Genomic DNA, 57,671 nt, shown 5'->3' with positions numbered 1-57,671 from the left:
CATTTATATGCATCCAGCCAAAGTGTGGATTTACTCAACTGGTAATTACCATAGGCTTCAATACCTAATAATACCAGCGGCACTACTTCCAATGCACTAAAGGTGGCACCCAGGGCTAATACAGCAGTTGGTGTACCTGAAAAATATAAGTGGTGGAATGTGCCTAAAATACCACCTGCAAGAAATATAATGGTAGAAAATAGAACACTTACGGAAGCGGTTTTAATTTTCAACAATCCCATACGTACAAACAGGAAGGCCGAAACAACAGTTGCAAATACTTCAAAGAAACCTTCTACCCAAAGGTGCACCACCCACCATCTCCAGTATTCTGCAATAGCAAGATTGGTATGACGCCCCCACATCAAACCTGCGCCATAAAACAGGGCGATAGCAGTTGAAGCAATCATAAACATAATCAACAGGTTCCTGTCTGCAGACCGGCTTTTGATGGCAGGCGCCAGCGCACGGTACATTAAAGTAAGCCATAACCATAAGCCCACAAACAAGAAAATTTGCCAAAATCTGCCAAGGTCTACATATTCATATCCCTGGTGTCCAAACCAGAAATTATCAATCAGTCCCAACTTTTGCATCACGCCTAGCCATTGACCAAGCAGCGACCCTCCAACGATAATAAGTAAAGCGATGAAAAGGAAATTCACACCCAGGCGTTGAAATTTAGGTTCGTAGCCAGATACAGCCGGAGCGATGTATAACCCTGTTGCTAGCCAGGATGTAGCAATCCAAAAGATCGCTAATTGCACGTGCCAGGTTCTGCTGATAGAATAAGGCACCAGGTTGGCAATGGACAAGCCATAAAAGCCATTTCCTTCTACTCCGTAGTGTGCTGTAAAAATGCCCAGGAATACCTGCAAGACAATAAGAGCGGAAACTACCCAGAAGTATTTCAATGTAGCTTTCATGGAAGGTGTAGTCACGATACTCAGTAAAGGATCCTTCTTTGGTAAATGTTCCGGCTCCACTTCGTCTTCTTTTGTTCTAGCATGTTGATATACCAATACACCAATACCAAACAGGAGAATGATCACACTGAAACCAGTCCACAAAACAAGATTACTGGCAGGCGTATTGCCAATAATTCTGTCCGGAGGCCAGTTTTGAGTATAGCTCACTTGAGATCCCGGCCGGTTCGTTACGCAAGACCAGGAAGCCCAAAAGAAAAAGGCATTCATCAGGTGCATGCGGCCTGAATCCTTGATCGTGTTTGCCGGAATAGAATATGCTTTACGCAACGATTCTTTGGAAGGTTCATTCATAAACAAGCCCTGATAGTGCTCACTTGTTGCGGCAATTGCCTCTGCACGCAGTTTAGAAACAGTGATTTTACCAGTTTCCGGATCATATGTATTCTTTCTGATATCCTGCTGCAACTGCTCTTTCAAAAGCGCCTGCTGCTCTGTTTTTAACTGGTAAAACGGAGCATGATAAGTTTGTGCGGCCATCTTATCCAGCATGTAGATGGATTCCCGGTGCAGCCAGTCCGCACTCCAGTCAGGAGCCTGATACGCTCCATGGCCCCATACGCTTCCAAGCTGTTGGCCACCTATAGACTGCCAAACATTTTGTCCGTCTTTAATTTCTTCCCGGGTAAATAATACCTTACCATCTGGAGTGATTACCTGGACAGGAATGGGTGGTGCTTTTTGATAAATATCGTAACCATAAATCCCTAACACCAGGAAAGAAGCCCCTACTACCAGACTAAATGCAATCCAAAGCCTTTTGACACTTTTCATATTTAGATTAAATTTAACGCAAAAGAAGTATCGCAATACTTTTATTAATTTGAGAAAAATCAGGAGTTAAACTTGATTTAGATCAGGTGAAAACAAAAAATTACTCCATATGAGAGCTTGGAAAATATAGCAAAGTAATTATGAATATGAAACCATGAATCGCATGTGGTAAATGGCAAAAAAATTTGGATATTATTTAGAAAATTTCTTAACTTCAATACGTCATTTTACAGGACACTTTTCAACAAAAGTCCTACGACAGTAGGTTCCAAGAATATACGATATATTCTTCGGATTCATGACTTGAAAGATTCATTTTCACAGCATGATTTATGTAAAATAAGTATTGTTTTTTGGGTTTTGTAAAATGATTGAGCCCCTCAGAAGTGAGGGGCTTTTTATTTCTTTTATTTAAAATTAACGCTTCTAAAACCTATAAAAAGGCTATAGGGGTAAACTCTGCTTCAAGGGATATGGCTTGAGCCTTAACTTTGCACCCAATTTATCAGCAATACTATATCTATGAATTTTCTGGAAATACAGGCAACTGAGTTTCAGCGCAGGCATATCGGTCCCGATGAAAATCAAACAGCAGAAATGCTCCGCACTATCGGCGTTAAAAGCCTGAATGAACTGATTAACAAAACCGTCCCTTCTGACATTCGCATGAGGCATGAATTAAACCTACCTCCTGCGATGAGTGAAAACGAATATCTTCAACACATTAAGGAAGTTTCCCTTCAAAACAAAGTATATAAAAATTATATTGGGCAAGGCTATTATGACACCCTTACCCCAGGTGTTATCCTGAGGAACATCTTTGAAAATCCAGGCTGGTACACCCAGTATACACCCTACCAGGCTGAAATAGCCCAGGGCCGTTTGGAAAGCCTTCTGAACTTCCAAACCATGGTCAGCGACCTTACCGGTCTGCCCATTGCCAATGCATCGCTGCTTGACGAGGGTACTGCCGCTGCGGAAGCGATGACCATGTTCTTCCATTTTCTAAACAAGGTAGATCATATTACCCGTCCTAAGTTCTTTGTCGATAATGAAACTTTCCCGCAGACAAAGGAGGTATTGATCACCCGTGCTGCGCCTTTGGACATTCAACTGGTGTTTGGTGATTATCAGGCCGCCCGATTAGACAACACCTATTTTGGTGCCCTGGTACAATATCCAAACAACAAGGGTGCCGTTGAAGACTACCGTGGTTTCATTCAGCAGGTTCACGAGGTGGGTGGCTTTGTTGCCATGACCACGGACCTCCTGGCGCTCACCTTGTTAACACCTCCCGGCGAATTGGGTGCCGATGTAGCCTGTGGTTCTGCCCAGCGCTTTGGTGTTCCCATGGGCTATGGTGGACCTCATGCAGCTTTCTTTGCAGTTCAAGACGAATTCAAGCGAAATATACCTGGCCGGATCATTGGAGTGAGTATCGATGCTCAAGGCAACCGCGCTTTGCGTATGGCGCTTCAGACCAGGGAACAGCACATTAAAAGAGAAAAAGCCACCTCCAATATTTGTACAGCACAAGCACTCCTGGCCAACATGGCTGCGATGTATGCTGTATTTCATGGTCCTGACGGGCTGACCAATATTGCCAAAAGAGTAGCTTTGCTGACGCAAACACTGGCTGAGGCATTGGACAATCTGGGCTTTAAAGTTGTTCACAAGCATTTCTTTGATACCATTCTGGTACAGGTTGATGATATTAGGCCGTTCCGTGAAAAAGCTGAACGCCAACGCATTAATTTCCGCTATTTCGACAACAAGCATATTGGTATTTCCTTAGATGAGACCACCACTACTTCAGCGCTCTTCGATGTCATTAACTCTTTTGTGAATGATATAGACCCAGTCTATTTTGAAATACAACATGAGGCATCACTTTATCACATACCTTCTACTTTAACGCGTACATCTGAATTTTTAACACACCCGGTATTTAATTCACACCGCAGCGAAACGCAGATGATGAGGTATATTAAAATGCTGGAAAATAAAGACTTATCGCTCAATCACAGTATGATTTCCCTGGGCAGTTGTACCATGAAGTTGAACGCTGCTTCTGAAATGATCCCTCTGAGTTGGAATCACTGGAGCAAAATGCATCCCTTTGCCCCATTGGAGCAGGTTCAGGGTTACCAGGCTATTGTAAATGACCTGAGCGAATACCTTTGCGAGATCACAGCCTTTGACGCTTGCAGCCTTCAGCCTAATAGTGGCGCCCAAGGTGAATATGCAGGATTGTTAACCATTAAGGCATATCATGAAAGTAAAGGAGAAAGTCACCGCAATATCATGCTGATTCCAATTTCAGCCCACGGCACCAACCCGGCTAGTGCAGTTATGGCAGGAATGAAAGTTGTAGTGGTGAAAGCACTTGAAAACGGGTACATTGATGTAGCGGACCTGAAGGCAAAAGCGGCGCAGCATGCTGCAAACCTTTCTGGTATTATGATTACTTATCCAAGTACCTACGGTGTTTACGAAGAAACGGTAAAAGAGATCACAGATATTGTGCACCAGCATGGCGGCCAGGTTTACATGGATGGCGCCAATATGAACGCTCAATCAGGTCTTACAGCTCCGGGACTAATCGGTGCTGACGTTTGCCACCTCAACTTGCACAAGACCTTTGCTATCCCTCATGGTGGTGGTGGTCCTGGCATGGGTCCTATTTGTGTAAAGTCACATCTGGCCCAACACTTACCTAAGCATGTTTCCTCTGCCCCTTATGGTTCGGCCTCCATCCTCCTGATCTCTTATGCCTATATCCGGATGCTGGGAGCAGATGGTGTACGCAAGGCAACTGAATATGCCATTTTGAATGCCAACTACATGTTATCGCGCCTGAAAGGAGCGTTTGATATCTTGTACACCAACCATAACGGAGAATGTGCGCACGAGTTTATTGTTGATTTGAGGCCATTTAAAAAGAGAGCAGATATTGAGGCGGTGGATGTAGCCAAACGCCTGATGGACTATGGTTTTCACGCACCTACAATGAGTTTTCCTGTTCCGGGTACCATTATGATCGAACCTACAGAAAGTGAAGATAAAGAGGAACTGGACCGCTTCTGTGATGCTTTACTGAGCATCCGCCGTGAGATCGATTTAATTGAAAATGGCAGCCTGGATAGAAAGGATAATCCATTGAAAAATGCGCCACACACGCAGCAAGTGGTTTGCAGCGACGACTGGAAGAAGCCTTACTCTCGCGAGATGGCAGCCTTCCCTCTTGACTATGTAAAGCTGAATAAGTTCTGGCCTTCCGTAGCCCGCGTAAATGATACCTACGGTGACCGGAACCTGCAATGTACCTGCGAGCCTGTCAGCAGTTATGCAGAGGAATCCTGATTGAATTGATCAATAAAGCTCTGAACAGAGCACCCGCATAGACTTCATAGCTAAAAAGCAGCCCAAAGTGTAAATCCCCGGGCTGCTTTTTAATTTACCGCAAAAACAAATCTAACTAACCATCATTTCATGACATTTCGCATATACATGACTGACATTAATCATTGATTACGCCATAGTTGATTATTTAAATTTATCGGGACTTTGAAGAGGATTTACCTATCTCTTAACCATACCAAATACAGATTCCGATGAAACTCAAAGCATCGACCAAGTTCACATTATCCATTCTCTTTGTATTGCTCACTGTTTTTTCTTTTTACGCTTATTACTATTACAAACATTACAAGAGGCCATATGCGGTGCTCATAAGTCCGGAAAATAAAATCCAACTAGTGAGTGAACACGCATCTATTTCCACCAGCATTTTAAAACTACCCAATGGAAGCATCAATAGGGCAACCGTTAAGCCCTCAACGGTTTATTTGAAAGAAGCATCAACTGGTGCGATAATACCGTCAAGACTAAGCGTTTCGCGTAAAGGAAATGTAATCACCCTGGTGCCGAATCATCCTTTGAAATTAAACACTACCTATATTTTCACTGTAACAAGGGGTGTAAAAGACCTTTCCGGGGCCTCATTTATTCCTTATACATCAACCTTTACTACCGGTTCAGCATCTTCAAAAGAACTGCTCGATGTAAAATTTGAAAAAGTCCGTCTGCCAAACGCCCCGGCTATGTATTCCTCGCTCACGTTTGGACCTGATGGGAAATTATATGCGCTGGGCATAGATGGGATCATCAGCAGGTTTTCTGTGCTTGGCGATGGGACCTTAAGCGATCCTGAATTAATTTATTCCCTCCAGGATGCATCAGGTAAGCGGCAGCAGCGGTTAAGTATAGGTCTTACATTCGACCCTTCATCCACTGCAAATAATCTGATTGCCTACGTAAGCAACAGCACATTTGTTTTTCAGGACGGACCTGATTGGGATGGGAAACTCACCCGTTTAAGCGGTCCAAAACTTGAAAACGTTCAGGATCTTTTGATCCACTTACCCCGCTCTTATAAAGATCACTTAACCAATAGTCTTGCCTTTGGCCCTGATGGCGCTTTATATTTCCCGCAAGGCAGCAACAGCGCTTTGGGAGAAGCGGATAAAACATGGGGGTTCAGAAAAGAACATTTATTATCAGCAACTATTTTAAGATTGGATTTAAAGATGTTGGGAAAAGTGTTACCCTTAGATGTAAAAACCCCGGAAGGTGGAGGCACATATAATCCCTATGCTCCTGATGCACCATTGACTATTTATGCAACGGGCATCCGCAATGCATATGACCTGGTATGGCATAGCAATGGGGAATTGTATGTACCCAACAATGGTTCTGCTCCGGGGGGCAATACACCGGCTTCCATTGCAGGCGCCCGCAGACCGGATGGCTCCCTTTATAAAGGGCCGTCTATACCCTCTTTAGCCAAAGTGAAGCAAATTGAAAAAGATTTGCTGTTCAGGATACATAAGGGAGGATACTATGGCCATCCTAATCCTTTACGTGGCGAGTATGTATTGAATGGAGGCAACCCCACCGATTCTACTGATCCTGCACAAACAGATGATTATCCTGTTGGTACTCTTCCGGATGCCAATTGGCAGGGTTTTGTCTTTGATTTTCACAACAATAAGTCGCCAAACGGAGTAATTGAATACAAGAGTAATGCGTTTGGAGGTGCATTGAAAGGTAAACTTATCATAGCACGTTACAGTACGGATGATCTAATTACCCTATCGCCCTGCAAGGTCAGAAAAGGCATATTGAATTTTGTAGAAGGTTCTGCAATAGAAGGATTTTCCGGGCTCGTCATGCCATTAGATCTGATTGAAGATACAAAGACCGGGAATATCTATGTTTCTGAATACGGCACCGGGGGCATTTCCCTGCTAAGGCCGAAAGTAACGAACAACCCAATATCGATGATGAATACGCCTCCTCGCTAAAAATACCGTATTAATACGCTTTTTCTGAGTACCTACACGTGGTACATTCGCATGGTTCAACTAACATTAGGATGGAAACCACGACACCATACAATACGAAAGAAAACAACATTGATCTTTGGGAAGCCTGGATTGACATGCAGAATTCCGGGAAAAATCAAAGAGGCACACTGTATATAATTGGTGATGTTGTGATTAACAACAGGATATTAAGGCCTTTCTTAGTTAAAAAAGAAGCAGTTCATCCTACAAAGGATGAACTGCTTCTTGAAGTGATCCCACACATCATATCAGAAAATGGGTACACAGTTGAAGTCTTTTATTCTGAAGAATTGCAATCCCCCAACCAGTATAAATCGATAACTATTTATTCTGGCAACATCCAGATTGCAAAAATTACAGAGATCGAAGTTCTTTTATAAAAACAGATGCCCAACCATACGAAGTCAGGCAATCAAAACTATCTGCATTTTCATCGGGACCTGTTAAGGTGTAAAAGCCTTGCAGGTCTCCTTTTATCTCCAGATCTAGCTTAGTTACCAGCCTTAAACTGCTCAATCAAAACTGTATATCTTATGCTTAATTGCATAAACCACTATACCAGCCGTATTCCTTGCCTCTATTTTGTCCTGGATCCGGTCCCGGTAGCCTTCTATGGTCCGCACGCTCAAATGCATCAACTCTGCAATTTCTTTATTTGAAAGCTCCTCACATATATAACGCATCACACTTAATTCGTTCTCTGAAAACAGCGGCTTCACTTTTTTGTAGGGATTATAGCTGCTGGTAGCCAGTAACCTGGTCAATTTCTGCGAAGTATGTTCACAGAAATAAGTCTGGTCCTTTGCAACTGTCTGGACTGCAGCAATAATCTCATTTTTATGGGCATTTTTCAACAAATAACCTTTTGCTCCAGCTTCCAGCATGTCTATAATCAGGTTTTCTTCATCAAACATCGAAAGTGCGATGATCCCTACATGGGGCATGTCCTGCATCAACTGCTTAGTAGCCATAATCCCATCCATTACAGGCATTTTTATGTCTGTAACAATCACGTCAGGCTTCAACTCATGGGCAAGTTTGACCAGTTCCTGTCCATTGGCAGCTTCGCCTTCGAGCTTGATAGATGCCTGTTTTTTCAGCATTACCCGGAAGCCATCCCGGAAGATTTCATGGTCATCAGCAAGAATAATGCGGATGGGCAATAAATAATTACTCATGTTTGTTCAACGGTATTTCAAAAGAGTATTTAGTTCCCTTATTCACCGCAGATTCAATATACATGACGCCCCCGATCATCTCTGTACGACTTAAAAGACTTCTGAGGCCAATTCCTTTACCTGTTTTAGAAATAGCATGATAATCGAATCCTGATCCATCGTCACTAGTAGACAAAATTAGCAGGTCATTCTTTTCATGCATCATAATTTTTAATTCTGTTGCTTCAGAATGTTTTATGGTATTGTGGATGATCTCCTGGATAATGCGAAATAAGTGGATGGATTTGTGCTCATCAACATTGACATTTTCAGGCAATTCTAGTTTAATATGCAGCGGACTTGAATTTTTAGTATAATCGACAAATTGATGAACGGCCTGCACCAATCCTTTCCGGGTTAATAAACTAGGAAGTAAGTCGTAGGAAATTTCACGCATGCGTTTGATCAGCCCATCAATATGTTCATTTGTTTTTTCAATCTCGATCTTATCATCTTCATCTGTAAGCTCAAAACTGTTGATCTTTAATTTCACTGCGGCCAGCATAGGCCCCAATTCATCGTGCAGGTCAGCAGCTATTCTTGCCCGTTCTTTTTCCATTGCTGTAATTTCAGCAAGAATATTCTGACGGTTTAATTGCAAATTTTTTCTCTGCTGTCGTACGATGGAATAAATAAAAAAGATAATAATTACACCAATAACAAAGCTGATGATCAATACTGCAGTGAAAAGGCTTGTCTCTGGGGCATCCATAGAATGGCTAAAGCATAAATTAGGTTACAAAACAAATTGGCAGACATCAAAATGTAGTTTATATTCTCCTGGAATACAGAACTTAATTTGAGTCCGTAAACGAAAAAAGCTTCCGTTGTAACCGTTAAAGTATAAAAAATTATAAAACCACTGCAAATAATAAATATCGGGTTCCTCAGAAAGTTATTTCTTTCCTTGAATAACATACGATTGATCATATTGATACTCATCATGATCAGCGCAAATGAGTAAAATATTCTGAAGTAGGAATTGAAGTTTGAAAAACCAGAGATGAAGATAATATCCAGTCCCCAGGAGATGCAAAAAGTCATCAGCAAGGCTTGATAAAACCTGTGGTTTTCATCAAAAAGACGCCACCGGTAAAATTGCCAGGTGACAAGTAGTGATTCGATTAAGTTGTAGATATTAAAGTTGACAATGTTGTAGTGCCCTGTAAACACGAGACTAGTACTTATGATTTCGTTGATGGTCCCGGTCCAGATAAGGATGAGAAAGGGGTGGTAAACAGGATGTATACGGCGGAACCGTACACATCCTATTATTGCCCCGATTATTATAGAAAAGTTGAAAATATAACCAATATAAGGATTCATTCAGCCTTCTGAAATAAATTAGCTATTTAAAGGAGAGTTAACTGGGCAGGTGGGCGGACATTTAGTGCCGTTTTCCACTATAGGATCAGTCAACATTTCCCCTGCTTCAGTGGCGCTGCTCGATTTGTTTAAAGAAACGGGAGTGAGTATGTCATTACCTTCAGCATCCACGCCAACAATGACAAGGCTTACTTTATCATCATCTTCCATTCCAAAATAAATACGCAATTTGACACATCCTGGTTGCTGTAATAAGAAATCGATCGCTGATCTGTCAAAGGTTTCAGAATAAGGTAAAAGATGCTTGTCTTTGTATTCGTCTTTTACAATCTTGTCTTTATCTTTTTTAAACTTACCAGTGAGTTGTTTCGCTTTCGCTAAAGAAATGAATTGATCTGTTTTGATTTCGATTGATTCCATAAGCAGGTTTTAAATTTCCGGCAATTTGAGAAACTATTTTGATAAAAATAACCGTATAAATACGTTTTTTTATTTGCCAATGGAAAATTAGCCATTTGATTGACAAGCCTATGGAATGAAGAGACTGCCTTGCATGCGCGTGTTCAAGGCAGTCGCTGTTTATTTTATTTCTTAGGGATTTTCAACTTCCATCCCGGCTGGATCAGGTTTGGATCTTTGATCTGGTCTTTGTTAGCGGCATAGATCTCTGGCCAAGGGACTCCGTACTTTTGGCCTATTTTTGAAAGGCTGTCACCCTTTACTACTTCATATTCTTCTGTAGCAGGGGTTCCGCCACCACCCGCCACTAAAAGGTTCAAAACAAGATCACCAGAGCGGTAATCAGGGTCTATCTTATTGAAAATATCCCAAATTTGCTTTTTTACATCTTCCGAAGGTGCATTGCCGTCGATATATAATACATTACCCTCTTCCCGCACCTGCAGGTTAGTAACACCGCTATTGGTAGCGGCGTCTATTAATTGCTGGTATTTTGCCCTTAGTGCCATAATAGTTTATTTAATCACTAATTGGTTATCAATTTTTTTTGGCTTTAATGCGTTCAGATCCATCATCAATTGTTGCAACCTGTCTTTTTTAATTTCTCCCCGGAGTGTTACTACGCCATCCTGTACGTCGGCCTGTACGCCCTGGTAATTGGCAAGCGTCTGGTTAACAGAAGCTTTTAACGGATCATCAGCTGTTACCACAACTGGTGCTACAGTTATGTTGTTTACAACCTTTTTAACCCCCTTGATATCCTTTACAGCCTGTTCGGCATTGGTTTTACAAGGCGCATCATTACACTGTCCGGTTAAGGTTACAATACCATCCTTGACAGTAGCATTTACACCTGCAAAACTTGGATCGGTCTGAGTTTTCGTTGCTATCGCTGTTTGAATTTCCCCATCATTGTTTTTCTGTTTGCATGATTGAATTTGAAAGCTAAACAGTAGAATTAATAATGCAGGTAAACTGAATTTAAATCGAAGTACATTCATTGCTATTGATTTTTGATTTAAAAAGAGAATGTTTAAAGCTGAATTGATCATTCGCTAGAGTTTACCGGTAATTAAAATCCTCTCAAGACTCTTGAAAAAAGACCTCCTGTGCTGCCGATACCCCTGCCGCCATTGAGCATCCCAATTAATGAGCCGAAGCCCCCAAGCATTCCACCCAAACCACCGCCTAAACCACCTACTCCACCACGACTTCCGCTCCTGAAACCTTTGCGCACAAGTCCGGCTAAAATGATTGGTCCTGCCACACCCAATAATCCTTTCGTCAAACTGCTTAAATTAATACCTGCATTCTTCAACTGGTCTCCCAAACCTAATGATTCTAAAAACCCTTGTGACTGGGCTTGTTCAGGAGCCAATTCAGTCTTGGCAGTCTTTTGAACAAACTCGCCTAAAAGTGAAAACTGTTGCTGATTGATGTTGAGGTACTGTGCAATTTTTTCAATATTGGCTTTTTCTTCCGGAGCGTAATTCTGATCCGACTCCGCAAATGCAATCAGATCCGTTATCAATGAAAAACGTAAATCGCTACCTTTCAATATATCCAGGCACTTCTGCAGTTCCTCACCAGATAATTCGGTAGCAGCATTTCTCACAGATTCTTTTTGTTCTGGTGAAAGCTGGGCAGAATCTGCTAAGGCCTCTAAGAATTCAAGTTCTTCTTCCGATGCTGTTTTATCAGCAGTTGCAATGGATGCGATAGCTCCGATGTAAGCACCTTTCTCTATGTCAGTATAATCCTTAAGTAGTTTTTCAGGTTGTTCCATTTTTTATTTTTCATTGAATGATTCAATTTTCGTTCCATGCAGCAGCCCGCATTCTATAATTCGTATGCATATTATCGTTAGAGTATCGACAGAAGTAATCAAGGATTTTCAATTAAACTGGACCAGGAACAGGTACGTGTGGATTTTCCAGCAACCTCATTCTATAGGCATTCATTGCCATTTTACCCAGGTGGTCCACCATCCGGTAATTAGCAACATAACCAATCACGGCCCCGATACCGGGAATGAGTTGTCCCAACTTTGCCAGGTCTATATAATCCCTGTATTCCTGTTGAAATTTTCGCCAGTTAAACAAATGGATATCATCAGGTAATTGTTCCTTTTTTAGATCCCAGTCCTTCATTTGCTCAAATACATCACGGCGATGTTCCTGGTTGCTGAATGCCAGTTGAAAAATATGTAGTATGTATACGCGTTCCTTATAATCCTTAACTGAGAAACCATATAGACTGGCGATATCAAAAAGCATACTTAGCTTGATGCTCAAAAAAATAGGGAAATCAGCAAGGCCTAATAATAGCCCCCCGGCGCCTGTAATGCCACCTTCCACTGCTGCTGCATGTTTGTATTTATAGATAGATTTCTGCACTTCCGCTTCTGCCAGTTGCAGCGAAACATTGTGAAGTTGTTGCTTGGATGTGTACTTAGCGCCGAACAAGACGCCTCTTACCATCTGTTTAATGACTGTAGTAATTGTTTTATGTATCTTTTCTGGTATATAGCTGTTGAGTTTTGTCTGAACACGACTGGAAATTTTATTGAAAATAGAAGGCCTCCTGGTCATTTTATATTTCCAGCTAGCTAACTCCCGGCCTGCCATTTGTTCGTAATAAGTCATCAATTAACCATAGCAAAAACAAGGCCTCCCTTTCCTGTTACTTTCTGCAACATTCCTTTACTGAACATATCGGGATGGCAGAAAGTGCTCATAATTAGGAGGCCACGGGTGGGGTTTCTACAACCATCTTTCCATTTCAATATACTATTAGTCTGGCTATCGGCTTCTTCCTTCCGAAGCCCTTGTAAACTCTGCTTCAAAACCTGCTTCACGAACAAAGTGTCTTACCTCATCGGCACTTAACTTATCGGTTTCTACCTCCAGCAGATATTCAGGGTCATTCATATTCACATGCCAGTGCTCAATTGTATGGTCTTGTTCCAATTGATCGAGTTTCGGCTTTATTTGCGTAACACAACCTAAACAATTAATATTCGTCTTGAAATGGTAAGTACTCATACTTTACTTTTTCAATTGCTACAGCCAATCCTGTGCCTATGTCGGACACTGGCATTCCTTCTGCAAATATTCTATTCCAAACCAGTTCTATGGATAAGTTGAATGAGTTCGATGTTATTGTTGTTGGGGCTGGCGCTGCAGGTTTATCGGCCGCATTAGAGTTGACCAAAGCAGGAAGAAAAGTTTTAGTACTGGAAGCCCGCAACCGCATAGGCGGAAGAATATACACAATCGAAGATGAAGGATTTTCCCAGCCCTTAGAAGCCGGAGCAGAGTTTATACATGGTCAATTACCTCATACCTGCACCTTCCTGGAAAAGGCAGGGATTAAATATGAAACCATTGGCGATAAAATCTGGCATGTAACAGATGGTAAAGTGCATAGGGAAAAAGAATTTATTAAGGATTGGGACCTTTTGATGAAGGCTTTACAAGAGCTGAAGCATGACCAGACTATTGAAGAATTTTTAAATAGCCATTTCAGTAATGATAAGTACAAGGAATTAAGAGAAACTACACTACAGTACACCCAGGGTTATAATGCGGCAGCACCTGGTAAAGCCAGCACACTGGCCTTAAAAAGGGAATGGGAAGCAGAAGATGACGAGCACCAATACCGCATTGAACGAGGCTACGGTCAGCTCATGGACTATTTCCAAAAAGAAATTTCCAGCACTGGTGGAACCATAATTCTTTCCGCTCCGGTAACGCGGATCAAATGGAAGAGGTTTGAGGTTGAAGTAATCACATTGAATAGAAAGAGCTATTATACAAAGCAAGTACTGATCACGGTTCCCTTGGGTGTACTACAGGCGCCAGAAGGCAGCGACGCCAGTATTACCTTTTCACCTTCCCTGCCCGAAAAATATTCAGCCATACAGCTCATGGGCTTTGGTGCTGCCATTAAAATACACATCCAATGCTTGAACAACTTTTGGGAAGAGAAAAGCTTACAATATCCCATGAAAAATGTAGAATTCATATTTTCAGATGCTTTTATCCCTACCTGGTGGACACAGCACCCTAATGACAATGGACTGCTTACAGGCTGGCTCGCCGGCCCTAAGGCTAGCAATCTACAAAATGCCACAGATGACTTCATATTTGAAAAAGGAGTAGACGCTCTTTGTTATATTTTTTCATTGGGAAAAGCAACCCTGCTTCAAAAGATTATCGGGCATAAAATACACAACTGGGCAGCCCAGCCTTTTAGCTGCGGTGCTTATTCTTATGCAACATTGCATACTGCTGATGCTATCAAGGTGTTAAACCAACCTGAAGAAGACACTCTATTTTTTGCCGGCGAAGCGCTAGTGACCGGCCCCATGACAGGAACGGTAGAAGCAGCTTTAAACAGCGGTGTTGACACTGCCAGGAGAATGATAACAATCAAATCATAAACAATTAATATACATGAAGCAATTTCTGAAACTCAACATTCGTTGCTGAGCCATACTTGAGCTATACTTGAGCCATACCAAAGCCTAGGCAAGTATATTCCAACAGTATCCCTCCATTCCCCCTACTTACCCCATACTTAAACCGTACCTAAGCCGTACCATAAGTATACATCAGCCGTACTTAAGGTTAGGCTACTTCGACCATCCTTCGATAATCCTTCGATCATCCTTCGACCATCTTTCGACTATGCTTCGATCTGAATTGAGCAAATGCTCATAAATAAGGGGAAAACAACCTGCAGGCAGAACGCCCAAAAAGCCCTGAACGGAGTCAAGGGAGCTGTGCCTAAAGATACAAAACCAACCCCATCCTCCAAGTTTTGAATCCCCCAACTTCCAACTCCAAACTCCAAACCTCAATACCCCATTCGTCATTCAAACTTGTCCGCCTCTGGCAGATTCGAATCATTCGTCATTCCCTCGGTTCCCCTAGATCTCCCCAAATCCAGGTTCAGACATTCCACCCCCCGTTCGGCACGAATTTTTAAACAATATTATTTAAAAGCGACTATGGCAAATTCAGACAGAGACAGGAACTTTTCTGAAAATGAAAGAAACCGGACTCCGAATAGAACTGAACAGCAATCATCCGTACCTAATGACTTACCAGATTCTCCTCGTGATGCAGAACATTTGAAAAATGAAGAAACTTTTATAGAGCTGCCTGATGTTTCAGATATTCCGGGACAGGAAAATGTGAGTGTTCCCCCAATGGGCGAGTTGGCCGACACCACCATTGCTTCTGATGATGAAGAAGGTGTACGTGTTTTTGGGCGTGATGATAGCGAAGATTTCACAATGGGTACAGAAGCTGATGTAACGCGTGAGGAAAGGCGAACCCTGGCTAGCGACGATTATATGCCTACAAAAGATGAAGACAAGCTTATCCAGGCATCAATGGATAATACAGACTTTCAAGGCGAATCTCTAAATGAAAAAGGTTTTGGCCAGTCTTTATCTGGCAAGGATCTGGATGTGCCCGGAAGCGAAGTGGATAATGCTAATGAAAGAATTGGTGAAGAGGACGAGGAAAATAACGAATACAGCATCAGCGACAATGATGATGAAAATAATCCTCCTTTGGGAACATCGTAAATCAGAGGATGATTCAAATTTTATAACATTTTCCAAGCAGTGGAAGAAATTGTGTCCGAATGACTTGTTCATCATCATGATGATCAGGCTTTCGGACTTTTCATTTTCCGACGAATCAAAAACCATTTTACCGAGGCACCTTTTTTGTACCACTTCAATTAAACCACCCAAAATGAAACCACTACTTTCAAATACGCTCTATTTTACAGCAGGAGGCTTAGCTGCGGTATTACTGCTAGGGCAATTTGCTTTCAACGATAATAGAAAAGGTAATAAAGAAGAACCAATTGTTTATGAATGGCATACACCGCAACTTCCTAAAAGAATATCTTTTGCAGGTGAGAAAGTTCCTATTCAAAGATGGGATGTAAAAGAGCGGTTTGATAGAGAACTGTTGTTTAACTCTTATAGTCAAGCGAATATTCTTTACATATTAAAACTAGCAAATCGCTATTTTCCAGTAATAGAAGAACGACTGAAAGCGAATGGTGTACCCGATGACTTTAAATATATGGCAGTAGCAGAAAGTAATCTGCAGAGCGGTGCCCGCTCCCGTTCCGGAGCTATAGGCTTTTGGCAATTTATGAGCGATACGGCACCAGAATACAACATGCCGGTTAATAACCAGGTTGATTTCCGTTACGATGTAGTAAGATCTACTGATGCTGCTTGTAAATATTTGAAACAAGCTTATGTAAAATTAGGTAGTTGGACGGCAGCAGCAGCTTCTTATAATTGCGGCCAGAATGGCTATAGTAGCCAAGCCGCATATCAAAAAACCAATAATTACTACGACTTGCTTCTACCAGAAGAAACCAACCGTTATATCTTCCGCATTCTAACATTTAAGCATTTGATGGAAAACGCAGAAGAGCTTGGTTATAAATTAAGCGAAGATGAAAAATACCATGTTATCCCAAGCCGCACAGTAACAATAGACAGTTCTATTTCTAATCTCGCTCAGTTTGCACTTGATAATGGTACCACCTATAAGATATTAAAACTTATGAATCCCTGGTTACGTGACAGAGACCTGACCGTACCCAAAGGAAATACATATAACATATTAATACCCGAGAAATAACAGGAGTTCAGAATTACAATCAATTTTGATTATAATTTGTAAAAAGTGTTGCCTATAATGAATTCCGGAAATATATCTTTTTGAGAGGATGAAACCTGTGCGGCCCGTTTAGCCAGTTCCAAAACAGACCTCTTGGTAACTACCTTGTTCTTTACAGCTACAGTCTTTTGATATTTGGTTTTACAACAATTCGTCCGATTGGCAGTTGCAAAAGAAACTGAAGCCAATAAAACAGAAAGAAAAAGTATAAAGGATATCTGTTTCATAACCACAGGCTTTATTGATAAGGTAGGAGCAAGTTTGTTTAATCTTAATTTGTTTTGCAATTATTGATGATCACTGTCAAGGTATCTCTAAGCATTCCTAACTCCTCTTGTGTTACATCATGTAAAGCAATAGCCCTATTCTGCGCAACAACTTTAGCTATATCTTTCATCAGCGTCTTGCCTACGGATGTTACTTCCAAATGAAACCTTCTTCTATCCGAATCATGCATTTTACGCTCTAAGTATTTTTTTTTGATCAGCAAGTCAATGATACGGGTAACGCTTGCAGCGTCTTTGAACACTTTTTCAGCAATTTCATTCTGACTGATGTCCGGCTTTTCAGTTAAAGCCTGCATTACCAACCATTGATCAATTGTTATTTCCAATCCCGCTTCATAAAGCCTTTTCTGCGCAAATTGACGATAGGTTTTAATAGCCTTATCTATAGTATAAAAAATAATTCCTTCCAGCTTCTCCATAATTGCAAATCAAAGATAGGACAATAATTGATATATCAACTAAATCATAAAGAAAACTTTCATTTTCCATAACATATTTACTCAGCAATAGACAACTATTTTCCCCACTTCTTCCAATATTGAAGCACAGAAAGTTCCTTCATTTTAGTTTCAAGCACGATATCGATGTTTTTTCCATAAGTGTTTATCGGTTCATGCACCCAGTCGGAATGCGCTTCCTTTTTTGCATTAGGGTCTTCATACTCTTTGCGGGATGATGAGAAATGAAAGATGGGTTTCAGGCTCCAGGTATTATAAGCAGCATTGAAAGCTTCTTCCTCGTTTTGCAAGCCTGGATGAAGACGATGATGAAAATAATCGAACACAATGGGTATGCCGATCATTTCGTGCAGGGATAACAGGTCGGATACAGCAAACAAGCCAGGTTTGTCATCATTCTCTACAGATAAACGACCACTCAGGCTTTCAGATAGCAATTTAAAATTCCGGGCAAAGCGTTTTAAGGTTTCCTTTTTGTCGCCATAAGCACCTCCAACGTGAATGTTGATCTTATGCCAGTGTGTAGCCGGCAAGCCCATAAGGTCAAAAATTTGTGCGTGTAGCTCTAAGTCCTTTATTGTGTTTTCCAAAGTAGATCCACTTCCTGCTAACTTATTAAATGGTCCGGGATGTGAGGTCAGGCGAACAGGATGCCGGCCAACAGCTTCCAATACTGAGCGGATTTCAGTAAAATCAGGTATGCTTTCTAATTTGTATTCAGAGGCCCACGGGAACAACTCCGAAGTAACTCTAAAAACATTAATTCCATGTTCCACATTCCATTCTACAATTTTCAAAAGGTTTTGTACATTTTTAAGTGTCAATTGAGAAGCATACTGAATGCCCTTTTCCAGGAAAGTCTTCCTGATCATACTCCTATTGGTCATAATTCCTTTTTCAGCAAGCGTAACATTAATACAGGCATAACCAAGATTCATATCATAGGTGTTTTAAATTCTTAACATGATTCTATAAACACATCACCCACCTAAAAGTTCAATCACTAGTATAAACATGCCGAAATACGCTTATGGAATTTTATCCACATGCGCAGCCCCACCTCCGGCCACCCATTAGTGCTCTTGCAACTATTAACAGGGAGAGGTGTCGCTTTTATGTTAAATTATTACCTATCACCAATTGCTACTAACACTTACCTTATATAAGTGATTGAAAATGCCTTTTCAATCACTTATAAATTTTTATTCAATAAGCTAGGTTAAAGCCAATAAATTGTCTAACTCAAAACTTTTAATCTCAACTTCTCCTCTATCAGGCATCTTTTTTGAAACCGCAGAGTATATGAAGTATATATTTATTTATCTGGTAATGATATGTAGTCTGGCAGTTGCATGTGGTAATGCCCAGGATAGTGATGATGATGAAAACGGCTCTGGAAATGAAATAAAGAATGTTTCATCCAGAAACCGTAGCATTAATAAGAGCAACTCGTATAGTGACCTGTTTATGGACAGCAGTACGGTAGAGGCTTTTATAACAAAAAAAAAGATCCCAGATTCGGTTGCCCGCCGTATCCGCAGTTTCTATAATACACGTAATTATCAATATGCGTGGTTTACCAGTGAGGGGCTAACAGAACAGGCAAGAGGCTTCTGGAGCTTACATGAATATCATACCTCAGAGTTTAAAGACTCTGTTTTATTAAACAAGGAATTGCAGAGAAAAATGGATGCTTTAACTGTGGAAGAAGACCTTGCAGTAAATACATCGAATAAATCCATCCAACAGATAGAAATCACACTTACGCAACATTTTATTCATTACGTTGAGGCAGCCTACCCCGACGGTTATGTAAAACGAAAGGAAATGGAGCGTTTTGTACCCTACCAGAAAGTAAAAGCAATATATCTAGCCGACTCCCTGTTGAACAAAAAGCATAAGGATAATAAATATTTTGAAGATGTACACCCTCCTTACCGAAAGCTCAAAGAACAGTTGGCAAAATATACAGAAATCGTGAAGAACGGTGGATGGCCTATGATTCCAGAGACTCAAAAGAAACTGAAAAAAGGAGACTCTGCGAAAGTTATTACAGCCATAAAAAAAAGATTGCATATTACTGGTGAATTGCCAGGCACAGACACAAGCCGAATGTTTAATGACACACTGGAAATGGCTGTAAAAGATTTCCAGTTGCGCCATGGATTTAAGAATACTGGTATTATCACTGCTGTGTTGATCAAGGAAATGAATATCCCTGCGGACCTGCGTCTGAAACAATTATTAATGAATATGGGCCGCATGCGCTGGTTGCCAAGTGAACCTGCCGGAGCATTGATGCTTGTGAATATTCCTGAATTCATGTTGCATGCATACGAGGGCAACCAGCGGGTGTTTGATATGGCGGTTGTAGTGGGGAAGGAAGGGCATAATACTACAATGTTTACTGGAGACTTGAACCAGATCGTGTTCAGTCCTTATTGGAATGTGCCCGAAAGTATTGTGAAAGATGAGATCATCCCAGCATTAGCAAAAAATCCATCCTACCTGACTAGCCAGAACATGGAAATTGTCAAACAAACAGGTGAATATCCTGTAATCAGGCAATTACCAGGACCTAATAATGCTTTGGGTAAAGTAAAGTTTTTGTTTCCCAATAACTATAATATTTACTTTCACGACACGCCATCCAAAAGCCTTTTTGAACAAAGCAAACGTGCGTATAGCCATGGGTGCATCCGATTAAGCGACCCTGAAAAAATGGCCAATTACCTGTTGCGAAATCAGCCGGAATGGACACCTGACAAAATCTTCGAAGCCATGAATGCTGAGGAAGAAAAATACGTGAAGCTTAAAAACCCCGTTCCGGTAGTCATCACCTATTTAACTGCCTGGGTAGATGACGATGGCAAACTCAATTTCCGTGAAGACATATATAAACACGACCAAAAGCTGGAAGAAAAGATGTTTCAATAAATGTTTATAATTATTGAAAAGACAATCAACAAAAAAACATAAAACATAAACTATCTTACATTTGCCACATTCAAAACTGTACTGAATGCACCTGGTTGAAGTAACCAATTCAAAGTTGGCCAAAGAGTTTTTGCTGGTGAATGTGGAAATCAATAAAGATAATCCCAATTACATCCGACCGCTGGATAAAGACATCAATGAAGTTTTTGATCCGAAAAAGAATAAAGCATTCCGTTTTGGCACTGTCAAGCGTTGGATTTTAAAAAATGATTCCGGTGAATTGATTGGACGTATCGCAGCTTTTGTCAATAAAAAATACAAGACCAAAGGAGATGATGTACCTGTTGGCGGCATTGGTTTTTTTGATTCTATTCATAACCAGGCTGCAGCCGACATGTTGTTTGATGTAGCCAAACACTGGTTGATGCAGCAGGGTATGCAAGCAATGGACGGCCCTATTAACTTTGGTGAACGCGACCGTTGGTGGGGACTGGTTGTTGATGGTTTTCAAGAACCATTGTATGGAATGAACTACAATTCTCCTTACTATAAAGAGTTATTTGAAAACTACGGTTTCAAAAACTTTTTCAACCAAACTTGTTTTGGGCTGCATGCGAAGGAGCCCGTAAGTGCAAAGCTGCAAAGCCGACACGCGACTTTTGCAGACAAACCAGAGTTCAAAGCCAGGCATATTGATAAAAGACAATTGGAAAAGGCTGCACAGGACTTTACAACCGTTTACAATGCGGCATGGGCAGGACATGGTGGCATGAAACAGCTTAAGAAAGAACAGGTGGTACAAATGTTCAGGAAGATGAAACCAGTGATGGATGAACGTATTGTTTGGTTTGTGTACCATAATGATGCCCCCATAGCCATGTTTGTCAACCTTCCGGATTTGAATCAATGGTTCAAGCACCTGAATGGCAAATTTGATCTTTGGCACAAGCTTAAATTTTTGTGGGTAAAAAAGACTAAACCATGTAAAAAGTTTACAGGTATCGCTTTCGGTATTGTTCCAGAGTTTCAGGGCCTGGGCGTTGATGCTTTTATGATTGTGGAGTCAGCCAAAATCATTCAACCTCATACTGAATACAAAGAATATGAAATGCAATGGATTGGAGATTTTAATCCAAAGATGATCAATGTTGCCTATAGCATTGGTGATACAATTGAAAGCCGCCACCTGGTCACCTACCGCTACTTGTTTGACCGCACAAAAGAGTTTAAACGGCACCCGATTTTAATGTTTTAAATGACGAATGATGAATAAGTTTAGGGCAAATTGTCTTATTCATCATTCTTTAGATTCTCAGTTCCTTCCACTCCACTCTTTTGTTCAGGATTGCGTATTTAATGGCTCTCTGCTTGGGCGTTAAAGTAGAACCTGCGGTTTTTACTTCAATAAAGTGAACAGAGATACTATCGAGGTCGGTTTCCATATTATTAAACACGATCAGGTCGACCGGGCTCCCAATAAAGCGGGCTTCTTTGGGGTTATAAGGAAAGATGCCACCAAAGAAAGGAATGATGTGCTCGGTAACTTTTCCAATCGTCACGGCCTGGCTTTTTTTAATAGCATCCTGCCTGATGATGCCTTCATATTCAATCTTCCAACGCTCAAAATTAGCTTGGGCGACAACGGATTGTTCAGCGGCGATGCGTTGCTGTTCCACCTGTAAAACTGTATCCTTGAATTGCTCAAACTTTTCATGGGCCATTTCATGCACTTTTATTTCCAGGTCAGACAATACTTTGGATTGCCTCAGCAACTCAGCCTCCAGGTCACGTCTTTGTTTATATTGCTGGAAAAGCAGGTAGAATGCAGCCAGCAATAACATTCCAAGTATACCAGCAAAAATTTGTAAAACCTCCATGGTAATATTATTTAACAGGCGATGTGTAATTAAAAATGAGCAAACATTACACCTCTTAAGCAGTTAAACACAGGAAGGGAAGATGTAGACAATTTGTGCACATTATGATCTTGATCTCGTTAAAACTGCGCACAGATTAGCGCACTTCCATTACCTTAGCAACCGAGTCAGGAGACATTAGCCGCATGGAAAAGTTTATCGTTTCTGCCAGAAAATACCGCCCTCAAACCTTTGATACGGTTGTGGGGCAGCAACATATTACCACAACTCTAAAGAACGCCATCAGGAATCACCAATTGGCGCATGCCTTTCTTTTTTGTGGTCCCAGGGGTGTTGGTAAAACCACCTGTGCCCGCATTTTGGCAAAAACCATTAATTGTGAAAATCCTACACCTGAAGGCGAAGCTTGTAACCATTGCCACTCCTGTAAGTCGTTCAATGAAGGTACTTCATTGAACATTCACGAGCTCGATGCCGCCTCTAACAACTCGGTAGATGACATCCGGGCCCTGGTAGAGCAGGTACGTTTTGCACCACAGGCAGGAAAGTACAAGGTCTATATCATAGACGAGGTACACATGCTCAGTTCGTCAGCTTTCAATGCTTTTCTGAAAACGCTGGAGGAACCGCCACCGTATGCTATTTTCATCCTGGCGACTACTGAAAAGCATAAGATATTACCCACCATCTTAAGCCGATGCCAGATATTTGACTTTAAACGCATCACTCTTCAAGATACAGTAGACCACCTGCATGGAATTGCCATCAAAGAAGGAATCCAAACTGATGAAGCAGGCCTGCAAATGATTGCCCAGAAAAGCGAGGGCTGTATGCGTGATGCATTAAGTATCCTGGACAAAATTGTTTCCTTTACCGGTGGACAGGTTAGCTACACAAATACCCTGGAACACCTGAATATCCTTGATGCTGATTATTATTTTAAATTAATCGACAACATGCTAAAGCAGGATTTGGCCGGAGCTATGCTGTTGTACGATGATATCAATAAAAAAGGATTTGAAGGGGATTCTGTGTTGAATGGTTTTGCCGAGTTCGCTCGTAATCTTTTGATTTGCAAGGACGAACGTGTTGCCGGATTGCTGGAAGTCGTGGAAAGTTTCCGTCAACGTTATGCCGAGACAGCCCAAAAAACTGAAGCCGGTTACCTGGTAAGCATTCTTAACATCCTGGCAGAAGCGGAACTCAATTATAAAGCAGCCAGAAATAAGCGCCTGCATGTAGAGATGGCATTGATCAAACTTTGCTACCTGCGCCAGGCCCTGCAACTCACCTCTGACGGGAGTACTGTTGATAAAAAAAAAGTAGTTGATACAGCAAGAGCCGTAGCTTTTAAAAACATCAATCCAATAAGTGTTCAACCTGATGCCTCAGCACCAGTTAATGTGCCTAAACCCGCACCGACTCCTGCTCCTGCGGTAAAGCCGTCAGTTGCATCAGCAGTGACAAAGCAGCAACCGGAAGAAGCTAAACTGATCATAGAAACAGAGCCTGTGCACAAACAAGCTGTGATCAAAGAACCTAAAACGGCTTATACTCCACCACCGCCTCCTTCTCCCCCTGCGCCAGGTAATACTAAATCCAAACTGGGATCCCTGCAATCCTTGCGTCAGCAGATACAGGAAGTGCACAACAACCAGGTGATCCGGGAAGATCTACCTTTAGAAATGTCCAGTCTTCGGAAGGCATGGGACAAGTTTATTGAGCAACTGAAAGCTGAAAAGAACCCAGCATGGCAAAGTTTTGAAGTAGCAGAACTGATGATTAAAGACGCCAATAGTTTTGATGCTACAGCTAACAACAACATCAATCAAAAGTTCCTGGATTTTGAAAGAAATAAAGTTTCGGAGTTTTTAAAACATGAATTGCACAACCGCCAACTTCAGTTTTCTGTTATACTCATAGAAACGGAGCAGATACAGGAAGTAATCGAAGTACCATTAACTTCCAAGCAGCAATACCAAAAAATAATTGAACAGTTTCCTATTGTACAAGAACTAAGGGAAAGACTGAGACTAGAACTAGATTTCTAGGGAGCAGGAATGCAACCAACCGTTTCTAACTCCTAAGCACATTCACTTATTATTATAAAAAACTCCAGCATTTTTTGTTAAATAATAAGATCTTAAATATTATTGCTACATAGTATTTAAACAACATCAAAACTAACAAAGCATGAAGGAGTATCGTTCGTATCCTATAGCCTTTTATGGTAAAGGCAGTGAATATTTTAAAATACAAATTGTAAACACCATTCTCAACATTCTTACACTTGGCCTTTACTATCCCTGGGCTAAAGAAAGATCTCTTAAATACCTGTACAGTAAGAATACTTTCGACGAGACACCTTTCGTTTTTTCCGGAACGGGCAAAGAAATGTTCAAAGGTTTCATTAAAGCCATTGTCATTTTGGTATTACTCTACGGTATCTTTACCTATTTTGCCATGCATGATCATCTGGGGATTGCAGCACTGATTATATACGGTGGTATTCTTGCAATAACACCCTTGGCTATTCATGGTTCTTACAAATACAGAATGGCCAAAACAAGTTGGAAGGGCATCCGTTTCGGGTATACAGGAAACAGGAAGGAATTGATTATTCTCTTTTTTAAGGGCATCTTCTTTACATTAATAACCTTTGGAATTTATGGTGCATGGTTTACAATTCACCTCAGGCGATATGTATTGTCCAATATCAAAGTAGGAAATGCACGCTTTGTTTATACCGGTGACGGAAGTGATTATTTTGGACTGAATTTAAAAGGTTATTTCTTGTCTGTTCTGACTTTAGGCATTTACAGTTTCTGGTGGCAGAAAGAATTATTTGAATACTTTATCAACAATCTCCGACTGGAACAAGATGAAGATGCGGTCTTTTTTCGCTCAATGGCTACAGCTGGCGGATTTGCAGGCCTTTTAATTGTAAACGCGCTAATTCTTGTCTTTACTTTAGGTTTGGGGTATGCCTGGGTGGTTACTAGAACAATGGAGTTCGTAATGAATAACATTGAAGCTAGTGGCTATTATTCATTCGAGTCGCTGCAACAGGCCCAGGAAGATTACAGCGACGCAACTGCTGATGATATGGCAGACATTCTTGACTTCGGCTTTGTTATTTAAATGGAGAACTGTACTATTTTATATTTTGATGGAAGCAGTGCCCGCCCCTCACAGGTGCGGGTATTGCTTTTCAATGGCAGGATACACATTCATGATGGCGAAGACGACCATTTCTTGCAGAGTTTTCCTTTAAAAGGTTCATCATATAATCAGGTAGGGTTTACTCATTACGTATATCTTGATACCAAAGGATTGCAGTATTTGGAGTTTACCGGTGAGCACCCTTTAGCAGAGGGAATTGCCAAACAGATTTCAAATGCAAATCCCAGTTTAGTGCAGGACCTGATGCGACAGAAAACTGTAATATTAGTCACCTTATTTATTCTTTTGGGAGTAGGATTGTACTTCTTCATCATCACTCTTATTCCTTTTATTGGCACTAAAGTGATAGGAGTACAGGAGGAGATCAGGATTGGTAATCAACTTAGGGAAATGACGATTACTCAAGAAGCCACATTTGGCGTAACAATTGACACAGCAGGAACACATCAATTGCAAAATTTTGCAGATCATCTGAAACTGAGCAAGCGATACCCAATACGGGTAACATTGCTAAAAAGAAATGAAGTCAATGCATATGCACTTCCTGGTGGGCAAATCGTAGTTTATTCTGGAATACTTAATAAAATTAAAACTCCAGAAGCGCTAGCAGCTCTGTTGGCACATGAAAGTACCCATGTTAATGAGCAGCATAGCCTCAAGTCATTATTACGCAGTGCAGCTAATGGAATTATAATATCTGTTATTTTTAGTGATGCCACTGGCATCTCCGGAGCATTAGTAAGCAATGTGGAAAATTTAAACGGTCTTCGCTATTCCCGTATGTTGGAAACCGAAGCAGATGAAAAAGGCATGGAGCTTCTGTTGAAAAATGAGGTCAGCGTTGATGGAATGCGCCAGCTCATGAAGACGACCCTGCAGAAAATTGAAGATATTCCAAGCAGTCTTTCCTTCCTTAGCTCACATCCACTTACTAAAGAAAGGATCAGGAATGCAGAGCTTTTTATCAAAAAGCATCCACAACGACCAACTACCAGGGAGGACTTGAAGATCATATTCCAAGAGTTAAAGTGACGCTGAATTCTGTCCCATTTAATCTAAGAAAACAGGAGATTCTTATAACGGGCCTTTTAATAAACCCTTGAATTATTGATAATTGGAATGTTTACCGACTTCAGGCACCAGACTTCAATCTTAAACCAGAACGCTCCCATTTACAATTCCTTGCAACTTTTGCTGCATTTCCATTAATTTCGGCCCTTCAAAACTAAAAATCATATTTTTTGATATGGCTGAAGTTATTTTAATGCCTCGCCTCAGTGATACCATGACAGAAGGGGTAATTGCTGCATGGCACAAGAAAGTAGGAGACCAGGTTAAAAAAGGTGATCTTCTTGCTGAAATTGAAACCGATAAAGCTACGATGGAATTGGAGAGCTATAAAGATGGCACTCTGTTGCATATAGGCGCAGATAAAGGTGGTAAACTTCAGGTAAACGACTTGTTGGCTATCATTGGCCAGCCGGGAGAAGATATTTCACAACAAATTTCCGGGGGTCAGTCTCAGGCTGCTGCTCCTCAACCAGCGGCCCAGGAAACTGCACCTGCTCCGAAAGCTGAAGGAGACGTACCATCACAAGGTGGAGCTTCGGGCATTGATATCAGTAAAATTGAGGAAGTAGTGTTGATGCCTCGCCTTAGTGATACCATGACTGAAGGGGTCATTGCTGCATGGCACAAGAAAGTAGGCGATGACGTAAAGAAAGGTGATCTACTGGCTGAGATTGAAACCGACAAAGCCACGATGGAGTTGGAGAGCTACAAGAATGGTAAATTATTATATATAGGTGCAGAAGCCGGACAAAAGATTGCAGTAAACGAGCTTCTTTGTATTATTGGTGAAGAAGGAAAAGTTGATGTACAAGCTATTGCTGCAGCGTCCAAAGGTGGCACAGCCCAAGCAGCTCCAGCACAAGCCGCTCCTGCCCAACAGGGAACACAAGCACCAGCAGCACCTGCCCCACAGACACAAGCAGCTGCACAAGCGGTTCCAGCTTCTGCTTCAGTAACTCCTGAAGGCCGCATAAAAGCTTCGCCATTAGCTAAGAAAATTGCTGCAGAAAAAGGCATTGACCTTAACCAGGTACAAGGAAGTGGTGATAATGGAAGAATTACGAAAATTGATATAGACAGTTTCGTTCCTGCTCAGAAAGCGGCCGCACAGGCTCAGCCACAAGTTCAAGCCCAACCTCAGGCGCAGGCACAACCAGTTGTACAAGGTCAGGAAGGCTATACAGACCTTACCAATTCGCAAATGCGTAAGGTTATTGCACGTCGTTTGAGTGAAAGCAAGTTCACTGCTCCACACTTCTACCTGACCATGGAAATTAACATGGACAAGGCAATGGAAGCCCGTGCAGAAATGAACGAAGTGAGCCCAGTTAAAATCAGCTTTAACGACATGGTAGTAAAAGCTGTTGCCATGGCCCTTCGCAAACATCCTGCAGTAAATTCTTCATGGATGGGTGATTTTATCCGCCAGTACAGCCATATACATATTGGTGTAGCAGTAGCAATTGAAGATGGACTGATCGTACCAGTTATTCGCTTTGCAGACCAGAAACCACTTAGCGTGATCGCTGCAGAAACCAAAGAACTGGCAGGTAAGGCTAAAAACAAGAAACTTCAGCCTAACGAGTTTACAGGAAACACCTTCACTATTTCTAACCTGGGTATGATGGATATTGAAGAATTCACAGCCATCGTTAATCCACCAGATAGCGCGATCCTGGCAGTTGGACGCATCAAGGAAGTAGTGGTGAGAAAAGGTGAAGGCTTTGGCGTTAGCAATGTTATGAAAGTAACTCTGAGCTGCGACCACAGAAGCGTGGACGGAGCAGTTGGAGCTACGTTCCTGCAAACGTTCAAAAAATACCTGGAGAATCCGGTGACAATGCTTGTCTAGTCTATACCTGGATTTTGGGGATTTCTAAGATTACTAAGGAAATTTGAATATAGACCTATAAGGATTTGAAAACCTTATAGGTCTTTTTTTTATGCCTTTAATTCTCTACGATGTGTCCTTCAAACAACAGAGCAGTATTTGGATCCAGAACAACCTTTGCGGGTTTCCTGGAAATAGGGAATGAAAAGGTTTCTTTGGCCTTTGTAATGAAGACCTTATGAACCGTTTGTTTTCCTTTGGCATCTAAGATCCCTATTTCTAAAGGGAACTGATATATGTTTTCACCTTTTTGCTGGATCGTTAAATAGAAATTATTCTTTTCAAACTTCCATTCTCCATGTATTTTCGGCAGCCCTGGCTGGAACAACCATTGATCAAAAAATGGTTTGAGCACTTCTCCTGAAACTTTTTCGGCTACAGCCTGGAAGTCCCTTGTCTCTGCATTGCTTCCCTTATACAGTTCATAGTAAGTCTGAATGACCTTTTGGAAAACAGTGTCACCTAATTTCCCACGCAACATATGTAATACCCAGGCCCCTTTTTCATAGCTGTTGTCGTTGAGCAGGTCCATCAAAGCAGAAACAGAATCAACAACAGGTCTCTTTGTAACCTTGTTAAACTGGATCACTTCGTCTCTTTGTTCCCTAAGGCGCTGCTGCAACATAACCTTCCCATATTGGCGCTCCATATAGATATCGGTCATATAAGTAGCGAAACCTTCGCTTAACCAAAGGTGGGGAAAGCTTTTTTCTGTGGCCATATTGCCAAACCACTGGTGTGCAATTTCGTGCGCTATCAGGGCTTCTGACCTTCGATCTCCAGTAACTGATTTCTCCGTGTAAAAGATCGTGTTGGCATTTTCCATTCCACCGAAGATGGTCTTTGATTGCACGTTCGCAAGCTTTTTAAATGCATAAGGCCCAATATAATCGATAAAGAATTTTAAGATATGGTCAGCCAGTTTGTAATCATAAAAACCCTTTTGCTTATCCTGCGGATAGACCCAAGCGGTTACCGGGACTGGCGAACAACTATCCACTCTAGCAATGGCAAATTGAGCAGCACCAATGACCATTACCTTGGTTGAAATTGGTATTGTTTCTTCCCAGTGTGTCAACTTTCTAGAATTGTCCAAGGCAGCTTCTTCCATTTTCACGCCATTTGAAACTACCTGGTAATGAGCAGGTGCTGTCACCAAAAACTCGACAGAGGCTTTGTCATCAGGAGCATCATTGCAAGGAATCCAATGGTGCGCCCGATTGGGCCAGTTATCTGAAAAGAAAGTACGGTCGCCATACTTGTTTTTGGAAATGATCAAGCCATCTGCAGGGATGCCACTATAATACAACTGTACAGAGCTTATAGAATCGGCTGCCTTCTTTAATTGGATGTTGACCTTGTCGCCTGCCTGTTGAAACCCTGCAATATTATCACCTTTAATACTATCGACCTTCATCCCTTTTCCGTTGTTTTTTACCTGAACAAGGTCGAGTGAAAAGGAAGACTCCGGATGTTTGAACCGGGCTTGTACTTCAGCCTCGCCCTGGATACGGTCAGTCTCGTCGGATAATTGCAAATAAAACTTATAATGCTGGACATCAATCTGTTGGGAAAAGCCAAAGCAATATGAAAAAAGAAATAAGACTATCAAAAGTTTTTGCATCATAGGTAGTTTGTACTCTAGTAAAGTGTAATGCCTTAACTATTACAAAGGTGGTAACCAGACGTGAAAGGTAGGGAAATCCTTCTCATGAATAGTAAAACCGAGGTTATGAGTACTGTTTTTAACAACACTTGAAAAAGAATTGCACGGGAAGACGATAAATGCTAAGGGAATGATATTAGGATATTAAGATATTGATTGTGTAAAAATTGTTTTCTAGGCTCAAGTACGGCTAAGATACGGCTAAGGTATTGATTAAGAGTCAAGATTTATGGGGGAAGGGAGGGGGTTCAAAACTTGGAAAGTGGGGGTTGGTTTTGTACCTTTAGGCTTAGCTCCCTTGACTCCGTTCAGGGCCTTGAAGGCGTTCTGCCTGTAGGTTGTTTTCCCCTTATTTATGAGCATTTGCTGAATTCAGATCGAAGCATAGTCGAAAGATGGTCGAAGGATGATCGAAGGATGGTCGAAGTAGCATCGGCTTAGGTACGGCTGATGTACGGCTTAGATATGGAGTTGGTACGGAGTATCTAGGGGGAATGGAGGGATAGAGTTGAAATACTTTTGCCCTACTTTAGGTATACTGATGGTATACTGAAGCTACGAAGGATGCATATTCAAATCATGAATCCAGGGTGTTTTGTTATAGTTTTTCGAGCATTTCTACTACTTTTTCTCTCTTTAAGATCACGTAGCCAATCCGGTCGTTGGAAATGCCTTCTTTTAGCTGGTAGCTAAATGACAGCTGGTCTTCATGGACGTTGGTCTCGAAATATTTGAAAGCGATATTGGGGTACTGTTTCAGGTCCTCTCCTATTTCATATAAATGCGTGGACAGAATGAAAAGGGAATTGTGCATCTTAATCAAACCTTTGATCACAGTCAGGGAACACTTCATTGCATCCTGCACGTTAGTTCCCTTGAACAATTCATCGATCAGCACCAGCCACTTTTTACCATCGTTAATTTTATTAATTGTGTTTTTGATGCGTTGCACTTCGTTAAAGAAAAAGCTTTCCCCTTTTGCAATGTTATCCACAACATTGATGTTGCTCAGCAGGCCGTCGAACACGGTTAGCTCCATATTTTTTGCAGGAACTCCCATGCCCATATGGGCCAGGAAAACTGAAGACCCCACGGCTTTAATCAGGGTGCTCTTGCCGGCCATATTAGCTCCTGTTAGAAAAAGGAAGTTCTGGTCTGGGTTCATCATCAGGTCGTAAGCGACTGGTTTTTCGAGCAAGACATGATAAAGGCCTTTTGCATTCAGATAGGGTTGATCCTGTTCGATGAACTTCGGGAAATGCAGATCGAACTTTTTTACAGCCATCGCCATGGAGTACCAGGCATCCAGGCGGTGAAATACCTCCATAAGGTCCTGAGTATCAGATCTATAGTCGGCTTTTAAGTGGTAAGCGAAATACAGGTTTTGCATAGCATTGAACCTTGCATCAGGCGCAGCTTCAGACAGGCGACGCAGTGGCTCAGATTTCAGGGCCCTGCTGATGCGGTCGATGTAAAACTGAATCTGTGCTGGCAGTTCCACAGACGACAAAAGATCTGCCAGCTGCCGCATACCCCGGTAAAAATCGGCAAAGTGCTTTACCGAATATTTTATCATGGAATAGTCGGGCCCATGCAGGACCTTGTAAACAAGGCTGTTAAAGGCATTCTGGCTTTCGGGTACAGGGTCGAGGCTATAATCCAGGAACTTATCCATGACGAGAATAGTTCCATTGGATATATCTGTAGGCCACTCATCAATATGATCCAGCAGGACCTTGATTATGGCTTGTGTACCGAGTATGCGTTTCAAGTCGGGGTGCGGCTCAGAGAAAAAACGACGCAGCCATTCCTTACCGCCCAGGGTACGGGTAAAGTTGAGTTTGTGGAAAATAGAAAATTCTTCTTCCGGGTGAAAGATCGAAATGTCGTTGAATGTGATTTTGTCTATTTGCATAAGCCATTCACACCTCCAGTCCGCCAGAGGCGGAGAGCATCAGCGCTCCCCTTTAAGCGGAAGAATTTTATCCTTTGAATAGAGGATGATTAAAAAATTATTTTCTAAAAGAGCTTTTACTATCAATATTGGTTGCTTCGTGCCTATTGTTTTGGATATTAGCGCTGGAACAACAACCTCTGCCCTTTTATAGATTCATTCCACTGCCCATTTCCATAAACTAAATTTCCATTTACAAAAGTATGCGTCACTGCTGCGGGGAAGGTTTCGCCTTCAAAAGGGCTCCAGCCGCATTTGGACAGAATGTTGTCTTTTTGAACAGTGGTTGAATTATTCAAATCAACGATTACAAGATCGGCAAAATAGCCTTCGCGTATGTATCCCCGCTCCTTTATTTGAAAACAATCAGCTACCGCATGACTCATTTTCTGGGCAATTTTCTCCAATGAAATCTTTCCTTGCTTGTGATAATGCAGCATTAATAAGAGAGAATGCTGCACTAATGGGATGCCTGCGTGCGCTTTTTCGTAAGGTTCATTCTTTTCATGCCAGGTATGGGGCGCATGGTCGGTAGCAATAATGTCCAGGCGATCATCGAGCAATCCTTCCCACAAGGCAGTTCTATTATGTGGTGCTTTAATGGCCGGGTTACACTTGATCAGGTTTCCCAACTGTGCATAATCATCAGAAGTGAAGTGCAGGTGATGCACGCATACTTCGGCAGTAATGCGCTTTTCCTTGAGCGGCAGCATGTTGCTAAACAACTGAAGCTCTTTTTCTGTACTGATATGCAGGATGTGTAAACGACTATTGTGTTTCTTGGCCAATTGGATTGCCTTGAAGGAGGATTCGAAGCATTCTTCTTCATCGCGAATGATGGGATGATCGGCTGCTGTCAACTCTGCCTTTTGGGATTTTATCCGTTGCAGGTTGTCTTTGATCATTTGCTCATCTTCGCAGTGGGTAGAAATCAGCAGTTCTGTCCCGGAGAAAATCTTATCTAAGGTCAGGTAATTATCTACCAATAAGTTTCCGGTAGAAGAACCCATGAAGATCTTCACGCCGCAGACCCGATCCTTCTTTTCATTTGTTTTGAGGACTTCATCCAGGTTATCGTTCGAGGTACCCATAAAGAACGAATAGTTAGCCAAAGACGTACGGGAAGCAATACTGTATTTTTCCTCAAGCAATTCCTGTGTGAAGGTTGCCGGGGAAGTATTGGGCATCTCCATAAAGCTGGTGGTGCCACCGGCTACAGCCGCTTTGGCCTCTGTATAGATATTGGCTTTATGGGTTAATCCTGGCTCGCGGAAATGCACCTGGTCGTCGATAACCCCGGGTAATAAAAATTTTCCTTCCCCATTTATTTCCACAACAGCACCATCCACTGTTATATTTGGAGCGATTTTTTCTATCCGTTCGTTTACCAAAAGGACATCAGCAGGTTGAATGCGTCCTTCATTTACCACATTGATGGCCTTTAACAGGTACTTTTGCATAACTTTTTTGAAATTTTTAAACGATACAATGGCTTGCTACGGTTGAAGTGGCTTGCCGGAGTTTTAAACATGTCGCATGCAATTTAAACAAACCCTATTACGAGCCTCCATTTTGTTGGCACCGTTTGCGGCTCAATCGCAAACCACTTACCTACCGCAAGATGCTAAAGAAAACATCATTATTGAAAGATTGGAAATAAAAAATGGCACCGACTCTGTTTTAAACTTCTCCAAAACCAAGCCTTACAGCCGCAAGCACTTCATTTCACGTATCGGCCGGATGGATTCGACCCTATCGCTTTCAAAGGTGGACCAGTATAATTTATACAGCGCAATGGCAAGCAACCTGGAATGGGCCACTGGTGAACGAACTGATTACCTAAGCAAGAAACCCATTGCCAAACATTTTTATGTGACGCCTGCCAATTTTTACGAGGTCAACACAAAGGACTTCTTCCTGGCTGTAAATCCTGTTTTTCAATATGTTGTCGCCAAGGAGAAGGACAATGACGAACACCTCTTTTTAAATACGCGCGGTATTACCCTACGTGGGCGCATAGCCAACAAGGTAGGCTTTGCAGCTTATGTGACTGATAACCAGGAACGTGTACCCACGTATGTAAACAGTTTTATTAAGGAACATGATGCTGTTCCGGGAGAAGGGTATTATAAAGATTTCAAGGAAACAGCATATGATTACTTTGATGCTCGCGGACACTTTTCATTTAATGCAGCCAAGTTTATCGATATCACGTTCGGGTACGATAAAAACTTTATCGGTAATGGTTACCGCAGCTTGTTTCTCGGCGATTTTGCAAACAGTTCCTTATTCCTGAAATTGAACACCCGTGTCTGGAAACTGAACCTCCAGAACCTGTTCATGGAGCTCAATGCAACAGAGCCAAGAGGAGCAGATCACCTGCTAGGCAAGAAATATGCAGCTATGCATCACCTAGACTTTGCAGCAACCAAATGGCTAAATGTAGGGTTATTTGAAGCTATTGTATTTGGCCGTAAGGATCACTTTGAATTCTCTTACCTGAATCCTGTTATGTTCTACAGGTCCATTGAGCGGCAAAATGGAAGTATAGACAATGCTTTTTTTGGATTGGACGCCAAAGCCAATATTGCACACCGATTCCAGTTATATGGACAACTGCTACTTGATGAATTCAGTTTGTCGGAAGTTAAAAATCATGAAGGCTGGTGGGGTAACAAGTGGGCTTTTCAGGGAGGAGTTAAATACATTGATGCATTAGGTATTAAAAACCTTGACCTTCAGTTAGAAAGCAACCGTGTGCGTCCGTTCACTTATTCTCACGGTGATTCTGTTGCGAATTACACGCATTATAATCAGCCTTTGGCACATCCGTTAGGGGCCAACTTCCAGGAGTGGATCGGTATTGCCCGTTACCAGCCTGCCCCCAAATGGATACTCCAAGCAAAAGGTATTTATTATATGCAAGGGCGTGACACATCCAATACCAATTCATTCGGTAGCAATATCTTTCTTCCCAATACCCCCACTTACAGAAAGAATGTTTATGGTTATGAGGTTGGCTCAGGACAACGCACTCAGGTAGGATTGGCATCTTTCTTACTCTCTTATGAACTGAAGCAGAATCTGTTTTTGGAGGGGAATGCTTTATTCAGGAAAGAAAGTGCGATTACCACAAAAAACACATGGGTGTTTTCTACTGGTATCAGATGGAATATGCATCGAAGGGAGTTCGATTTTTAACTGGATGCAACACAATCGGGACAATTGGCTGATAAGCTGAACCTTTTTCCGAATACCTGAAGATATCTACTATTAAAGAGGCTACGAACATTTCGGATGGAAAACAGGCTGTTCAGAAAATCCTGGAAGGCTTTCAATCTTTGCTTGCAGTTGAGCGGGATCTTTTGCAGCTATCTTCAGAGGCCAATGATGAAGGGACCTATGCACTTACGAGCGATTACATCCGTGAACAGGAAAAGCTGGTTTGGATGTATTCTGCGTATTTGAAATGACCTGAACAAGGTTGTGAATGAGTAATTTTTTGTATACAGGATTCCTAACTAATTTTGATAACTCACCCAAAACCTTTAGTTATGACTCCGATCAAAGGCTATGCTTATGGCGAGTCCAGCCTGGAAGCATCGCCAATTACCATTCATGATTTAGACCTGCTCAAAAAAACTCTTCTTTGGTCTGATGAAGATGACCAATTTCTGAAGTTAGCAGGAGAAGTACTCAAAGACCAGGTTAATGATGTGCTGGACCTGTGGTATGGTTATGTTGGTGGCAATCCGCATTTGTTATATTATTTTACAACTAATGGCCAGCCCAATACAGAATACTTATCAGCAGTCAGAGAAAGATTTGGTCAGTGGATCCTGGATTTATGTCAGAAGCCATACGACCAGGACTGGCTTAATTATCAACACGAAATAGCTCTTCGTCATTACAGTACAAAGAAAAACAAAACTGATGGTGTGGATTCTGTCCCCATCATTCATTTAAGGTATCTTGTTGCATTTATTTATCCCATTACAGTCACTATTAAATCATTCCTTGCTAAAAAAGGGCATTCCCAAAATGAAGTGGAGAGCATGTATAATTCCTGGTTCAAGGCAGTAACATTAACTGCGCTGTTATGGAGTTATCCTTATGTCCGGGAAGGAGGATTTTAACTGATTCAGAAATCAAACTCAAGATTCTGAGCATCCATATTTAAAGGTTTACTACCTGTAAAACTTTGGACAAATCTTGCATTGTCCAATGCGGCGTTGGTAGCGGTATTATTGAAAAACAGGTAAGCTTTGCTTACTTTGTCAGATCCCTTTATTTCATTTACCACCTTCTTTAAAAAGGCTTCGTCGTAAGCTGAATAGTATAATTTCGGAACGCCGTGAAACCTGTAGTAAGAAATGGCATCATTTGCAACCACTTTATCAGGGAGGCCCGGATAGCTAACGCCACAAAAGATCACGTGGTGCAGCCATAATTTCTCCTTTACATCGTCCCTCCACCAGCTTTCATGCCTAAACTCCACAACATTTCTAAAAGCCGGGTGAATATGGTTCAAAATTTTTTCCAGGTTTTCTTCTGAATAGTGATACTTCGGGGGCAATTGAAAGAGTACGCATCCCAACTTTTCTTTTAAACCAAACTGAAGCAGGTTGTAAAAATCATTGAGTTCAGCATGAGCATCATTGAACTGCTTGGTATGAGTAATCACCCGAGGCACTTTAACAGCAAATGAAAAGTCTAGAGGCGACCGCTTATACCAACTTTCCAGCATGCTCAGTTGGGGAAAGCGATAAAAGGTTACATTTAGCTCCAACGTATTAAAATGCCGACAGTAGAACTCAAACCACTTAGATTCGCCTAGTCCTTTTGGATAGAAGTTATTTTTCCAATCCTTGTAATGAAAACCAGAACAACCGATGTACCATTCAGGCATGAGTATAGGAATTTAGATTAAAAACTAAAAAACCTTACCAAGAGTCGACTTTAAAAGAAATTGTTATTTGAACTATCCGTTTTAAACGATATTTATTGGCCGGCCACTTAAAAAAGCTTCAAGGTTCTTTGCAGTTATATCCATTACTCGTTGCCTTGCTTCCCGGCTCATCCAAGCATTGTGCGGTGTGATGATACAATTTTTTGCTTTCAATAAGGGATTTGTGTCCTTGGGAGGTTCAACAGACAAAACGTCTACAGCGGCGCCAGCTATGCGGCCCTCGTTCAGGGCATCTGCCAAATCATGTTCATTGATTAATGGTCCGCGGGAAGTGTTGATCAGAAATGAAGAGGGCTTCATCAACTGCAACAGGTCTCTATTTACAAACTGGTTGTTTTCATTTGTCAATGGCAGATGCAAGGATACCACGTCGCTTTGTGCAAACAGAGTGTTCATATCTGTAAATTCACCAAGGTCAGTATCCTTTTTGTTTCTGCCGGTATACAGTACCTGCATACCAAAGGCCTTTGCTATTTTTGCCGTTTGCTGGCCAATATTTCCTAATCCTACAATACCTATTGTCTTGCCATCCAACTCAGTTAATGGAAACTTTGTATAGCACCAATCTTTTGCGGCCACCCATTCTCCACTGGCAACCGAGGTAGCGTGAACGCCAACCCGATTTGTCAGTTCCAATAATAAAGCAAACGTATGCTGGGCAACGGAGGCTGTTCCATAGGCGGGCACATTGCAAACTATGATCCCTTGCTTTTTAGCAGCTTCTATGTCGATAACGTTATAACCTGTAGCTGTTACACCTATGAATTTCAATAATGGAAGTTGCTGTAAGGTTTCAGCCGTAAATGGTACTTTATTGGTTAGTACAACCTCGGCATCCTTGCAATGCTCAACGATCGTGTGAGCAGGCATCCTGTCATAAATTATTAATTCACCCAGCTTTTCAACTGGCGCCCAGCTCAAATCCCCCGGATTTAGTGTAAACCCGTCTGTAACAACAATTTTCATCAGCGCATTATATATATTTCTCGGCTTTGGGCACGAAGTTCAGGAACGCGGCCATATTGGCTTTGTATTTACGTTTATCCAATTTGTAGTAAAAAGCTCCTTTTTTAGAACCAGTTTTGTCTTTTTCGTTCAGTTTCACTAAAAGTCCTGTTGACATCAATTTACGGGTAAAATTGCGGCTATCGAAGATGGTATCGTAAACAGCTTCATACAGGTTTTGTAACTGAGGAATTGTGAATTTAGGGGGTAATAATTCAAAAAGAATCGGATGCAGTGCAGCCTTATAGCGTAAATGTTTTTGCGCTAACCGAACCATATCATCATGGTCAAAAATCAAGCGTGGCTTCTTATTTAGCAGATACCATTCAGGATGATAAGCTTCGTTGATCTGCTTTTCGTATTGCTGTATGTCGATCAAAGCGAAGTAAGGAATTGAAATTGTTCTCTCTTCGGGGTCCCTGTCTGTATCGCTAAATGCCTGCAATTGCTCCAGGTATACGCCTTCCAGGCCTGTTAACTGCTTTAATACACGGTTGGCAGCTTCATCAAGCTTCTCATTTGGTTTCAGAAAACCTCCCATTAAGCTCCATTTATTCTTCTCTGGTTCAAATCCTCTTTGAATCAATAAGAGCTTAATATCCTTCCCATCAAAACCAAAAATGATACAATCTACGGCAACAAGAATATGTTGTTGATTGGCATACTGGGTCATAAACTGGCATCTTTTAAAGTAAATAAGTCAATCGTTCCGGTGTTAAATTTTAGCATGAAAATATAACATATAAATGTAACACCTACAATTATAAGTAAATACCTTTGAAACTTCATGATTTTACGCCTGCTGTCGATGAAAAAAATGACTTGCAGGCATTTGTATTTTAATAAATTACTATAAGGGAGCATAATGAATTATAAAGCTTTTTTATTTGACTTAAACGGAACCATGATTGATGATATGGGATATCACACAAAGGCATGGTTCAGCATTTTGAATAATGATTTGTCTGCAGGACTTAGTTGGGAAGAGGTAAAAAGTCATATGTATGGCAAAAATGAGGAGTTGCTTGTGCGCGTTTTCGGACCAGACCATTTTAGCAAAGAAGAAATGAAAACGCTCTCTGTCGAGAAAGAAAAAAGGTATCAGCAGGAATATATCGCTCATTTAAAACTGATACCAGGTCTTGACAAGGTTTTGAAAAAAGCTGCAGATGCGGGCATTCAAATGGCCATTGGCTCTGCTGCTATTACATTTAATATTGACTTTGTAGTTGACAATCTGAATATCCGTGATTATTTCAATGCTATTGTGAGTGCAGATGATGTGGCTTACAGTAAGCCTGACCCGGAAACTTTTATTAAGGCAGCAGCTTTATTGGGCGTAGATCCTAAAGACTGCCTTGTATTTGAAGATGCCCCCAAAGGTGTAGAAGCCGCCCTTCGTGCCGGGATGGATGTGTTAGTGATTACTACAATGCACGAAAAAGAGGAATTTGCAGCTTATCCCAATGTGATTGGGTTTATAAAGGATTATGAGGAGGAGTTTGTGGAGGAATTGTACTCACAACCACACCCCCAGTCCGCCTGAGGCGGAGAGCGTCAGCGCACAACCCTAATCTGTAAAGGAAGATCGACAACGCGCGAGATAAATAAAAATTAAAAGGTTCTTATGTGTTGAAATGTTTTTACCAGTTTAGAACCTTTTAATAATATACGCTAGCAAGTTTTTCTTAATCACAACTATAGGCTAAAGTATCCATTTCCACTTTCCGAGGAGTGAATTGGAAGCCGTCGTAGAATTTCACGATTTCCCGGAGGACTTCGTCAATTTGTTCGACTTCTGTTATTGTAACCAGTCGTAAACGAAATTCTTTGATATTGGGGAGGCCTTTCAGATAATTCGTATAGTGACGGCGCATTTCATTGATGCCGGGCTTCAGGCCTTTCCACTCTACAGAGCGGTGCAAATGCTGGCGAATCACTTCTACCCGTTGCTGAATTGTTGGAGGCGGCAGGTGCTCGCCTGTTTTGATATAGTGTTTAATTTCATTGAATATCCAAGGATAACCAATTGCGGCGCGGCCAATCATCACGCCATCCACGCCATAAGTATTTTTGTATAAAACTGCTTTTTCCGGAGCATCAATATCACCATTACCAAAGATGGGAATCTTGATACGAGGATTTTCTTTTACCTTGGCAATTGGGTTCCAGTCAGCAGAACCTTTATACAACTGACAACGGGTACGGCCGTGTATGGATAAAGCTTTAATGCCAACATCCTGTAAACGTTCTGCGACATCTTCTATATTAATTGTGTCGGCATCCCATCCCAGGCGGGTTTTCACTGTAACCGGCAGTGTAGTGGATTTTACTACAGCTTTGGTCAGCCGCACCATAAGATCCACGTCTTTTAAAACAGCAGCACCAGCACCTTTGGTCACTACCTTTTTAACGGGGCATCCAAAATTGATATCTACCAGATCAGGTTGGGTAGTATCCACAATTTTAGCGGCCAGTGCCATTGCCTCTTCATCACCACCAAATATTTGGATTCCAATAGGCCTTTCATTTTCAAAAATGTCTAGTTTCTGGCGGCTTTTGATGGCATCGCGGATCAATCCCTCACTGCTGATGAATTCCGTATACATCAGGTCTGCTCCGTTTGCCTTGCAGACGGCCCTGAAAGGCGGATCACTCACATCTTCCATTGGAGCCAGCAGTAAAGGGAAATCTGGTAGTTGTATGTTGTCTATTTTTACCATTCAGAGTTTACAATTTAACAAATTCACGCGCTACGAGTTTGCCGGTTCATTAGTTTCTTAGTTTAAAACAAGGTTAGGAGCTTATCTTGCAGCCGTTTTTCTAAATAGAACCGCAAAAATACATTACAGAAAGGGAGGAGATATGCAATCTTATCTTAAAACAAGACCAGTATGGATTCAACTGTTGCTATTTCTAGGAATGGCATTCGGTACCTGGACAATTTTAAGCCTAACCGCAGGGATCATTGTTACCAAAATTACAGGTATCAGCTTCTTAGAGTTAAGCAACATGAAAAACTGGGATAATTCCAATCTGAGCAATAAAGTTGCAGTGCTCAGGACATTGCAATTAGCGCAGTTTCTTGGATTATTTTTGATTCCCAGCCTCTTGTTTGCCTATTTTTCTGATCCCAAGCCTGATCGATATATTGGCCTGAAAAAACCATCAAATCATATTTTTTGGTTGTTAGGTATTGGCGCAATGGTCATATCAATACCATTGGTTGAATATTTAGGGATGCTGAACCGAACGTTTGTTTTTGGTCCGGAAACACAAAGGTGGATCCAAAGTAAAGAGGAAGAAGCCTTGAAACTGATCCAGTTTATGCTCAGCAAGCATACGCCCTGGCAATTGATCCTCAACCTTATTTTTATTGCTGCTTTCGCAGCGATTGGAGAAGAGCTTTTCTTCCGTGGCGTTTTGCAGCGACTATTTATTAAGGCATTTAAAAATCCCTGGGTGGGCATTTTAGTGACGGCCATGATATTCTCGGCCTTTCATTTTCAATTTTTTGGTTTCCTTCCCAGAATGGCTTTAGGAGTTCTGTTAGGTATGATTTATTGGTTTAGTGGTAGTCTCCTGACTGCCATTGCGGCTCATTTTGCTTATGATGCCTTACTGGTGATACTTGCTTACCTGAAACCGGAACTAGCGGCAGATGCTGAAGCCACTATGTTTGACCAGTCGAACCTTGCCTCTGTTGCTTTGATCAGTGCGGGTATTGTTGGCGTCATTGTATGGCAAATGATCAAGCGTTCCCGCAGTTCGTATGTAGATGTGTATAAACATGACACAACTAAACCCCATGACTTCACTTTTGATTAAATAAAATGGCATTCAACTGGCAAACGTTTAAAACCCGTACCCTAACAGCAATCGTTTTTGTTGTTGTCATGATGGCTGGCCTGTTATGGAACCGCTGGTCATTCTTCATTTTATTCTCTGTAGTTCACTTTGGTTGCTGGTTTGAATATCAAAAGCTTATTGCCAAGATCAATCCTGACTATCCAGCCATTCCACCGGCTCAAAAATATGGCGTAATGCTGGCCGGGTGGTGCATGATGCTCTATTTTACGAACGCAGAGATCAGGATAGCAGGCGTCCGACTTAACGAGGTTGGATTCTGGACGGGATTGGTGTTAATGATCCTGCTACCCCTGCTGATATTGCTACAATCAAGAAAATTCTTTTTGAAGAATCTTGGATATTCATTTTTTGGACTGCTCTATATTTCATTGAGTATAGCCCTATTGATCGATCTGCGCAACTATTGGATCGAGGATAATTATCAATTGAACCTGATCATTCCTTTATTGATCATTTTCTCTTTGTGGGTGAATGATACGATGGCATATGTTGTAGGTTCCTTCATTGGCAAGACCCCCTTCTCTCCTATTTCTCCCAAAAAAACATGGGAAGGCACGATCGGTGGAATGATCCTGGCCATTATTGCGATGAGTTTGATTGCTTATTTTACAGGGAAGTTATCACCCGTACATACCGCTATTATAGCTACCCTGGCAGCGATTTCAGGCACCTATGGAGACTTGTTTGAAAGTAAGCTGAAACGCATGGCAGGCGTCAAAGACAGTGGCCAGATCATGCCCGGGCATGGTGGTTTTTTAGACCGTTTTGATTCGCTACTATTTGCCGCGACAGTGGTTTGGGTATATGTGCAGCTGGGTTTGAGCGGGTTCTGAAGCAGGCAGCTTATATTTGCAGCATGGATCAAATTGTACAGCAAATAGAAGCCTATCGTAAAGAAATCGAAGGTTTAGAAATTGTTACTCCCCAACAACTCGAAGAATACCGCATTAAATTCCTGGGTACAAAGGGTATTGTAAAAAGTCTCTTTGGTGAAATGAAGAATGTACCCAATGAAAGAAAGAAGGAATTTGGTCAGGTACTGAACGATTTCAAGCAATTTGCTGAAACAAAATACGAAACTGCCAAAGAACAGTCTGCAGGCAATGGCCAGCAGGCTGTAGAAGAAATTGATCTTTCTCTTCCTGGCGACGCTATGCAGACAGGATCCCGTCATCCTATCAACCTGGTGCGCAAAAGGATACTTGATATTTTTAACCGACTGGGCTTTGCTGTAGCTGATGGTCCGGAGATCGAGGATGACTGGCATAATTTCACTTCGCTGAACTTACCAGAGCATCACCCGGCCCGCGACATGCAGGATACTTTTTACATTCATCAGAATCCAGACTGGCTGCTGCGCACACACACCAGTAATGTGCAAACCCGTGAAATGGAAAAAGGGAAACTTCCTATCCGCATCATTTGCCCGGGAAGGGTTTACCGAAACGAAACTATATCAGCCCGTGCTCACTGCTTCTTCCACCAAGTTGAAGGCTTATACATCGATGAACACGTAAGTTTTGCCGACTTAAAGCAGACTTTATACTTCTTTGTACAGGAGTTGTTTGGAAAAGATGTGAAAGTGCGTTTCCGTCCCTCCTATTTTCCTTTCACTGAGCCTAGTGCAGAAATGGATATCAGTTGTTTGATCTGCGGTGGAGATGGTTGCCGCGTGTGTAAACATACCGGCTGGGTGGAAATCCTGGGCTGCGGCATGGTGCATCCAAAAGTATTGGAGAATTGCGGTATTGATTCCAATAAATATACCGGATATGCGTTTGGTATGGGCATAGAGCGCATTGCAATGCTACTCTATCAAATCAACGATTTACGCCTCTTTAGTGAGAATGATGTGCGGTTTTTGAGGCAGTTTGTCTGAACCGCGGATTTGCAGCATTAAAAAGATTAATGAGTTAATTTATTGCCTATTGCCAGACTTGAGATAGTTTGATTGAGGGGGAAAACATGGCTTGTAGACAGATTTTAACCCTGTCTATGGAGACTACTTTATATTCTTTACTCCTTTTTCCTTCTTTCAATTCCTGGTTCAGGATTATCCAACCTCAGATTCTGTAGCTGCCGTCAAAAATTCTGCCTGACTGCCGGGGTTTTCTATATCAAGCTGAGGAGCATTTTTCGAAGGCCTTTCTTCTTTTTTTGCTTTCTTCTTCATTACGAACAAAAGTATCAAACCGGCTGCCCATGCAGACAACATGCCGACAATCATGGGTATTGGCAATTTTTGTTTCATAAGAAAGTGTTGATTCTTAAAGTTACGAAATACAAATAAGCCAATATATGATAAACATTCGTGCCAGAATATGGGCGGGGCATTCCTTTACACTAATTGTAGGTAGCGGAATTGATTGAGTGCTTATTTGTTCTGAGTAAAAGTTGCTAACTTTTATAATTGAAATCCTTTTTGAAATGCACCTTTCAACCATTTGTATCTGCGGAGCAGGAACTATGGGCAGTGGCATAGCCCAAGTAGCAGCATCGGCTGGTTTTAAAACCATTTTGTACGAGGTAAATGGGCATGTATTGCAAAATGCAGCCAACAAACTGCAAAAGGATCTTGCCGCACTTGTAGAAAAAGGGAAGATCGATGAAGCTGCAAGAGCAAATATTTTCAACAATCTAACATTCACTTCAGAGCTCAATCACTGCGTTGCAGATTTGATCATTGAGGCCATTGTAGAGAATATGGAAGCTAAGGCTGCCTTATTGCAACAATTAGCCAAAATCAATAAACCAGAAACTGTTCTGGCAAGCAATACTTCTTCTCTATCTATTACACAACTGGCTAGACAAGTAATCTATCCTGAAAGAGTAGCTGGTCTTCATTTTTTCAATCCAGCTCCAATTATGAAGCTGGTAGAAATTGTAAAAGGAGAACAGACCGGCGATGAGATAGTACAGTCATTAGTAAACATTATACAACGCATGAACAAAATACCTGTAGTGTGTAAAGATGCTCCAGGATTCATTGTCAACAGAATAGCACGCCCTTTCTACATTGAAGCCCTTAGACTGGTAGAAGAAGGGATTGCCGACTACCCTACTATTGATCGACTGATTGAAGCCAGAGGCTTCAAAATGGGTCCCTTTCATCTGATGGATCTAATTGGCAATGATATTAACTATGCCGTTAGCTGTTCGGTTTATGACCAATTAAATCAACCAGATCGTCTCAAGCCCTCATACTTACAAAAAGAAAAAGTTGAAACCGGAGCTTTAGGCAGAAAAACAAAGAAGGGATTTTATAATTATGATGCCCCCTAGTCCGCCAGAGGCGGAGAGCATCTGCGCACAAAGGCATAATTGTAGCGTTCTTAAAATTTGTAAAATATCCAATTGGCAATTAGATAAAATTTCAAACTTGTAGAAAAGAGATGTACCCGTAGTTTTGCGCTTTATAAATTAAACGGGCTCAGCCTATTTTTGAACAAGCATACTAAATTGAATAATACATCTTCGCAAATAACGGAAAACAACGATCAAAACGGACCTGAGGGTCAGAACTCACCTACTACAGACGGAGTTGAGCGTGTGAGGAAGATATTAGTAACAGGAGGTACTGGTTTTTTAGGAGCTTATGTTTTGAAGAATTTGGTTGAAAAAGGCTTTTCGGTTCGTGCTATCAAGCGCACCAGCAAGCATCCTTTTTACATCCCCAGGTCCATTATGGAAAAAGTGGAGTGGGTAGAAGGGGATGTACTGGATGTAGTAGCGCTGGATGATGCCATGCAAGGCATTGATTCAGTTATTCATTCGGCCGCGGTTGTTTCTTTTGGAAAAGCAAACCGCCATGAAATGTACCAGGTGAATATTGAAGGAACTGCCAACGTTGTGAACATTGCGCTGGAAAACAACATTAAGCGACTGGTGCATGTAAGTTCAGTGGCTGCCCTGGGCCGTACTCCCAAGTCTGAGCTGGTGTCGGAAGACAAGAAATGGGAAGAAAATAAAAGCAACACTCACTACGCTATCTCAAAGCATAAAGCGGAACTGGAGATTTGGCGAGGAATTTCTGAAGGACTTGGAGGTGTTATTATCAATCCCAGCACAATTTTAGGCTTTGGCGACTGGCACCAATCCAGTTGTGCTATTTTCAAAAATGCCTATAAAGAATTTTCCTGGTTTACCGCTGGTGTGAACGGGTTTGTTGGCGTAGAAGATGTTGCAGAAGCGGCAGTACAATTATTATTATCTGATATTACAGAAAAACGGTTTATTGTCAATACTGAAAATATTTCCTTCCAGCATCTTTTTAATATGATTGCGGAAGGTTTTGGTAAAAGAAAGCCTTATCGCCAGGCCACCTATAAAATGGGTGAAATTGCCTGGAGGCTGGAAGCGCTCAAATCCCTATTTACCGGCCAAAAGCCGTTATTAACAGCAGAAACAGCAAAAGTTGCGCATAGTCATACCCGTTTTAATAACAGTGCTTTGCTGAAGGCATTACCACAGTTTTCTTACACACCATTAGAAACAGTTATCAGTGATGCCTGTAAAAAATATATGGAGGCACTAAAATTGGGGTTGGTGACGTTAAGGAAATGACAGAAACCTATGCAGTGACAAATGTAGAGGAATGATGACAGATAAATAATTAATTATTGTTGGAGTGATTTGGAAGATATTGAGCTTTAAACAACAAAATTCTTATGAAAAATATCATTTTACACCGTACCTGTTTATTCTTATTCGTTACCCTTATTTCTTTTTTAGGACATACGCAAGCCATTATTAGTGGAAAAGTAGTGGATTCAGAAACTAAGACCCCACTGGAAGGAGCATCCGTATTTGCCCAAAACACTACCAGAGGTGTTATTACCAATAAAGAAGGTGATTACAGAATCATATTGAATAAAGGGGGCTATGAACTTGTCATTTCTTTTACCGGTTACTCCAGTCAAACGATCAACATACAGGCAGATGCTGACAAGCAAATAGATATTGAATTGAAGAAGGAAGATAAAAGCATGAGTGAAGTAGTGATCACCAGCAGTAACGAGGTGCCTGATGGCCTTGAAAAGTATGGGCAGTTTTTTCTCAAGAATTTTATAGGGGCTACCCCTTTTGCAGATAGCTGCACATTGAAAAATCCCGAAGCATTGAAGTTCCTGTATTACAGACGCTCTGATAGATTGAAAGTTCTGGCAACAGAGCCACTTCTAATTGCAAACAATGCACTGGGCTATAACCTTAGATACGAACTAGACTCGTTTGTATTTTACAATAAAAACTCCATCTGTTCTTATCGAGGCAATTGCCTGTATACTGTTATGGAAGGAGATACTGCACAACAAGCTTTATGGGCGAAGAACAGGCAACAGACTTACTTAGGTTCCCGTCTCCACTTTTTGAGATCTTATTATGACAGCACGCTCAAACAAGATGGCTTTACTGTGGACATGCTGTCGCGGACAGATGCACATCAATTCCAACGCCTGGCAAATCCTTATGATACATCATATTACTACTATAATGACTCCACTGGTAATGCGGAACTTTGGTTTCCGCAAAAAGCAAGTATCACTTACACGAAGAAAGCACCAGAAGCAGCTTACCTGCAGCAAAGCCACCTGCCACTTAATGTAAAAATGCAAATCTCTTACGTAGACTTGTCTGATGCTATTCTAATAAAGGAGAATGGTTATTTTCTTGATCAGCGCAGTTGGACGGCGCAAGGTTACTGGAGTTGGAAAAATCTAGCGGACCAACTGCCGTATGACTATGAACCTTGAGCGGTGTTGGGCAATTTGCCAAGGAGAAGGCCAGGCATGAAAGGGTTCAAAAGATCATGTTAATGATCTTTCAGTGCCGGCATACTTACCAATCAGGTGAAAAGGTAATTACTTTTTAAACTCAAGGAAATTCTCAAGCCTTAGATGAATGCATTAACCAGAATAAACAGTAATACAATAATGCCTACGACTCTTAGAGCGATCTTGATTGAGGTTGCGCTAAATAACTGATTCATGGATACTAGAATTCGATTGTTACGGATTTGCAAAGTTGGATCGTCAATATTAATCAGGAAAAAAGAATCGTCAAAATATTATTTTTTGCTGGTAAATAAGAACATTTAATCGATCACCAGGATTTGTTTGAAATTGATCAAAAAGACTGACGTATCCTTATGACTTAATTTAATCATATACTGATCATAATCAGCTTTTTATGGCTTTATATCATTAGTTTTCAAAGCCGCTTCCTCTACATTGCACGCGCTTTTTGGAATTAGATTCATACCGTCCAATATGCAAAACATGTTCAACAAGGGAACGAAACATCAACATTATAATGCTTGCTTATAATCACGTTCGATGAAAATACTTTGGAAATACCTGCATCCTCAGAAAAGGCTAATCTTCTTTTCGTTGGTATTAGCGACTGTGGCACAACTACTTTCATTAATAGACCCAATTATATACGGTAAAATCATTGACACATTTGCGTTGAATCCTGGAAACAAGAGTCATCAAGAACTTGTTATGGGAGTACTTAAATGGTTGGGCATCAGTATTGCGATCGCAACCGGTTCCCGTGCAGCCAGGGCTTTCCAGGATTATACTTCCAGGCTTGCAGTTCAAAAGTTCGGAATGCGCATTTTTAATGATGGCTTAAAGCAGGCACTCCGGCTTTCTTACCAGGAATATGAAGAACAACGAAGCGGCGAATTGGTATCTGTGTTACAAAAGGTCAAGTCGGACACAGAGCGTTTTATGAACACTTTCATTAACATTCTGTTTTCATCTCTTGTTGGCCTGAGTTTTCTCATTTGGTACGCCATCACTAAAAATTGGCTCCTGATCCCTGTTTTCCTTATCGGTATTCTTTTATTAGGGTCTCTTACGGGCATGTTATCTAAAAAGATGAAAGCAACCCAACGGGCCATCAACAAAGAGACTAACCGGCTTAGTGGCGCCATGACAGAGTCGCTCAGGAATATAGAACTGGTTAAAAGCCTTGGATTAACTTTCTCAGAATTGCGCCGTTTACGCGATCAGAATCAAAAGATATTTGACCTGGAAATGACCAAAATCCGTAAGGTTCGCTCCCTAGGCTTTGTACAAGGCGCAACCATTTTGCTTTTAAAACAGGGAATCCTGTTTGCTCTTCTTTGGCTCATTTTCAAGGATCTACTTACACCCGGAGAATTGGTGAGCATGCAAGCCATTTCATCTTCGATATTCAGTCCTCTACAAGACTTAGGACATATTATCCTCAACTACCGAGAAGTTGAAGCTTCCATCAACAACTTTGATCATTTGATGAGCAAGCCTGTTGAAAAACGGCCAGACGATGCCAAGGAATTGGGGCATTTGCAGAACATCCGTTTTGAAAACGTATCTTTCCGGCACCGCACAGCCCAAACCAATGCCATAGAAAATCTTTCATTTTCTACAGAAACAGGTGAAACTATTGCTTTTGTAGGTCCTTCCGGTTCCGGTAAATCGACCTTGGTAAAGCTACTGGCAGGTCTATACCGGCCAGTTAGCGGAGAAATCTACTATAATGAAGAGCATGCTTCAGTAATACACTATAATGAACTGCGCCGGCAAATTGGATTGGTGACACAGGACACACAACTTTTTGCAGGATCTTTCAGGGAGAACCTGCAATTTGTAAAACCACATGCTACTGATGCAGAAATGCTTCTTGCGTTACACAAAGCTTCGTGTGATGAATTACTTGCCCGCTCGCCAGATGGTCTGGATTCTATTATAGGTGAAGGCGGCATCAAGCTTTCGGGAGGAGAAAAACAACGTCTTTCTATTGCCCGTGCGCTGATACGTAATCCCAGACTACTCATTTTTGATGAGGCAACATCTGCACTTGATTCACTTACAGAAGAAAATATTACTGCTACAATCCGTAATATTTCAGCCAGCCGCAATCAAATCACGATCCTGATCGCTCACCGACTTTCCACCATTATGCACGCTGATGTAATCTATGTCCTGGAAAATGGTGAGATTGTTGAAACAGGTACCCACGATAACCTATTGCTGCAAAAGGGCCTGTACTATGCTATGTGGAGACAACAGATCGGTGAGCGGAGGGGCACAGTGAAGAAAATAACAGATGGTTGTTAGTAGAACCTAGAACCAGGAAAAAAGTTTGATTGTCAGGAATCCATGTTAAAATGAGTGCACCATGCCGAGGCCAATAGCCCCGTTTTGGTAGGTAGGCATGATCATAGTATGGGATGACTTTTCCTTTCCTTCTTTTACAAACAAGTTCTTCATTTTGGGATAGAGCCAATAGGAAATACGCGTAGATAAAATGCCCACGCCAGCCCCGGCAATAACATCATTGAGCCAATGTTTGTTGTTGTACATCCGTAAAAAGCCTGTGCCGGCCGCTACAGCATAGCCGGCGATGCCGTACCAAGGAGAGAGGTGCTTGTACTCCTGCCGCATGAACTCAGCAGCAATAAAGGCTCTCGTTGTATGGCCAGAAGGAAAAGAAAGGTAATTGGAACTGTCCGGACGAATCTCATCTGACAAACGCTTAACAGAGGAAACGATACCAGTACCGATTAAATTAGACATTCCGTACAGAAGACTACGATCAATAAAGTTATTCTTACCCTTCACTCCTGCTGCATTGAGCACATACACTGCTACTGCAGGAGCCATCAATGAAAAGTTATCAATATGTAAAGGTTTTCCGTTTCCATTATTTCTGTCTTCCCACAATCCCTTTCTAACGGCCAAATTCACACTTTTAAGTTCTTTATTTGATAATGCGAATGCACCATAACCGATCATAGCTGTAGGAATCAAGACAGCCTTTAAAGAAATTGGCTTAGATACAATAGGGGCCTTTGTAATGGTCTTTGCTGAATCGCCTGCTACATTTAAAGAAGTATCGCTTATTAAATGGCTTACACTGTTATTAACTAATGAGGAAGATGAACGTTCAATTAAAGTTGAATCGATCTGTACTGAAGTAGAAGATAAATCTTTTTGCTGAGCCCAAACAGATGCTGCAGGGCAGATTAAGCCTACAGTAACAAAAAGGCAAAGCAATGTTCTTAGCATTGTCATGGTTTACAGAGGATGATGGGTAAACAATTAGCTCATGAAAAGTCAGCCATTATGCATGGACTCATAATTATGAACCAAGCTGCAATTTACATTGAGCCAAAGGGATAATATTTCAAGAGCTTGTTATTTAACTAGTTGCTTACAATTACTATCCTCGCAGTAAAGCTACCAAAAATGTTGTTAAAGCCATTTATTGGACACCTTTCAGGTTAATCTTTCCTGCAGCCCTCCTTTTATATTCCTGCTTATATACTGCTTTTGTAACAAAATGCCCGATGGAAGCACCAATAACAATATCACTTAACCAATGCCGGTTGTCATACAGTCGGGAAATAGCAGTCAATGATGCCAGTGCGTAGGCTACCCAAGGCACCCATTTCTTATTATTATATTCCAAAGAGAATGCAGTTGCTACGGCAAAAGCTGTGTTTGTATGCCCTGATGGGAAACTGGTATATTCTTCGCCGGTGAATGGAGGTGCAAAATCGAAGGGATCATCAGTACGGGTTGGCCGTTGCCGGCGGATAACAGATTTTGCGGCGATATAGAATACTGTTGAAATTGCTAAGGATTTGGCTACAGACAAGGAAGCATGCTCCATGCGCCGATTGTGTGTAATGATGCTTGTTGCATACATACCAGCCAATAAAAATGGTGGGAAACGATTTCCTAAAGGATATAAAATTTCTGATGCCTTATCAAATACTTCATTCTGATTCCGCAACATCATTTCCTGGACAGGTTCATCCAGGGTAAGCATTATGATACCTGTTCCACCAATAATAGTGGCAAACTTTGCCCAATCCCTTCCTTTCCAATGCAGAGGCGTAGTTGCCGCGTATTTGAAATCTGTCCAGTAGGATTTTAAATAGGTCCCATTAATCCTGTAATAGTATCCGGGAACAGAATCTTTAGATTTTGCATCATTTAATTTAATCACAGTGTCCATTCCCTGCCCAGGCGGAGCAACAAAAGCAGAATCAGAACTTTCCTGAGCAGTTGATGGTAAAGCGGAAAAGAATTGCAGAAAAAGTAACAAGGCACAAATAGGAGTTCTCAACTTTTGTATAAAAGGTTGCATTAGCCTAGGGTGTTTAATACAGAATTGCTTATAAAACAGATGCCTGTTTTATTATATACTTATCTATTTATGTACTATGATTTTTATGCCAAGATGTGCAATTAAGCTATTAGAAGTCATCTTCTTCAACTTTCAGCTATCCAATTGATGTAGCAAAATCATGTGCACCCGTATTGACCCGTTTGAGCTGGTAGTTTACTTGTTTAAAATGTCCTTTGACACGGGAACAGAAGGAACGGAATTATTGCCCATCGAAGCTGATTGCTTTTTTTTATTTGAAGACATGTTCCCTAAGAGAAACAAGCAGGCAATCATGGCCGAAACCGATAAAGCAATCCAAAAACCGATTTGGGAGGAAACTCCGGGGATGCCTGCATCTGCAGCAAAATGAGCACCTAAAGCTAAGGATAAAGGGTAAACAGCTCCTTTAGAAAGAAGAATACCAGCAAGGATAAATCCCCAATCAAGTCTTTTCCACAACCAAATACCCCCTAAAATCAATGGGGGAACCAAGAGGGATAAGTCGAGGGCAAATACTATACTTGTCGGGTGGCCAGTCATAATAATTATAGACGGCACTATATCTGCCGAGATAAACTGATATATCTGAGTTGTATAGACGCTCAATAATCCGAATGCCAATAAAAACATATAGCCGCTGATCCACTTAGCAGGAACACCATTTTTAAACTTCCAACCGATGGCTTCAACATCAATGGAGAGCAATCCAAAGATCAAAGTAAATATGGATAGTGTAAATATTGCCACATAAACCAGGAAGAATGCGTTGAAGGCTGATCCAAACAGGTAAAAAGCATAATTATACAGCATATAATCTACCATACCTAACCATACAAGTTGAGCCCTTTGAGAACCACGCATTGAAAAGATCAAGGAAACAATGAGCAGGGGAAGTGCGATTATCAAAGTGACAAGATCAGTTCCCCGCCATGCAGTATTTACAAAAAGATTATCATGGTAAAGTCCCTTGATCAAGAGCCCACCGATTGAAGCTACCAGGGCGAGGATAACAATCACTATTGTTAAACGATAAGCAGATCTATGCATACCTGACATATTGTATGTTATGAGTCATGGTTTCGTAGAGACAGATACCTGCTTTAAAAGATAAATTTACTATTGAAAGTTATTTCTGCAAAAAGCATGCGACTCAAAGAAGGAATTTCATCAATAGGAACTAACGACATATAGCTGTAACCTTTTTTCAGAAACATGCATCCAATAGAAATAAACCAACGAAAATGTTTTACAAGAAATTATTAACGGCTATTTGCCTTTTGCTGGCCTCCTATTCATTTGGTCAGGCCATCACCCCCAAGGAAAAGAAGGCCATATTTGACAGCACCCGGAAACTTTTTGCGACTCATTACCACTTTAAAAGCAGCGTAAAGCCTACCCTGGAATACCTTGATAAACAATGGAAGTCAGGCCGTTATACAGCGCTTAATACCATAGATGCTTATAAAGACTCATTGTCCCGGGACCTGAAGCATTTTACACAGGACGGGCACCTTAACTTCTTTTACCTGACACCTGATATTGCCAATGATACAGCGCCAAAGCCACAGATACCATGGGGATTGATCAATGACAAGTTTCTGAACAATGGCTTCACCAAGTTGGAAATACTTCCAGGAAATATTGGTTATATAAGAATTGAGGCTTTCGGGTCTCCGGATCAAATTGTACCATCAGCCTTTTCTTTTGTTCAAAATACCGATGCCCTGATCATAGACTTAAGAGGAAATGGAGGTGGTATGCTTTCCAATGAGGTAATCAGTTATCTTCTTCCTGAAGACTCGATCCTTGTAAACACCATTTTTTGGAACGACCATACTGATAGCATCTATACCTATCGTAAGTTAGCAGGTCCGCGATACCTAGACAAGCCTGTTTATTTACTCACAGATAAAGGTACTTTTTCCTCGGCAGAAGAATTTGCATACGATCTTCAAAATATGAAAAGGGTAATGATCATAGGTGAAACTACAGGAGGTGGGGCTAATCCAGGTGGGACCATGCCTGTTTACCGCTTCAAAGATGGATCAAGACTTGACCTATATGTATCCATGGCTCATGTTGAAAACCCGATTACGAAGACGAACTGGGAAGTGAAAGGTGTTCAACCGGATGTGCAGGTTCCTGCAAAAGATGCATTACAAAAAGCCCATATGATAGCACTTGAACAGTTGAAACAAAAGGAGCCTAATAATGAAGTTCAGAAAAGGTATAAGGATATTATTGAGCGAGTGGGTGTGGGGAGGTGAATGGTGAAACGTGGATGGTGAAGTAGCGCTTTAAGGGCGGCGTTAGAGATAGTAAAAAACCCCGAAGGAATTCATGGCTTCGAGGTTTTAGTTTAAAACCAGTGGTATTGAAACCTTTGGTTTATAAAAAAAGTTAGCTTATTTATTCATCATTTGTTTTGCTTCGATGCTAAGAGTAGCATGAGGCACTGCGCGCAAACGAGCTTTATCGATCAATTTGCCAGTTACGCGGCAAACGCCATAAGTTTTGTTTTCAATGCGCATAATGGCTTTTTCCAGGTGGTCAATAAATTGAATCTGGCGGCTAGCCATTTGGCTCAATTGTTCTCTTTCCATACTCATACTTCCATCTTCCATTGTCATATAACGACCTTCATCCATTTCACCGCTCTCATCCTTCCTTGTGATCAAGCCTTGTAAATAAGCAAGTTCTTTTTTGGCTGTTTCTAGTTTCCTATTGATCAGCTCTCTAAATTCGGCCAACTCGGCATCAGAATATCGCATAGTAGGTTTCTGTTGTTCTTGATTTTGATTATTATAGTCTAACACTGATTTAGTAAACTCAGGTTCGTATTTAACGGCTTTTGATGTTGTTGTTTTTGGTACAGAAACAGGCTTTACCGATTCTTTCCTGGATGCTGGTTTTTCTAAAGGCTTAATAGCGGGCTTTACTTCCTGAACTGTCGGAGCTTCAACGGAAGCCTTCTTTACAGTAACAGGAGGTTTTGCAGGCTCATGCTGTGCAACTGCCGGGGATTTTTTTACCGGTGCAGCCGTTTTTCCAACCGCGGTTCCTTTTTTTACAGAATGGGCTCCTACAGAATGGGCTCCATTCCTAGTAGCCACCTTCTTATCCTTTATGGATGAGGCAGCAGGTTTTGCGACCTTAACTGCAGCCACAGAACGTTTAGCAGGAGCCGCTTTTTTCACTGGCTTTTTAGCTTCGGACTTTATTGATCCGGTAGCTTTAACAGGTTTCTGACTTGCAGCTTGTTTTGCTGCAGTTTTTTTCATGGGTGTTGCAGCTTTTGCCTCCTTTTTAGGCGCCGCTTTTTTTGTTGCCATACCAATTACTCCTTTTTAGAAACGATGACCTTCAACACATTGTCATTTACTTCTATTTCTATGCCATCGTTAATATCGGGTGCTAACTCTAGCTTATCTGCCAGAATTTCAGCGCAAATATAATTGTTAAACTTAGCCAAGGACTGCTGTATGCCATTATTGGCAGCCACTTTCACTTCTATCCTATCTGTAACATCAAAACCACTATCCTTCCTGATTTTCTGAATCCTATTTACGAATTCCCTGGCATCACCCTCCTGAACCAATTCAGGTGTAACATTGATATCAAGGGCTACTGTTAAAGGCCCCTTACTGGCAACTGTCCAACCTGGGATATCCTCACTACTAATTTCCACCTCGCTAAGGGTCAACTCTACAATATCATCTCCAACGGGAAGTGAATATCGACCTTCTTTTTCAAAAAAAGTAATATCATGCTGACTAAATTTTGACAATTTAGTATTTACCTCTTTCATTTTAGGGCCGAGCTTCTTTCCCAAGGCCTGAAAGTTAGGTTTTATTTTCTTTTTAATAAAGCCTTCCGTATCTGTAAGGAACTCAATTGCTTTTACATTCACTTCTGCGAGTATAAGTTCTTGTACTCTGTGCAATTGTTGTTCCATAGCAGGGTTGAGTACAGGAATCAACACCTTTTGAAGAGGTTGCCGAACTTTAATATTCGCCTTCTTTCTAAGAGAAAGAATAAGAGATGAAGCATCCTGGGCTAATTGCATTCTTTCTTCCAGCAGCACATCAATTAATTTCTCATCAGCATCCGGGAATAACAAGTGGTGAACAGATTCAGCGGTATGCCTACCGGTTACAGCATTTAAGTTGCGGTAAAGCTCATCACTGAAGAACGGAGAAATAGGCGCCATCAACCGAACTACAGTTTCCAAGCACTCGTAAAGGGTTTGGTAAGCGCAAATTTTATCCAATTCGTACTCTCCTTTCCAGAAACGGCGGCGACAAAGGCGTACATACCAATTACTTAGGTGTTCATCCACAAAGTCCTCGATCAAGCGGCCAGCTGTGGTTGGCTCATAATCGTCAAATGCAGCTTTGGTCTTTTTGATCAAAGTATGGAGGGAAGAAAGGATCCACTTGTCAATTTCAGGACGATCTTTTACCGGGATGTAATCTTCCTTGAACGTAAATCCGTCTACATTGGCATAGAGCGCGAAGAATTGATATGTATTATATAATGTACCAAAGAATTTGCGCTGTACCTCGCGAATACCTTCAATATCAAACTTCAAGTTGTCCCAAGGAGATGCGTTGGTCACCAGGTACCAGCGGGTGGCATCGGCGCCAAAGTCGGCAATTGTTTTAAACGGATCGATCACATTGCCGAGGCGTTTACTCATTTTATTGCCGGCCTTGTCCAGAACCAAGCCATTGGAAACGCAGGTTTTGAAGGCCACGCTATCAAACAGCATTACGCCAAGGGCATGGAGGGTATAGAACCATCCACGCGTTTGATCCACACCTTCAGCGATAAAGTCGGCAGGGAAGTTATGATTAAAGGTTTCCTGCTTTTCGAAAGGAAAGTGCCATTGGGCATAAGGCATGGCACCACTATCAAACCAAACATCGATAAGGTCTGGCTCGCGGCGCATTGGCTGGCCTGAGTCTGACACGAGGATCACGTCGTCTACATAAGGCTTGTGGAGGTCGAGAATGCCGTCGTGCAGGTAATGGGTATTTACATCACCGCCTAAAACCTCATTGGCTTTACGGATCTCGGCATTGAGCTCTTCAATTGAGCCAATGCATTTTTCTTCGGTGCCCTCCTCCGTTCTCCAGATCGGAAGCGGCGTGCCCCAGTAGCGACTACGGCTGAGGTTCCAGTCCACCATATTTTCCAACCAGTTGCCAAAGCGGCCTTCGCCAGTAGCTTTTGGTTTCCAATTGATGGTTTTGTTCAGCTCGACCATCCTTTCGCGCAAAGCCGTTGTACGGATGAACCAAGCATCCAAAGGATAGTAAACCACCGGCTTGTCGGTACGCCAGCAATGGGGGTAGCTGTGTTCGTATTTTTCAACCTTGAAAGCCCTGTTCTCCTTTTTCAGTTTTACAGAGATATCCACGTTTACATCTACATAACCAGCCTCG

General features: G+C 41.5%; 49 protein-coding genes and 1 pseudogene (2 of these 50 only partly in view). 24 read left to right on the top strand and 26 right to left on the bottom strand.

Going from position 1 to position 57,671, the window contains the following annotated elements; genetic code table 11:
- On the bottom strand, positions 1-1,760 hold the 5' portion of the coding sequence (locus OCK74_RS01245; protein ID WP_279295159.1) for a nitric-oxide reductase large subunit. 544 nt of this gene lie to the left of the window's left edge; the window shows 1,760 of its 2,304 coding nt (coding positions 1-1,760); the start codon lies at positions 1,758-1,760; its stop codon lies off the left edge, out of view.
- Positions 1,761-2,282: 522 nt separating this feature from the next.
- On the opposite strand from OCK74_RS01245, the gene gcvP reads away from it, so the two are divergent.
- From gcvP to OCK74_RS01230, 3 genes are all read left to right on the top strand, one after another.
- A complete protein-coding gene (gene gcvP, locus OCK74_RS01240) occupies positions 2,283-5,123 on the top strand; it encodes an aminomethyl-transferring glycine dehydrogenase (RefSeq protein WP_279295158.1) in 2,841 nt (946 codons plus the stop codon).
- Between the two features lie 251 nt (positions 5,124-5,374).
- A complete protein-coding gene (locus tag OCK74_RS01235) occupies positions 5,375-7,126 on the top strand; it encodes a PQQ-dependent sugar dehydrogenase (protein WP_279295157.1) in 1,752 nt (583 codons plus the stop codon).
- A gap of 71 nt (positions 7,127-7,197) precedes the next feature.
- Positions 7,198-7,548: a hypothetical protein gene (locus OCK74_RS01230; RefSeq protein ID WP_279295156.1), complete on the top strand. Its 351-nt coding sequence runs from the start codon at positions 7,198-7,200 to the stop codon at positions 7,546-7,548.
- A gap of 132 nt (positions 7,549-7,680) precedes the next feature.
- Here OCK74_RS01230 and OCK74_RS01225 read toward each other — a convergent pair whose 3' ends face one another.
- From OCK74_RS01225 to OCK74_RS01190, 8 genes are all read right to left on the bottom strand, one after another.
- On the bottom strand, positions 7,681-8,346 hold the full coding sequence (locus OCK74_RS01225; protein ID WP_279295155.1) for a response regulator transcription factor: 666 nt from the start codon (positions 8,344-8,346) through the stop codon (positions 7,681-7,683).
- Entirely contained in the window at positions 8,339-9,097 is a 759-nt protein-coding gene (locus OCK74_RS01220; RefSeq protein ID WP_279295154.1) for a sensor histidine kinase, read from the bottom strand. Before OCK74_RS01220 ends, OCK74_RS01225 begins: the two co-directional genes overlap by 8 nt.
- Positions 9,098-9,729: 632 nt before the next feature.
- Complete coding sequence (locus tag OCK74_RS01215; protein WP_279295153.1) at positions 9,730-10,131, bottom strand: hypothetical protein; 402 nt, start codon at positions 10,129-10,131, stop codon at positions 9,730-9,732.
- Positions 10,132-10,295: 164 nt separating this feature from the next.
- On the bottom strand, positions 10,296-10,679 hold the full coding sequence (locus tag OCK74_RS01210; protein ID WP_279295152.1) for a LysM peptidoglycan-binding domain-containing protein: 384 nt from the start codon (positions 10,677-10,679) through the stop codon (positions 10,296-10,298).
- A 6-nt stretch (positions 10,680-10,685) separates the two neighbouring features.
- On the bottom strand, positions 10,686-11,171 hold the full coding sequence (locus OCK74_RS01205; RefSeq protein WP_279295151.1) for a BON domain-containing protein: 486 nt from the start codon (positions 11,169-11,171) through the stop codon (positions 10,686-10,688).
- Between the two features lie 71 nt (positions 11,172-11,242).
- Positions 11,243-11,956, bottom strand: a complete 714-nt coding sequence (locus OCK74_RS01200) for a TerB family tellurite resistance protein (protein ID WP_279295150.1) — start codon at positions 11,954-11,956, stop codon at positions 11,243-11,245.
- A gap of 112 nt (positions 11,957-12,068) precedes the next feature.
- On the bottom strand, positions 12,069-12,815 hold the full coding sequence (locus OCK74_RS01195) for an EcsC family protein (RefSeq protein ID WP_279295149.1): 747 nt from the start codon (positions 12,813-12,815) through the stop codon (positions 12,069-12,071).
- A gap of 156 nt (positions 12,816-12,971) precedes the next feature.
- Positions 12,972-13,214 (bottom strand): heavy-metal-associated domain-containing protein, encoded by a 243-nt coding sequence (locus OCK74_RS01190; RefSeq protein WP_279295148.1) that lies wholly within the window; start codon positions 13,212-13,214, stop codon positions 12,972-12,974.
- Between the two features lie 38 nt (positions 13,215-13,252).
- Between OCK74_RS01190 and OCK74_RS01185 the strand changes: the two genes are divergently transcribed.
- The 3 genes from OCK74_RS01185 (at position 13,253) to OCK74_RS01175 (ending at position 16,853) form a co-directional block, all read left to right on the top strand.
- Positions 13,253-14,614 (top strand): flavin monoamine oxidase family protein, encoded by a 1,362-nt coding sequence (locus OCK74_RS01185; RefSeq protein WP_279295147.1) that lies wholly within the window; start codon positions 13,253-13,255, stop codon positions 14,612-14,614.
- A 570-nt stretch (positions 14,615-15,184) separates the two neighbouring features.
- The gene (locus OCK74_RS01180) at positions 15,185-15,769 is read left to right on the top strand and encodes a hypothetical protein (RefSeq protein ID WP_279295146.1); all 585 of its coding nucleotides are present in this window, start codon (positions 15,185-15,187) and stop codon (positions 15,767-15,769) included.
- 172 nt (positions 15,770-15,941) lie between these two features.
- Positions 15,942-16,853, top strand: a complete 912-nt coding sequence (locus OCK74_RS01175; protein ID WP_279295145.1) for a lytic transglycosylase domain-containing protein — start codon at positions 15,942-15,944, stop codon at positions 16,851-16,853.
- A gap of 29 nt (positions 16,854-16,882) precedes the next feature.
- Here OCK74_RS01175 and OCK74_RS01170 read toward each other — a convergent pair whose 3' ends face one another.
- The 3 genes from OCK74_RS01170 to uvsE all read right to left on the bottom strand — a co-directional run bounded on the left by OCK74_RS01170 (position 16,883) and on the right by uvsE (position 18,575).
- Positions 16,883-17,119, bottom strand: a complete 237-nt coding sequence (locus OCK74_RS01170; RefSeq protein ID WP_279295144.1) for a hypothetical protein — start codon at positions 17,117-17,119, stop codon at positions 16,883-16,885.
- A gap of 44 nt (positions 17,120-17,163) precedes the next feature.
- A complete protein-coding gene (locus tag OCK74_RS01165) occupies positions 17,164-17,598 on the bottom strand; it encodes a MarR family winged helix-turn-helix transcriptional regulator (RefSeq protein ID WP_279295143.1) in 435 nt (144 codons plus the stop codon).
- A gap of 95 nt (positions 17,599-17,693) precedes the next feature.
- Positions 17,694-18,575: a UV DNA damage repair endonuclease UvsE gene (gene uvsE / locus OCK74_RS01160; protein ID WP_279295142.1), complete on the bottom strand. Its 882-nt coding sequence runs from the start codon at positions 18,573-18,575 to the stop codon at positions 17,694-17,696.
- 364 nt (positions 18,576-18,939) lie between these two features.
- Between uvsE and OCK74_RS01155 the strand changes: the two genes are divergently transcribed.
- Both OCK74_RS01155 and OCK74_RS01150 read left to right on the top strand, forming a co-directional pair.
- Positions 18,940-20,574 (top strand): L,D-transpeptidase family protein, encoded by a 1,635-nt coding sequence (locus OCK74_RS01155; RefSeq protein ID WP_279295141.1) that lies wholly within the window; start codon positions 18,940-18,942, stop codon positions 20,572-20,574.
- 85 nt (positions 20,575-20,659) lie between these two features.
- Positions 20,660-21,829, top strand: coding sequence for a hypothetical protein (locus OCK74_RS01150; protein ID WP_279295140.1), 1,170 nt, complete (start codon positions 20,660-20,662; stop codon positions 21,827-21,829).
- Positions 21,830-21,878: 49 nt separating this feature from the next.
- Here the strand turns inward: OCK74_RS01150 and OCK74_RS01145 are convergent, their stop codons facing one another.
- On the bottom strand, positions 21,879-22,451 hold the full coding sequence (locus OCK74_RS01145; RefSeq protein WP_279295139.1) for a Holliday junction resolvase-like protein: 573 nt from the start codon (positions 22,449-22,451) through the stop codon (positions 21,879-21,881).
- Between the two features lie 185 nt (positions 22,452-22,636).
- On the opposite strand from OCK74_RS01145, the gene OCK74_RS01140 reads away from it, so the two are divergent.
- The 4 genes from OCK74_RS01140 to OCK74_RS01125 all read left to right on the top strand — a co-directional run bounded on the left by OCK74_RS01140 (position 22,637) and on the right by OCK74_RS01125 (position 28,557).
- Complete coding sequence (locus tag OCK74_RS01140) at positions 22,637-24,502, top strand: DNA polymerase III subunit gamma/tau (protein ID WP_279295138.1); 1,866 nt, start codon at positions 22,637-22,639, stop codon at positions 24,500-24,502.
- A 142-nt stretch (positions 24,503-24,644) separates the two neighbouring features.
- Positions 24,645-25,592, top strand: a complete 948-nt coding sequence (locus tag OCK74_RS01135; protein WP_279295137.1) for a YjgN family protein — start codon at positions 24,645-24,647, stop codon at positions 25,590-25,592.
- Entirely contained in the window at positions 25,593-26,666 is a 1,074-nt protein-coding gene (locus OCK74_RS01130; protein WP_279295136.1) for a M48 family metallopeptidase, read from the top strand.
- Between the two features lie 214 nt (positions 26,667-26,880).
- Positions 26,881-28,557, top strand: a complete 1,677-nt coding sequence (locus tag OCK74_RS01125) for a pyruvate dehydrogenase complex dihydrolipoamide acetyltransferase (protein ID WP_279295135.1) — start codon at positions 26,881-26,883, stop codon at positions 28,555-28,557.
- A gap of 97 nt (positions 28,558-28,654) precedes the next feature.
- Here OCK74_RS01125 and OCK74_RS01120 read toward each other — a convergent pair whose 3' ends face one another.
- From OCK74_RS01120 to OCK74_RS01110, 3 genes are all read right to left on the bottom strand, one after another.
- On the bottom strand, positions 28,655-30,223 hold the full coding sequence (locus OCK74_RS01120) for a M1 family metallopeptidase (protein WP_279295134.1): 1,569 nt from the start codon (positions 30,221-30,223) through the stop codon (positions 28,655-28,657).
- Positions 30,224-30,860: 637 nt separating this feature from the next.
- The gene (locus OCK74_RS01115; protein WP_279295133.1) at positions 30,861-32,177 is read right to left on the bottom strand and encodes a MutS-related protein; all 1,317 of its coding nucleotides are present in this window, start codon (positions 32,175-32,177) and stop codon (positions 30,861-30,863) included.
- A 158-nt stretch (positions 32,178-32,335) separates the two neighbouring features.
- A complete protein-coding gene (locus OCK74_RS01110; protein WP_279295132.1) occupies positions 32,336-33,676 on the bottom strand; it encodes a dihydroorotase in 1,341 nt (446 codons plus the stop codon).
- A 76-nt stretch (positions 33,677-33,752) separates the two neighbouring features.
- On the opposite strand from OCK74_RS01110, the gene OCK74_RS01105 reads away from it, so the two are divergent.
- From OCK74_RS01105 to OCK74_RS01100, 3 genes and pseudogenes are all read left to right on the top strand, one after another.
- Positions 33,753-35,417, top strand: a complete 1,665-nt coding sequence (locus tag OCK74_RS01105) for a hypothetical protein (protein ID WP_279295131.1) — start codon at positions 33,753-33,755, stop codon at positions 35,415-35,417.
- A gap of 53 nt (positions 35,418-35,470) precedes the next feature.
- Positions 35,471-35,689 (top strand): annotated as a pseudogene (locus OCK74_RS27910) (ferritin-like domain-containing protein); the annotation flags it as partial.
- A gap of 81 nt (positions 35,690-35,770) precedes the next feature.
- Positions 35,771-36,352 (top strand): protoglobin domain-containing protein, encoded by a 582-nt coding sequence (locus tag OCK74_RS01100; protein ID WP_279295130.1) that lies wholly within the window; start codon positions 35,771-35,773, stop codon positions 36,350-36,352.
- Positions 36,353-36,357: 5 nt separating this feature from the next.
- Here the strand turns inward: OCK74_RS01100 and OCK74_RS01095 are convergent, their stop codons facing one another.
- From OCK74_RS01095 to OCK74_RS01085, 3 genes are all read right to left on the bottom strand, one after another.
- On the bottom strand, positions 36,358-37,125 hold the full coding sequence (locus OCK74_RS01095; RefSeq protein WP_279295129.1) for a DUF72 domain-containing protein: 768 nt from the start codon (positions 37,123-37,125) through the stop codon (positions 36,358-36,360).
- A gap of 81 nt (positions 37,126-37,206) precedes the next feature.
- Positions 37,207-38,151 carry a D-2-hydroxyacid dehydrogenase gene (locus OCK74_RS01090; RefSeq protein ID WP_279295128.1) on the bottom strand — a complete coding sequence of 315 codons (945 nt, stop codon included), beginning with the start codon at positions 38,149-38,151 and terminating at the stop codon, positions 37,207-37,209.
- A gap of 7 nt (positions 38,152-38,158) precedes the next feature.
- On the bottom strand, positions 38,159-38,863 hold the full coding sequence (locus OCK74_RS01085; protein WP_279295127.1) for an NUDIX hydrolase: 705 nt from the start codon (positions 38,861-38,863) through the stop codon (positions 38,159-38,161).
- Between the two features lie 192 nt (positions 38,864-39,055).
- Here OCK74_RS01085 and OCK74_RS01080 point away from each other — a divergent pair, with 192 nt between their 5' ends.
- A complete protein-coding gene (locus OCK74_RS01080) occupies positions 39,056-39,736 on the top strand; it encodes an HAD family hydrolase (RefSeq protein ID WP_279295126.1) in 681 nt (226 codons plus the stop codon).
- Positions 39,737-39,878: 142 nt separating this feature from the next.
- Here OCK74_RS01080 and dusB read toward each other — a convergent pair whose 3' ends face one another.
- Positions 39,879-40,913 carry a tRNA dihydrouridine synthase DusB gene (gene dusB / locus OCK74_RS01075; protein WP_279295125.1) on the bottom strand — a complete coding sequence of 345 codons (1,035 nt, stop codon included), beginning with the start codon at positions 40,911-40,913 and terminating at the stop codon, positions 39,879-39,881.
- 142 nt (positions 40,914-41,055) lie between these two features.
- On the opposite strand from dusB, the gene OCK74_RS01070 reads away from it, so the two are divergent.
- Genes OCK74_RS01070 through pheS form a run of 3 tightly spaced genes read left to right on the top strand, consistent with a single transcriptional unit; the run spans position 41,056 to position 43,939 of the window.
- Positions 41,056-42,018: a CPBP family intramembrane glutamic endopeptidase gene (locus OCK74_RS01070; protein ID WP_279295124.1), complete on the top strand. Its 963-nt coding sequence runs from the start codon at positions 41,056-41,058 to the stop codon at positions 42,016-42,018.
- A 5-nt stretch (positions 42,019-42,023) separates the two neighbouring features.
- Positions 42,024-42,893: a phosphatidate cytidylyltransferase gene (locus tag OCK74_RS01065; RefSeq protein ID WP_279295123.1), complete on the top strand. Its 870-nt coding sequence runs from the start codon at positions 42,024-42,026 to the stop codon at positions 42,891-42,893.
- A 23-nt stretch (positions 42,894-42,916) separates the two neighbouring features.
- Positions 42,917-43,939: a phenylalanine--tRNA ligase subunit alpha gene (gene pheS, locus OCK74_RS01060; RefSeq protein ID WP_279295122.1), complete on the top strand. Its 1,023-nt coding sequence runs from the start codon at positions 42,917-42,919 to the stop codon at positions 43,937-43,939.
- Positions 43,940-44,113: 174 nt separating this feature from the next.
- Here pheS and OCK74_RS01055 read toward each other — a convergent pair whose 3' ends face one another.
- On the bottom strand, positions 44,114-44,311 hold the full coding sequence (locus OCK74_RS01055) for a hypothetical protein (RefSeq protein WP_279295121.1): 198 nt from the start codon (positions 44,309-44,311) through the stop codon (positions 44,114-44,116).
- Positions 44,312-44,487: 176 nt separating this feature from the next.
- Between OCK74_RS01055 and OCK74_RS01050 the strand changes: the two genes are divergently transcribed.
- The 4 genes from OCK74_RS01050 to OCK74_RS01035 all read left to right on the top strand — a co-directional run bounded on the left by OCK74_RS01050 (position 44,488) and on the right by OCK74_RS01035 (position 50,165).
- Positions 44,488-45,342, top strand: coding sequence for a 3-hydroxyacyl-CoA dehydrogenase family protein (locus tag OCK74_RS01050; protein WP_279295120.1), 855 nt, complete (start codon positions 44,488-44,490; stop codon positions 45,340-45,342).
- Positions 45,343-45,501: 159 nt separating this feature from the next.
- Entirely contained in the window at positions 45,502-46,623 is a 1,122-nt protein-coding gene (locus OCK74_RS01045; RefSeq protein WP_279295119.1) for an SDR family NAD(P)-dependent oxidoreductase, read from the top strand.
- A gap of 104 nt (positions 46,624-46,727) precedes the next feature.
- Positions 46,728-47,810 (top strand): carboxypeptidase-like regulatory domain-containing protein, encoded by a 1,083-nt coding sequence (locus OCK74_RS01040; RefSeq protein WP_279295118.1) that lies wholly within the window; start codon positions 46,728-46,730, stop codon positions 47,808-47,810.
- Between the two features lie 582 nt (positions 47,811-48,392).
- On the top strand, positions 48,393-50,165 hold the full coding sequence (locus OCK74_RS01035; RefSeq protein WP_279295117.1) for an ABC transporter ATP-binding protein: 1,773 nt from the start codon (positions 48,393-48,395) through the stop codon (positions 50,163-50,165).
- A gap of 45 nt (positions 50,166-50,210) precedes the next feature.
- On the opposite strand, the gene OCK74_RS01030 is transcribed toward OCK74_RS01035, so the two are convergent.
- From OCK74_RS01030 to OCK74_RS01020, 3 genes are all read right to left on the bottom strand, one after another.
- A complete protein-coding gene (locus OCK74_RS01030) occupies positions 50,211-51,116 on the bottom strand; it encodes a phosphatase PAP2 family protein (RefSeq protein ID WP_279295116.1) in 906 nt (301 codons plus the stop codon).
- Positions 51,117-51,312: 196 nt separating this feature from the next.
- The gene (locus tag OCK74_RS01025; protein WP_279295115.1) at positions 51,313-52,203 is read right to left on the bottom strand and encodes a phosphatase PAP2 family protein; all 891 of its coding nucleotides are present in this window, start codon (positions 52,201-52,203) and stop codon (positions 51,313-51,315) included.
- Between the two features lie 195 nt (positions 52,204-52,398).
- The gene (locus OCK74_RS01020; protein ID WP_279295114.1) at positions 52,399-53,271 is read right to left on the bottom strand and encodes a hypothetical protein; all 873 of its coding nucleotides are present in this window, start codon (positions 53,269-53,271) and stop codon (positions 52,399-52,401) included.
- Between the two features lie 194 nt (positions 53,272-53,465).
- On the opposite strand from OCK74_RS01020, the gene OCK74_RS01015 reads away from it, so the two are divergent.
- Entirely contained in the window at positions 53,466-54,491 is a 1,026-nt protein-coding gene (locus OCK74_RS01015; RefSeq protein WP_279295113.1) for a S41 family peptidase, read from the top strand.
- Between the two features lie 138 nt (positions 54,492-54,629).
- Here the strand turns inward: OCK74_RS01015 and OCK74_RS01010 are convergent, their stop codons facing one another.
- On the bottom strand, positions 54,630-55,556 hold the full coding sequence (locus OCK74_RS01010; protein ID WP_279295112.1) for a TraR/DksA C4-type zinc finger protein: 927 nt from the start codon (positions 55,554-55,556) through the stop codon (positions 54,630-54,632).
- A 5-nt stretch (positions 55,557-55,561) separates the two neighbouring features.
- Positions 55,562-57,671, bottom strand: the 3' portion of a protein-coding gene (gene ileS / locus OCK74_RS01005; protein WP_279295111.1) for an isoleucine--tRNA ligase. 1,238 nt of this gene lie beyond the right edge of the window; the window shows 2,110 of its 3,348 coding nt (coding positions 1,239-3,348); its start codon lies beyond the right edge, outside the window — the gene reads right to left on this strand; the stop codon is at positions 55,562-55,564.

It is taken from the genome of Paraflavisolibacter caeni, from assembly GCF_025628885.1.
GTDB lineage: Bacteria > Bacteroidota > Bacteroidia > Chitinophagales > Chitinophagaceae > Flavisolibacter > Flavisolibacter caeni.
This window is presented reverse-complemented; position numbering and strand designations above follow the sequence as displayed.

Coding starts and splice junctions, on each gene's coding strand:
- gcvP (WP_279295158.1), top strand. CDS start 2,283: ATGAATTTTCTGGAAATACAGGCAACTGAGTTTCAGCGCAGGCATATC.
- OCK74_RS01235 (WP_279295157.1), top strand. CDS start 5,375: ATGAAACTCAAAGCATCGACCAAGTTCACATTATCCATTCTCTTTGTA.
- OCK74_RS01230 (WP_279295156.1), top strand. CDS start 7,198: ATGGAAACCACGACACCATACAATACGAAAGAAAACAACATTGATCTT.
- OCK74_RS01225 (WP_279295155.1), bottom strand. CDS start 8,346: ATGAGTAATTATTTATTGCCCATCCGCATTATTCTTGCTGATGACCAT.
- OCK74_RS01220 (WP_279295154.1), bottom strand. CDS start 9,097: ATGGATGCCCCAGAGACAAGCCTTTTCACTGCAGTATTGATCATCAGC.
- OCK74_RS01215 (WP_279295153.1), bottom strand. CDS start 10,131: ATGGAATCAATCGAAATCAAAACAGATCAATTCATTTCTTTAGCGAAA.
- OCK74_RS01210 (WP_279295152.1), bottom strand. CDS start 10,679: ATGGCACTAAGGGCAAAATACCAGCAATTAATAGACGCCGCTACCAAT.
- OCK74_RS01205 (WP_279295151.1), bottom strand. CDS start 11,171: ATGAATGTACTTCGATTTAAATTCAGTTTACCTGCATTATTAATTCTA.
- OCK74_RS01200 (WP_279295150.1), bottom strand. CDS start 11,956: ATGGAACAACCTGAAAAACTACTTAAGGATTATACTGACATAGAGAAA.
- OCK74_RS01195 (WP_279295149.1), bottom strand. CDS start 12,815: ATGACTTATTACGAACAAATGGCAGGCCGGGAGTTAGCTAGCTGGAAA.
- OCK74_RS01190 (WP_279295148.1), bottom strand. CDS start 13,214: ATGAGTACTTACCATTTCAAGACGAATATTAATTGTTTAGGTTGTGTT.
- OCK74_RS01185 (WP_279295147.1), top strand. CDS start 13,253: ATGTCGGACACTGGCATTCCTTCTGCAAATATTCTATTCCAAACCAGT.
- OCK74_RS01180 (WP_279295146.1), top strand. CDS start 15,185: ATGGCAAATTCAGACAGAGACAGGAACTTTTCTGAAAATGAAAGAAAC.
- OCK74_RS01175 (WP_279295145.1), top strand. CDS start 15,942: ATGAAACCACTACTTTCAAATACGCTCTATTTTACAGCAGGAGGCTTA.
- OCK74_RS01170 (WP_279295144.1), bottom strand. CDS start 17,119: ATGAAACAGATATCCTTTATACTTTTTCTTTCTGTTTTATTGGCTTCA.
- OCK74_RS01165 (WP_279295143.1), bottom strand. CDS start 17,598: ATGGAGAAGCTGGAAGGAATTATTTTTTATACTATAGATAAGGCTATT.
- uvsE (WP_279295142.1), bottom strand. CDS start 18,575: ATGAATCTTGGTTATGCCTGTATTAATGTTACGCTTGCTGAAAAAGGA.
- OCK74_RS01155 (WP_279295141.1), top strand. CDS start 18,940: ATGAAGTATATATTTATTTATCTGGTAATGATATGTAGTCTGGCAGTT.
- OCK74_RS01150 (WP_279295140.1), top strand. CDS start 20,660: ATGCACCTGGTTGAAGTAACCAATTCAAAGTTGGCCAAAGAGTTTTTG.
- OCK74_RS01145 (WP_279295139.1), bottom strand. CDS start 22,451: ATGGAGGTTTTACAAATTTTTGCTGGTATACTTGGAATGTTATTGCTG.
- OCK74_RS01140 (WP_279295138.1), top strand. CDS start 22,637: ATGGAAAAGTTTATCGTTTCTGCCAGAAAATACCGCCCTCAAACCTTT.
- OCK74_RS01135 (WP_279295137.1), top strand. CDS start 24,645: ATGAAGGAGTATCGTTCGTATCCTATAGCCTTTTATGGTAAAGGCAGT.
- OCK74_RS01130 (WP_279295136.1), top strand. CDS start 25,593: ATGGAGAACTGTACTATTTTATATTTTGATGGAAGCAGTGCCCGCCCC.
- OCK74_RS01125 (WP_279295135.1), top strand. CDS start 26,881: ATGGCTGAAGTTATTTTAATGCCTCGCCTCAGTGATACCATGACAGAA.
- OCK74_RS01120 (WP_279295134.1), bottom strand. CDS start 30,223: ATGATGCAAAAACTTTTGATAGTCTTATTTCTTTTTTCATATTGCTTT.
- OCK74_RS01115 (WP_279295133.1), bottom strand. CDS start 32,177: ATGCAAATAGACAAAATCACATTCAACGACATTTCGATCTTTCACCCG.
- OCK74_RS01110 (WP_279295132.1), bottom strand. CDS start 33,676: ATGCAAAAGTACCTGTTAAAGGCCATCAATGTGGTAAATGAAGGACGC.
- OCK74_RS01105 (WP_279295131.1), top strand. CDS start 33,753: ATGCAATTTAAACAAACCCTATTACGAGCCTCCATTTTGTTGGCACCG.
- OCK74_RS01100 (WP_279295130.1), top strand. CDS start 35,771: ATGACTCCGATCAAAGGCTATGCTTATGGCGAGTCCAGCCTGGAAGCA.
- OCK74_RS01095 (WP_279295129.1), bottom strand. CDS start 37,125: ATGCCTGAATGGTACATCGGTTGTTCTGGTTTTCATTACAAGGATTGG.
- OCK74_RS01090 (WP_279295128.1), bottom strand. CDS start 38,151: ATGAAAATTGTTGTTACAGACGGGTTTACACTAAATCCGGGGGATTTG.
- OCK74_RS01085 (WP_279295127.1), bottom strand. CDS start 38,863: ATGACCCAGTATGCCAATCAACAACATATTCTTGTTGCCGTAGATTGT.
- OCK74_RS01080 (WP_279295126.1), top strand. CDS start 39,056: ATGAATTATAAAGCTTTTTTATTTGACTTAAACGGAACCATGATTGAT.
- dusB (WP_279295125.1), bottom strand. CDS start 40,913: ATGGTAAAAATAGACAACATACAACTACCAGATTTCCCTTTACTGCTG.
- OCK74_RS01070 (WP_279295124.1), top strand. CDS start 41,056: ATGCAATCTTATCTTAAAACAAGACCAGTATGGATTCAACTGTTGCTA.
- OCK74_RS01065 (WP_279295123.1), top strand. CDS start 42,024: ATGGCATTCAACTGGCAAACGTTTAAAACCCGTACCCTAACAGCAATC.
- pheS (WP_279295122.1), top strand. CDS start 42,917: ATGGATCAAATTGTACAGCAAATAGAAGCCTATCGTAAAGAAATCGAA.
- OCK74_RS01055 (WP_279295121.1), bottom strand. CDS start 44,311: ATGAAACAAAAATTGCCAATACCCATGATTGTCGGCATGTTGTCTGCA.
- OCK74_RS01050 (WP_279295120.1), top strand. CDS start 44,488: ATGCACCTTTCAACCATTTGTATCTGCGGAGCAGGAACTATGGGCAGT.
- OCK74_RS01040 (WP_279295118.1), top strand. CDS start 46,728: ATGAAAAATATCATTTTACACCGTACCTGTTTATTCTTATTCGTTACC.
- OCK74_RS01035 (WP_279295117.1), top strand. CDS start 48,393: ATGAAAATACTTTGGAAATACCTGCATCCTCAGAAAAGGCTAATCTTC.
- OCK74_RS01030 (WP_279295116.1), bottom strand. CDS start 51,116: ATGCTAAGAACATTGCTTTGCCTTTTTGTTACTGTAGGCTTAATCTGC.
- OCK74_RS01025 (WP_279295115.1), bottom strand. CDS start 52,203: ATGCAACCTTTTATACAAAAGTTGAGAACTCCTATTTGTGCCTTGTTA.
- OCK74_RS01020 (WP_279295114.1), bottom strand. CDS start 53,271: ATGCATAGATCTGCTTATCGTTTAACAATAGTGATTGTTATCCTCGCC.
- OCK74_RS01015 (WP_279295113.1), top strand. CDS start 53,466: ATGTTTTACAAGAAATTATTAACGGCTATTTGCCTTTTGCTGGCCTCC.
- OCK74_RS01010 (WP_279295112.1), bottom strand. CDS start 55,556: ATGGCAACAAAAAAAGCGGCGCCTAAAAAGGAGGCAAAAGCTGCAACA.